This is a genomic window from Chryseobacterium sp. SIMBA_028 (assembly GCF_046535285.1).
In the GTDB taxonomy this organism is placed as follows: Bacteria; Bacteroidota; Bacteroidia; order Flavobacteriales; family Weeksellaceae; genus Chryseobacterium.
In genome coordinates this window covers 173,015-230,685 of sequence record NZ_JAWRWZ010000007.1, presented here as the reverse complement: position 1 = coordinate 230,685, position 57,671 = coordinate 173,015, and the positions used below count along the sequence as shown (strand labels likewise).

General features: G+C 35.2%; 53 protein-coding genes and 3 tRNA genes (2 of these 56 running past the window's edge). 36 read left to right on the top strand and 20 right to left on the bottom strand.

All coding sequences use genetic code 11. The features are described from left to right. Positions 1–343: the 3' portion of an NAD(P)-dependent oxidoreductase gene (locus SCA31_RS11385; protein ID WP_410697118.1), read on the top strand. The gene continues 311 nt to the left of window position 1, outside the view; only the last 343 of its 654 coding nucleotides appear in the window; its start codon lies off the left edge, out of view; its stop codon occupies positions 341–343. Positions 344–358: 15 nt separating this feature from the next. Next, a complete protein-coding gene (locus tag SCA31_RS11380; protein WP_410697117.1) occupies positions 359–1,531 on the top strand; it encodes a MoaF-related domain-containing protein in 1,173 nt (390 codons plus the stop codon). A gap of 71 nt (positions 1,532–1,602) precedes the next feature. Here the strand turns inward: SCA31_RS11380 and SCA31_RS11375 are convergent, their stop codons facing one another. Continuing rightward, complete coding sequence (locus SCA31_RS11375; protein WP_410697116.1) at positions 1,603–2,637, bottom strand: M23 family metallopeptidase; 1,035 nt, start codon at positions 2,635–2,637, stop codon at positions 1,603–1,605. Between the two features lie 225 nt (positions 2,638–2,862). Between SCA31_RS11375 and SCA31_RS11370 the strand changes: the two genes are divergently transcribed. The 4 genes from SCA31_RS11370 (at position 2,863) to SCA31_RS11355 (ending at position 7,226) form a co-directional block, all read left to right on the top strand. Next, on the top strand, positions 2,863–3,903 hold the full coding sequence (locus tag SCA31_RS11370) for an NAD(P)H-dependent glycerol-3-phosphate dehydrogenase (protein WP_106917310.1): 1,041 nt from the start codon (positions 2,863–2,865) through the stop codon (positions 3,901–3,903). Between the two features lie 482 nt (positions 3,904–4,385). Continuing rightward, the gene (mqo, locus tag SCA31_RS11365; RefSeq protein ID WP_410697114.1) at positions 4,386–5,891 is read left to right on the top strand and encodes a malate dehydrogenase (quinone); all 1,506 of its coding nucleotides are present in this window, start codon (positions 4,386–4,388) and stop codon (positions 5,889–5,891) included. Positions 5,892–5,954: 63 nt separating this feature from the next. Next, positions 5,955–6,356 carry a hypothetical protein gene (locus SCA31_RS11360; RefSeq protein WP_410697113.1) on the top strand — a complete coding sequence of 134 codons (402 nt, stop codon included), beginning with the start codon at positions 5,955–5,957 and terminating at the stop codon, positions 6,354–6,356. 3 nt (positions 6,357–6,359) lie between these two features. Beyond that, complete coding sequence (locus SCA31_RS11355) at positions 6,360–7,226, top strand: AadS family aminoglycoside 6-adenylyltransferase (protein ID WP_410697112.1); 867 nt, start codon at positions 6,360–6,362, stop codon at positions 7,224–7,226. 2 nt (positions 7,227–7,228) lie between these two features. Here SCA31_RS11355 and SCA31_RS11350 read toward each other — a convergent pair whose 3' ends face one another. Beyond that, on the bottom strand, positions 7,229–8,809 hold the full coding sequence (locus tag SCA31_RS11350) for a GMC family oxidoreductase N-terminal domain-containing protein (protein WP_410697111.1): 1,581 nt from the start codon (positions 8,807–8,809) through the stop codon (positions 7,229–7,231). A gap of 133 nt (positions 8,810–8,942) precedes the next feature. Between SCA31_RS11350 and SCA31_RS11345 the strand changes: the two genes are divergently transcribed. Further along, positions 8,943–9,560: a DUF1684 domain-containing protein gene (locus SCA31_RS11345; protein ID WP_410697110.1), complete on the top strand. Its 618-nt coding sequence runs from the start codon at positions 8,943–8,945 to the stop codon at positions 9,558–9,560. Positions 9,561–9,562: 2 nt separating this feature from the next. Next, entirely contained in the window at positions 9,563–10,039 is a 477-nt protein-coding gene (locus tag SCA31_RS11340) for a GNAT family N-acetyltransferase (RefSeq protein ID WP_410697109.1), read from the top strand. A 30-nt stretch (positions 10,040–10,069) separates the two neighbouring features. Here the strand turns inward: SCA31_RS11340 and recO are convergent, their stop codons facing one another. Genes recO through SCA31_RS11320 form a run of 4 tightly spaced genes read right to left on the bottom strand, consistent with a single transcriptional unit; the run spans position 10,070 to position 14,724 of the window. Beyond that, entirely contained in the window at positions 10,070–10,756 is a 687-nt protein-coding gene (gene recO, locus SCA31_RS11335) for a DNA repair protein RecO (protein ID WP_410697108.1), read from the bottom strand. Then, complete coding sequence (locus SCA31_RS11330; RefSeq protein WP_410697107.1) at positions 10,756–13,014, bottom strand: hypothetical protein; 2,259 nt, start codon at positions 13,012–13,014, stop codon at positions 10,756–10,758. The genes recO and SCA31_RS11330 overlap by 1 nt, the downstream gene beginning before the upstream one ends. Before the next feature lies 1 nt (position 13,015). Continuing rightward, positions 13,016–13,966, bottom strand: a complete 951-nt coding sequence (locus SCA31_RS11325; RefSeq protein WP_076356356.1) for a bifunctional metallophosphatase/5'-nucleotidase — start codon at positions 13,964–13,966, stop codon at positions 13,016–13,018. Next, complete coding sequence (locus SCA31_RS11320) at positions 13,966–14,724, bottom strand: 5'-nucleotidase C-terminal domain-containing protein (RefSeq protein ID WP_410697106.1); 759 nt, start codon at positions 14,722–14,724, stop codon at positions 13,966–13,968. The genes SCA31_RS11325 and SCA31_RS11320 overlap by 1 nt, the downstream gene beginning before the upstream one ends. 107 nt (positions 14,725–14,831) lie before the next feature. On the opposite strand from SCA31_RS11320, the gene dapA reads away from it, so the two are divergent. The 4 genes from dapA (at position 14,832) to SCA31_RS11300 (ending at position 17,663) form a co-directional block, all read left to right on the top strand. Further along, positions 14,832–15,704, top strand: coding sequence for a 4-hydroxy-tetrahydrodipicolinate synthase (gene dapA / locus SCA31_RS11315; protein ID WP_410697105.1), 873 nt, complete (start codon positions 14,832–14,834; stop codon positions 15,702–15,704). Positions 15,705–15,843: 139 nt separating this feature from the next. After that, positions 15,844–16,347 carry a GNAT family N-acetyltransferase gene (locus tag SCA31_RS11310; RefSeq protein WP_410697104.1) on the top strand — a complete coding sequence of 168 codons (504 nt, stop codon included), beginning with the start codon at positions 15,844–15,846 and terminating at the stop codon, positions 16,345–16,347. A gap of 295 nt (positions 16,348–16,642) precedes the next feature. Then, positions 16,643–17,224 carry a helix-turn-helix domain-containing protein gene (locus tag SCA31_RS11305; protein WP_410697103.1) on the top strand — a complete coding sequence of 194 codons (582 nt, stop codon included), beginning with the start codon at positions 16,643–16,645 and terminating at the stop codon, positions 17,222–17,224. After that, positions 17,217–17,663 carry a response regulator gene (locus tag SCA31_RS11300; RefSeq protein ID WP_410697102.1) on the top strand — a complete coding sequence of 149 codons (447 nt, stop codon included), beginning with the start codon at positions 17,217–17,219 and terminating at the stop codon, positions 17,661–17,663. The genes SCA31_RS11305 and SCA31_RS11300 overlap by 8 nt, the downstream gene beginning before the upstream one ends. Before the next feature lie 613 nt (positions 17,664–18,276). On the opposite strand, the gene recG is transcribed toward SCA31_RS11300, so the two are convergent. The 8 genes from recG to SCA31_RS11260 form a co-directional block, all read right to left on the bottom strand. Further along, positions 18,277–20,364: an ATP-dependent DNA helicase RecG gene (gene recG / locus SCA31_RS11295; RefSeq protein ID WP_410697101.1), complete on the bottom strand. Its 2,088-nt coding sequence runs from the start codon at positions 20,362–20,364 to the stop codon at positions 18,277–18,279. 131 nt (positions 20,365–20,495) lie between these two features. Next, entirely contained in the window at positions 20,496–21,029 is a 534-nt protein-coding gene (locus tag SCA31_RS11290) for a thioredoxin family protein (protein WP_410697100.1), read from the bottom strand. Positions 21,030–21,070: 41 nt separating this feature from the next. After that, positions 21,071–22,546 carry a peptide MFS transporter gene (locus SCA31_RS11285; RefSeq protein WP_410697099.1) on the bottom strand — a complete coding sequence of 492 codons (1,476 nt, stop codon included), beginning with the start codon at positions 22,544–22,546 and terminating at the stop codon, positions 21,071–21,073. 17 nt (positions 22,547–22,563) lie between these two features. Beyond that, the gene (locus SCA31_RS11280; protein WP_410697098.1) at positions 22,564–23,556 is read right to left on the bottom strand and encodes a PDDEXK nuclease domain-containing protein; all 993 of its coding nucleotides are present in this window, start codon (positions 23,554–23,556) and stop codon (positions 22,564–22,566) included. 62 nt (positions 23,557–23,618) lie between these two features. Next, positions 23,619–25,373, bottom strand: a complete 1,755-nt coding sequence (locus SCA31_RS11275) for a peptide MFS transporter (protein ID WP_410697097.1) — start codon at positions 25,371–25,373, stop codon at positions 23,619–23,621. A 132-nt stretch (positions 25,374–25,505) separates the two neighbouring features. Next, entirely contained in the window at positions 25,506–27,161 is a 1,656-nt protein-coding gene (locus SCA31_RS11270; RefSeq protein WP_410697096.1) for a peptide MFS transporter, read from the bottom strand. A gap of 144 nt (positions 27,162–27,305) precedes the next feature. Next, entirely contained in the window at positions 27,306–29,435 is a 2,130-nt protein-coding gene (locus SCA31_RS11265) for a S9 family peptidase (RefSeq protein ID WP_410697094.1), read from the bottom strand. Positions 29,436–29,533: 98 nt separating this feature from the next. Further along, entirely contained in the window at positions 29,534–29,749 is a 216-nt protein-coding gene (locus SCA31_RS11260; protein ID WP_410697093.1) for a bacteriocin-like protein, read from the bottom strand. 130 nt (positions 29,750–29,879) lie between these two features. On the opposite strand from SCA31_RS11260, the gene SCA31_RS11255 reads away from it, so the two are divergent. Further along, complete coding sequence (locus SCA31_RS11255; protein WP_410697092.1) at positions 29,880–30,353, top strand: hypothetical protein; 474 nt, start codon at positions 29,880–29,882, stop codon at positions 30,351–30,353. A 10-nt stretch (positions 30,354–30,363) separates the two neighbouring features. Further along, positions 30,364–30,552, top strand: coding sequence for a DUF6496 domain-containing protein (locus SCA31_RS11250; protein ID WP_106917286.1), 189 nt, complete (start codon positions 30,364–30,366; stop codon positions 30,550–30,552). A 103-nt stretch (positions 30,553–30,655) separates the two neighbouring features. On the opposite strand, the gene glgP is transcribed toward SCA31_RS11250, so the two are convergent. Further along, positions 30,656–32,320 (bottom strand): alpha-glucan family phosphorylase, encoded by a 1,665-nt coding sequence (gene glgP / locus SCA31_RS11245; protein ID WP_410697090.1) that lies wholly within the window; start codon positions 32,318–32,320, stop codon positions 30,656–30,658. A gap of 202 nt (positions 32,321–32,522) precedes the next feature. On the opposite strand from glgP, the gene SCA31_RS11240 reads away from it, so the two are divergent. From SCA31_RS11240 to SCA31_RS11220, 5 genes are all read left to right on the top strand, one after another. Further along, complete coding sequence (locus SCA31_RS11240; protein WP_410697089.1) at positions 32,523–33,320, top strand: hypothetical protein; 798 nt, start codon at positions 32,523–32,525, stop codon at positions 33,318–33,320. A gap of 159 nt (positions 33,321–33,479) precedes the next feature. Continuing rightward, entirely contained in the window at positions 33,480–35,582 is a 2,103-nt protein-coding gene (locus tag SCA31_RS11235; RefSeq protein ID WP_410697088.1) for a T9SS type B sorting domain-containing protein, read from the top strand. 96 nt (positions 35,583–35,678) lie between these two features. Beyond that, positions 35,679–36,269: a DUF1572 family protein gene (locus SCA31_RS11230; protein WP_410697087.1), complete on the top strand. Its 591-nt coding sequence runs from the start codon at positions 35,679–35,681 to the stop codon at positions 36,267–36,269. A 66-nt stretch (positions 36,270–36,335) separates the two neighbouring features. Next, positions 36,336–37,682 carry a tRNA (N(6)-L-threonylcarbamoyladenosine(37)-C(2))-methylthiotransferase MtaB gene (gene mtaB, locus SCA31_RS11225; RefSeq protein ID WP_410697086.1) on the top strand — a complete coding sequence of 449 codons (1,347 nt, stop codon included), beginning with the start codon at positions 36,336–36,338 and terminating at the stop codon, positions 37,680–37,682. 52 nt (positions 37,683–37,734) lie between these two features. Next, a complete protein-coding gene (locus SCA31_RS11220) occupies positions 37,735–39,252 on the top strand; it encodes an FMN-binding glutamate synthase family protein (RefSeq protein WP_410697084.1) in 1,518 nt (505 codons plus the stop codon). Positions 39,253–39,506: 254 nt separating this feature from the next. On the opposite strand, the gene SCA31_RS11215 is transcribed toward SCA31_RS11220, so the two are convergent. Then, entirely contained in the window at positions 39,507–40,253 is a 747-nt protein-coding gene (locus SCA31_RS11215) for a hypothetical protein (RefSeq protein WP_410697083.1), read from the bottom strand. 55 nt (positions 40,254–40,308) lie between these two features. Between SCA31_RS11215 and SCA31_RS11210 the strand changes: the two genes are divergently transcribed. Beyond that, positions 40,309–40,746, top strand: coding sequence for an RNA-binding S4 domain-containing protein (locus SCA31_RS11210; RefSeq protein ID WP_410697082.1), 438 nt, complete (start codon positions 40,309–40,311; stop codon positions 40,744–40,746). Positions 40,747–40,764: 18 nt separating this feature from the next. On the opposite strand, the gene SCA31_RS11205 is transcribed toward SCA31_RS11210, so the two are convergent. After that, positions 40,765–41,280, bottom strand: coding sequence for a shikimate kinase (locus tag SCA31_RS11205; protein WP_410697081.1), 516 nt, complete (start codon positions 41,278–41,280; stop codon positions 40,765–40,767). A gap of 115 nt (positions 41,281–41,395) precedes the next feature. Between SCA31_RS11205 and SCA31_RS11200 the strand changes: the two genes are divergently transcribed. The 4 genes from SCA31_RS11200 to SCA31_RS11185 all read left to right on the top strand — a co-directional run bounded on the left by SCA31_RS11200 (position 41,396) and on the right by SCA31_RS11185 (position 42,165). After that, positions 41,396–41,468: transfer RNA gene (locus tag SCA31_RS11200), tRNA-Lys, on the top strand. Positions 41,469–41,502: 34 nt separating this feature from the next. Then, positions 41,503–41,585, top strand: a tRNA-Leu gene (locus tag SCA31_RS11195). A gap of 55 nt (positions 41,586–41,640) precedes the next feature. Next, positions 41,641–41,713 (top strand) — tRNA-Lys (locus tag SCA31_RS11190). Between the two features lie 113 nt (positions 41,714–41,826). Beyond that, positions 41,827–42,165, top strand: a complete 339-nt coding sequence (locus SCA31_RS11185) for a hypothetical protein (RefSeq protein WP_410697080.1) — start codon at positions 41,827–41,829, stop codon at positions 42,163–42,165. A 48-nt stretch (positions 42,166–42,213) separates the two neighbouring features. Here the strand turns inward: SCA31_RS11185 and panC are convergent, their stop codons facing one another. Continuing rightward, complete coding sequence (gene panC / locus SCA31_RS11180) at positions 42,214–43,062, bottom strand: pantoate--beta-alanine ligase (RefSeq protein WP_410697079.1); 849 nt, start codon at positions 43,060–43,062, stop codon at positions 42,214–42,216. Between the two features lie 171 nt (positions 43,063–43,233). On the opposite strand from panC, the gene SCA31_RS11175 reads away from it, so the two are divergent. The 9 genes from SCA31_RS11175 (at position 43,234) to SCA31_RS11135 (ending at position 53,836) form a co-directional block, all read left to right on the top strand. Then, the gene (locus SCA31_RS11175) at positions 43,234–44,004 is read left to right on the top strand and encodes a glycogen/starch synthase (protein ID WP_065396536.1); all 771 of its coding nucleotides are present in this window, start codon (positions 43,234–43,236) and stop codon (positions 44,002–44,004) included. Between the two features lie 13 nt (positions 44,005–44,017). Beyond that, entirely contained in the window at positions 44,018–45,670 is a 1,653-nt protein-coding gene (locus SCA31_RS11170; protein ID WP_410697078.1) for a DUF4270 family protein, read from the top strand. Between the two features lie 27 nt (positions 45,671–45,697). Continuing rightward, positions 45,698–47,551, top strand: coding sequence for a glutamine--fructose-6-phosphate transaminase (isomerizing) (gene glmS / locus SCA31_RS11165; RefSeq protein ID WP_410697076.1), 1,854 nt, complete (start codon positions 45,698–45,700; stop codon positions 47,549–47,551). Between the two features lie 108 nt (positions 47,552–47,659). Beyond that, positions 47,660–49,081 (top strand): gliding motility lipoprotein GldK, encoded by a 1,422-nt coding sequence (gene gldK / locus SCA31_RS11160; RefSeq protein WP_106917273.1) that lies wholly within the window; start codon positions 47,660–47,662, stop codon positions 49,079–49,081. A 60-nt stretch (positions 49,082–49,141) separates the two neighbouring features. Beyond that, complete coding sequence (gene gldL, locus SCA31_RS11155) at positions 49,142–49,840, top strand: gliding motility protein GldL (protein ID WP_410697075.1); 699 nt, start codon at positions 49,142–49,144, stop codon at positions 49,838–49,840. Between the two features lie 48 nt (positions 49,841–49,888). Next, complete coding sequence (locus SCA31_RS11150; RefSeq protein WP_410697074.1) at positions 49,889–51,481, top strand: GldM family protein; 1,593 nt, start codon at positions 49,889–49,891, stop codon at positions 51,479–51,481. A 20-nt stretch (positions 51,482–51,501) separates the two neighbouring features. Continuing rightward, the gene (gene gldN, locus SCA31_RS11145) at positions 51,502–52,440 is read left to right on the top strand and encodes a gliding motility protein GldN (RefSeq protein ID WP_106917270.1); all 939 of its coding nucleotides are present in this window, start codon (positions 51,502–51,504) and stop codon (positions 52,438–52,440) included. 55 nt (positions 52,441–52,495) lie between these two features. Next, on the top strand, positions 52,496–53,530 hold the full coding sequence (locus tag SCA31_RS11140; RefSeq protein WP_410697073.1) for an NAD(P)/FAD-dependent oxidoreductase: 1,035 nt from the start codon (positions 52,496–52,498) through the stop codon (positions 53,528–53,530). Positions 53,531–53,575: 45 nt separating this feature from the next. Beyond that, a complete protein-coding gene (locus SCA31_RS11135; RefSeq protein ID WP_410697072.1) occupies positions 53,576–53,836 on the top strand; it encodes a SemiSWEET transporter in 261 nt (86 codons plus the stop codon). A 73-nt stretch (positions 53,837–53,909) separates the two neighbouring features. On the opposite strand, the gene SCA31_RS11130 is transcribed toward SCA31_RS11135, so the two are convergent. Together SCA31_RS11130 and SCA31_RS11125 are read right to left on the bottom strand one after the other, a co-directional pair. Continuing rightward, positions 53,910–54,344: an META domain-containing protein gene (locus SCA31_RS11130; protein WP_410697071.1), complete on the bottom strand. Its 435-nt coding sequence runs from the start codon at positions 54,342–54,344 to the stop codon at positions 53,910–53,912. A gap of 37 nt (positions 54,345–54,381) precedes the next feature. Continuing rightward, positions 54,382–54,774 carry a hypothetical protein gene (locus SCA31_RS11125; protein ID WP_410697070.1) on the bottom strand — a complete coding sequence of 131 codons (393 nt, stop codon included), beginning with the start codon at positions 54,772–54,774 and terminating at the stop codon, positions 54,382–54,384. Between the two features lie 771 nt (positions 54,775–55,545). Here SCA31_RS11125 and SCA31_RS11120 point away from each other — a divergent pair. From SCA31_RS11120 to SCA31_RS11110, 3 genes are all read left to right on the top strand, one after another. Then, positions 55,546–55,932 carry a hypothetical protein gene (locus SCA31_RS11120; RefSeq protein ID WP_410697069.1) on the top strand — a complete coding sequence of 129 codons (387 nt, stop codon included), beginning with the start codon at positions 55,546–55,548 and terminating at the stop codon, positions 55,930–55,932. Positions 55,933–56,077: 145 nt separating this feature from the next. Beyond that, positions 56,078–57,160, top strand: coding sequence for an efflux RND transporter periplasmic adaptor subunit (locus tag SCA31_RS11115; RefSeq protein WP_410697176.1), 1,083 nt, complete (start codon positions 56,078–56,080; stop codon positions 57,158–57,160). A 21-nt stretch (positions 57,161–57,181) separates the two neighbouring features. Continuing rightward, a protein-coding gene (locus SCA31_RS11110) for an efflux RND transporter permease subunit (RefSeq protein ID WP_410697068.1) crosses the window boundary here: on the top strand, positions 57,182–57,671 show its 5' portion. Its footprint extends 2,702 nt past the window's final position; only the first 490 of its 3,192 coding nucleotides appear in the window; it begins with the start codon at positions 57,182–57,184; its stop codon lies off the right edge, out of view.

Genomic DNA, 57,671 nt, shown 5'->3' with positions numbered 1-57,671 from the left:
CATAGTAGGAGGTGCAGGAAGCCTTTATACACCGGATAATGTACAGATTGTAGATACACCGGACTTCCCGGATGCTTACAAACCTGGAGCAACTGCAGCAAGAGATTATTTAAACAAGATCAAGGAAAACAATACATTGGATTGGACTTTCTTCAGCCCTGCGGTGGAAATGAACCAGGCTAATGTAGGTGCAAGAACAGCACAATACAGAACTTCATTAGAAACACCGGTGTTTGATGAAAATGGAAGAAGCCGTCTTTCAGTGGAAGATGTAGCAGTAGTTTTGGTTGACGAACTAGAGCAGAATAACCATATCCGTGAACGTTTTACCGCAGCTTATTAATTTAAAAGAACAAGAATGTTAAAAAGAAAATTATTATCACTCATCACTATTTTAGGGTTTATAAGCATATTTGCAGGTAACCTTAAGGTGAAAGTGTATAACCCTGGAACCAAGGCTATTTTTCCAATTACTTCTACCCTTATTTATGGAGATAAAGATGCTATGCTTATTGATGCTCAGTTTCAGAAGCAATATGCAGAACAGTTGGTAAAAGAAATAAAAGCAACAGGGAAAAACCTGAAAATTGTTTTTATTTCTCATAGCGATCCTGATTTCTATTTTGGACTGGATGTGATTAAAAAAGCATTTCCAAACGTAAGAATTATTTCTACAGCACAAACAGCTTATCTTATTTCTGCTTCAAAGGATGATAAACTGGCTGTTTGGAAACCACAGTTGAAAGCAGACGCACCATCAGAAATTATTATTCCGGAAGCAGTAACTGCCATTCCTGATCTTGAGGGAAATAAAATTGAGATTAAGCAAAATTCTGATGATCCAGCACACAGCTTTCTTTGGATTCCATCTATCAAAACAGTGGCAGGAGGGATTTCAGTTTCTGTAGACTCACATCTTTGGATGGCCGATACTCAGAATGCAAAGGCGATTGACCAATGGATTGGGCAAATTGATGCAATGAAGATCTTAAAACCTGAACAGGTGGTTCCTTCACATTTTGCAAAACAATCTCTGTCTCCCAAATCTTTAGATTTTGTAAAAGGTTACCTTGAAAACTATAAAAAAGCCGTTACAGAAAATAAAACCTCACCTGCAATTGTAGATTTTATGGTGAAACAATACCCTAATCTTCCCGGAAAAGATGAATTGGGAATGGGAGTAAAGGTATTTCTTGGAGAAATGGACTGGGATTTAAAATCACCTTATCCAGCAATTGGCAAAAAAGTAGAAGTTGATTTTGGAGCAGTAAAATTCCTTTTGGATTTTAAAGATAACAAAACAATGACCTTTACTGGAACGGCAGGAAGTTCAAAAAATAGTACAGATACAGTAGAGTATACAGCAGTGGAAGTGGCAAAGAATGTGTTTATGGTATATTGGCACGAACCTCACTTAGGCTTCAATGTTACTCATATTGAGGATTACAACAAGAATATAGTATATTCTAGTATTGCAGGTCCTGATGGAACATTTACCCATCCGAAAGGAGCACTCAATATTCTAAAATAAAAAATATTTTAACATACAATCTGCAAGAGAATAAAATAGGCTGCCTTAACAATGAGACAGCCTATTTTATGTTATAGATTCATAAACAACCTCGGATTCACCGGAGTATTGTTCTTATGTACTTCATAGTGGAGGTGAGGACCCGTAGAGCGGCCGGAGTTTCCGGATTTTGCGATTACCTGGCCTACTTTTACCTTATCATTTACTTTGGAAACAAGTTGTGATAAATGTCCGTAAAGAGTGGCTAATCCATTTCCATGAGAAACAATGACACAATTGCCGTAGCCTCCTTTTTGTCCGGAGAAAATGATTGTTCCCGCAGCGGCAGCTCTTACATCAGAGCCAAAAGCTACAGCAATATCCAATCCTTTATGGAACTGCATCTGATCTGCTTCAGCAGGTGGATTATTTTTTTCAACTGGAGCAGCCTTGGAAGTTGTAGTACCGGCAACCGTTTTTACGGTAGAGCTAGAAGTGCTGGAAGCAGATGCAACTGGAGCTGCTTTTGGAGTTACCATTACCTTTACTTCTCTTTTATTTCCATAGCTGTCGGTAAGTTCAACAATTTTTTCAACAGGTTCAGCTTTTACTTCCGGTTTAGGTGCAGTTGGAGCCGCTGCATTTGTTTTCGTTGCAGTACCAGTTTTTACAGATGCATAAACCGTTCGGAATGGGATAGGATTTTTTCTTACTCCAAAATTAGAGGAGATATATCCGTCTGTTGGCATTCCCAAAGGAACCTGCATCAGTTTTTTTTGTAGATCCATCAGATACTGGCTGTATCGGTTGGCTTGCTTGGAAAGATAAATAGAATTGGCAATGCTGTCCTGATCAAGCATCATTAGCTTTTCATTAGAGATGTCCTTAGATTTAAGGAAAGAATTAAGTTGACCAACAGTTTCATCTACCAGGGTAAGATCTGTTTTCATCTTTAGATAATCTACACTGTCTTTTTCAGTGTTTATTTTTACAAGGTTTACTTCATAATTTTTGTCATCCCTTTCAGAGAAGAGCTTTGCAATAAAGACTCCTTGTGCAAAAACTACTAGCAAAAGTCCTCCCAGGAGAATGTTTACGTTCTTCTTGCTGTTTAGAAATTTTTTCATATTTCCTTTCTTAGAATTATTTAAAACGGTTTTGAAGCTGCAAATTTAATTAAAAATAAGTTTTGAGGGTTATTCTTAACTAAAATTCAGTTTTTTCTGTATCTAACGTTGAATTAGTTATTTAATTGTGTTGAGATGTTATTTTTTTCAGAAAATGGTTTTTGTCATGGCTTTAGGCACCTCGTTAAATCTTTGTTTAATATATTTGCAGTTCACAATCCAATTATGGCTAAAAAGAAAACAAATTCAGAATCTTCGAATCCAAAAAAGACGAAAAAAGACATTTCTGTAGGGGTAGTAGGAAGCGGAAGTTTTGCAACTGCTATCGTAAAAATGCTTGTTGAAAACTGTAAAGTAGTGCATTGGTGCGTAAGAAGTGAGTTCGTAAAAGGAGCAATTGAACTTCGTGGACATAACCCCACTTACCTTACCGCTGCTACTTTTAATCTTAAAAGTTTAAAGCTGACAACGGATATCAATGAATTGGTTTCTGCCTGTGATGTCATTGTTTTGGCAACACCGTCCATCTACCTGTCTGATACCATGGATAAAATGACCTGCGATTATTCTGATAAAATATTTATTTCAGCAATTAAAGGAATTATCCCTAAGGTTAATGATGTGGTTGCCCATTACCTGCGTGATGAATTTAAAATTGGTTTCAGAAATCAGGCCGTTATTGCAGGTCCGTGTCATGCAGAAGAAGTGGCTATGGAAAGACTTTCATACCTTACAATTGCTACTGTGGAAGATGAAGTTGCAGAAAAATTGGAGGAAGTCTTCAGTTCAGATTTTATCAAAGTACAAACCAGTAAAGATATTCTTGGAAATGAATATAGTGCCATTCTTAAAAATATTTTTGCAATTGGAGCAGGAATAGCAAGTGGTTTGGGATATGGAGATAACTTTACAGCAGTCTTTGTTTCCAATGCAATCCGTGAGATGGAAACATTCCTGGAAGCAATCTATGAAGCACCAAGAGATGTAAATGAAAGTGCCTATCTGGGAGATCTTTTAGTAACAGCTTACTCATTGTTCTCAAGAAACAGAAATCTTGGGAACCTCATCGGAAAAGGATATACTGTTAAATCTGCAATTCAGTCGATGAATATGGTGGCAGAGGGATATTATGCGGCAGATTCAATCTACAAAACAGCAAAGCAAAAGAATCTTAAACTACCAATTATTGATACGGTATATGCCATTCTTTATGAGGGTAAAAGTGCTGAGAAGCAATTTAAAAAATTAACAGCAAAACTGAACTAAAAAAATAAGGCTTTAATCACTAAAGCCTTATTTTCAAAATATTGTAAAACCAAACTTAAGCACTTTAGTGCTTAAGTTTTTTTATTGGCTCATTTTGGTAATCAAAAGCGCTAAAGATGATCTTATGTTAAGATTACTTGCTGTAAATCCGTTTCCTGTATCAAATTCAAATTTTTGTATGATGGTTGTAGGAGCTGTTAGTTTTATAAAATAACTTCCCTGGAAAAATTTCTATAAAATATACATTCGAAAATACTTTTTAATCAATTGTAATTCAATCAATTAAAAAGTATTTGTTTTTGACATTTTTTAAATAATATTATATGTCATCAATCATTTCAATGATGCTTTATTGAAAATTTCGATGGCTTTTTGTTGGATACTAAAGAAGTGTTTTTGCCGGAAAAAATAACGTGTTAAAATCGTTAAACGCGTTCCTCTTTTTAAAACTTTTCCCGAAATTTGAAGTAAAATTTAAAATTATGTCACAATCGCTTACAAGCAGAACACCGAAACCTAAATACGACGTTGTACTGATAGGGGGCGGAATTATGAGTGCAACGCTAGCAACGCTGCTCCATGAATTTGATCCAAATCTTGAAATTGCCATCTTCGAAAGGCTGGGAAGATTTGCTAAAGAAAGTACAGCTGCATGGAACAACGCCGGAACAGGGCACTCCGCATTTTGTGAGCTAAATTATACGCCTGAGAAACCTGACGGAAGTATCGATATTAAAAAAGCAGAAAGCATTGCAGAGCAGTTTGAAATTTCAAAACAGTTTTGGGCATATTTGCTGAGTAAGGGTTATATTCAGGAACCAAAAGATTTTATCAACTCTTGTCCGCATATGAGCTTGGTCTTTGGAGAAAAAGATGCTGAATTTCTTAGAAAACGTCATGATAAAATGGCTGAATCTGTTCTTTTTTCAGGAATGGAATTTTCTTCAGATCATGAGAAGCTGAGAGAATGGATTCCTTTGGTGATGAGTAAAAGAAACAAGTCTGAAGTAATGGCCGCTACCAAAATGGATATGGGAACGGATGTGAACTTCGGGACATTGACCAGAAAAATGGGCAGACACCTGCTGGAGGACTCTAATGTTGAGGTTTTTCTATACCATGAAGTGAAGGATATTGATCCAAAAGAAAATGGGAAATGGGAAATGAAAGTGAAAGACAGAATTAATAATCACAAACAAGAAGTTACCGCAGACTTTGTATTCATCGGAGCCGGAGGATATGCACTTCAGTTGTTGGATAGTTCAGATATTAAAGAGAGTGAAGGATATGGAGGTTTTCCTGTTTCGGGACAATGGTTGGTAACTCATAACCAGGAGCTGGTAGAGAAGCATCAGGCTAAAGTATATACACAGGCAACCGTGGATGCTCCACCAATGTCAGTTCCTCATCTTGATCTTAGAATTATTGATGGTAAAAAAGCGCTTCTTTTCGGACCTTTTGCTGGGTTTTCTACAAAATTCCTGAAAGAAGGGAGTTATCTTGATTTACCTGAAAGTGTGAATACTAAAAATTTGAAATCTTTATTTGGTGCATGGTGGCATAATATTCCTCTGACTAAATATCTTATTCAGCAGGTGGCTATGACTAAGTCTCAAAGAATGCAGCATTTAAGAGAATTTATTAAAGATGCCAAGGAAGACGATTGGGAATTGAAAGTAGCAGGACAGAGAGTTCAGGTCATCAAAAAAGATGAAAAAGAAGGAGGTAAGTTGGAATTCGGAACTGAAGTAGTGGTTAACAAAAGCGGTACTATCGCCTCTTTACTGGGAGCATCACCAGGGGCTTCAACAGCAGTATATGCAATGCTGGATGTTCTTGAAAAATGTTTCCCTGAGAAACTGAATGGAGAATGGAAAGGCAAGTTGCTTGAAATGGTTCCGTCGTACGGACAAAAGTTGGCAGAGAACCCTGAACTTACTGAAAAAGTAAGAAATTATACAAAAGAAAAACTAGAATTAGAATACTAACAACAATAATGAGCAACGAATAAGGTACTTATCCATTGCTCATTATTTATTACTTATAAAAAGGTGGAAGAAGTCATTATTAAGCCGGTTATTGCAAAGGAACTCCTGGAATCTCTTCAGGCAAAAATAGAAGAAGAGAAGCAGGTGATTGTACATTGTTGTTTTCCGGCATCGCCATTTTTAGGAAACTTGATCAGGATTTGGCATTCAACCTATCTTTTTGATAACCAGTCTGAGCATAGAAGCAAAATGATTCATGCGGAGAATATTTCAATTTCTCCCTATTGGACAACAGTTCCGTTTATGAAAGATTTTTGGTTTACTCTTATATTTTCGGGACTTCCGAAAGACTGTAAAAGCTTTGATCTAAAGGAAGTTATTCCTGAAGAGGGAGGTTTTTTTGTGGAATCAATTAAAAGAAATTCTTCTGACGTTTATCGTGTAAAAATATTAGAATCCTATTGAACCATGAAAATAAGAGAAGAAAAGCTAGAACAGATCATCCAATGGGCCGAGGAGAATCAGGATATTCGTACTGTTCTTCTGACAAGTTCATTGGTAAACCCTTATGCTCCTGTGGATAACTTTAGTGACCTTGATGTGGAACTGGTCTTTGAGAACAGAAATGCTTATGAAGTTAATCATGAATGGATCAGGCTTTTTGGAGAACCTATTTCCATGATAGAGGAAAATGATACTGTCTTTGATGGAAAACATGCCATGAAAATGGTGTTGTATAAAGACCATGTAAAGGTTGATTTTAAGCTTTATCAGGTATCAGACTTTTGTGAGGAAGTTAAAGAGGAAACACTTCCGGAAGATTGGGACCTTGGATATAAGGTTTTGGTTGATAAAGATAATTTAACTATAGACTTGAAATCTCCAACCTATCAATCCGTTATGATTCATAAACCTACCGAGCAGGATTTTAAGCAGTTGCTTAATGACTTTTGGTGGGATACAACTTACGTGGCTAAATGCCTTAAACGGGGGGATATTTTTTATGCTAAATTTATGTCTGAAAATATCTTACGGTCAGATTACCTGGTTCCCTTAATAGAATGGTATATTGCAAGTTTCCATGGCTGGAATAATATCACCACCAATAAACATGGCAGATTATTTAAAAAATATCTTTCTGCTGATTTGTGGGATAGAGTAGAGAGTACCTTTTCTGGAAGTGATATTAACGAAAATTGGACTGCCTTGTTTGCTTGTGCAGATCTTGTGCATGAACTGGGAGCCGACTTAGCCGAGAAACTCAATTTTACCTATCCTGCCCAACTTGAAAAAGATATAAGAAACTATCTTACTGAAGTGCAAATAATGCCCTAGCCTTAGGCAAATTCATTCTGTTTAATCAGATTTTCAATACAATACTCTGCAATGGCAGTAATAGTTACGAATGGATTAACTCCAATTGTTCCTGGAATAAGCGATCCATCCAAAACATACAGATGATCAAGATCTCTTAGCTTTCCAAATTCATTGGTAGCTTCACCCAATACACATCCGCCAAGTGGATGATAGCAAATATCTGCTCCAAAACCATTATTGAAAAGAAAGTGACTTCTGGTACCACCATTGGCCTTATTCATTTTTCTGACAAAGTATTTGGCATTTTCTCTCATTTTAACTGTATGGCTCTCATCCCAATTCAATTTCAACATTTGGTTGGCTTTATCATACGTGATTTCTCCCTTTTTGTCCACTCTGTTAATTAACAGATATAAGGCTGTTGCAACATCCATTCCCATCGGTAGAGGGGCTATTTCTGTGAAAAAAGGATGTTCCTTATCATCCCAATTATCAATTCCGCCCACAGGAATTGTGGATTGTTTGGAGCCTGTTCCTCCAGATAAGGGTTTTACCCAGTTTCTTCCGGTCATGAAATTACCATTGTTGCCCCAGTTTTTTCCTACTTTCTCGTGAATAGGAAGATTATTTACAACATGGGACCGAAGAAGAAGCTCTAAGGTTCCCATGGTTCCTGCTGAAAGAATCAATTTTTTACATTGAAAAACTTTGTTAGTGATTACATTTCCGGATGTGTCAATTTGCTGAGCATTTAATGTATAGCTTTTATCATCATTAAGCTTAATATGATCAACTTTATGCAGATCAAGGATTTCAAGGTTTCCGGTGTCCAGCGCTTTTTTAAGGTAAGTTTTATCTAAACTGTTTTTGCCATGGTTATTCCCATAAATCACCTCTGTATTCAGGGCGGAGCGGGGAACTTCATTACGGAATTCTTTTTCCATGTACTTAAAATCATATACATTAGGAACCCGCATCGTTTTAAAACCGGCTTTATGAGCTTCTTCTTCACCTACTCTTGTAAATTTATAATAAGGACAATCTTTTAAGAATTGCTCATCAATAACATTCACCTTGAGTTCTTCCCGTACCAAAGGAAAATAATGATTGTAAAATCTTTCAGTATCCAGATTGGGGAAAACTTCTTTAAAGTAATCTTCTTTAGGAGTTACGGCCATACCTCCATTTACCAATGAGCCACCACCAACACCTCTTCCCACCCAGATATTGATATTATCGAAGTACAATCGGTCAAGTGTTCCGGTGAAAGGAGTTAAAGAAAAGATATTCATGAAAGGAGCAATGGTTTTCTTTTTTAGCCATGCTGAGCTTTTCCCGGGTTTTAAAAGATTTGAAAATGGAATTCCTGCTTTCTCCCAGTTAAGACCCATTTCCAATAGGACAACTTTTTTTCCGGCCTCACAAAGTCGTAAGGCAGAAACCGCACCTCCATAGCCACTTCCAATGATAATGATAGGAGCTTCCACAATTTCTTTTATGGCATTTGTTTTTCGCTCCGCAGCCTGAAAAAGATTGGATTGAAGAAAATAAAAACCGGAAATAGCCAGTACACTTGTCTTGATGAATTCCTTTCTGTTCATGGGCTTTGGTTTTCAAAAAGTATGCTAGATCAAAGTGAATTTGTTTTATTTAAAACAGATTGTGCTTTTTTATTACAATTTTAACTTTTGATCCCCTGAAAAATTCATAGTTTTACTTATAATTTAAAAATTCATGAAAAAATATATAGTGATCTTCTTCCTTCTTCCTTTATTGGCATTTTCTCAAAAAATGGTCTCGCAGGAAGTGATGGATGTTAAGAAATTTCAGAAAGATCTTGATACTGAATATCTGGATCCTAAGACGACGCCTTTACGTGGGGATAATTTTAAAAACTTTAAAGGGCACCCGTTCTTTCCATTTGAGATGAGATATAGAGTGACTGCAAAGTTTGTTAAAACGAAAAGGTCCAAGCCTTTTGAGCTTCCCACTTCTTCAGGTAAAACAAAATCTTACAAGGAGTATGGAAAAGCAACCTTTGAATTGGATGGAAAACCTTATACTTTAACTTTATACCAAAGCCTGGACCTGATTAAGCAGGAAAAATATAAAGATTATCTTTTTCTTCCATTTAGAGATGCTACCAATGAAAAGGAAACCTATGGTGGCGGAAAATACATGGACCTGAAAATCCCGAAAGGAAATACTATTCTTTTGGATTTTAATCAGTCCTATCAGCCGTTTTGCGCTTATAATGCCTATGATTACAATTGTCCCATTGTTCCGGAAGAAAATAAGCTTCCTGTAGAAATACGTGCCGGAGTAATGTATGAAGATATTTATCATCACTAATTATGATCAGGTTAGAATTCTTTAAGCAAGAAGACCTTTCAAAGGTTAGTTATAGTTTGGATGAAACTCAGTCACGCTTTACAGCTACGGCGGAGCAGGCTTTACAAAATATTGAAAAAAGGGATGATAATGATGCATTCCCCATTACGATTCTGGAGGATGAAACGCCTGTAGGTTTTTTTGTTCTTGATTTTGGAAATGATAAATTTGAGCTAACGGATAACGAAAACTCTGTTTTGGTAAGGTCTCTATCGGTAAACCCTGAAATGCAGGGAAAAGGAGTGGGGAAGAGGGCCATGATGCAGGTGGATACCTTTGTGAGAGCGTATTTTAAGGATTGTAATGAGATTGTCTTGGCCGTCAACCAGAAAAATGAATTAGCTTATCATATTTACCTTAAGGCAGGATATATTTATGATGGAAAAACCAGAATTGGAAGAAGCGGCCCTCAATACCTGATGCATAAAAAAGTTGAATAAAAGAATAATCAGTTTATTATTCTCTTTAATCTATTCAAATATCTGTTGTATAACTTCTAATGACATTGGATTTTTAAAGTCAGAGATATGATAATGATAATATACTAAAAGACTATCCAGAAAATCTTTTCTTAGGGAAGAATGAATCTTTGTTGCGTAAAGATTCTCAGTACAAAGCACATTTTTCCATATCATTGAAATCTCTTCACCAAACAATTGATGGGTGGGAGTAGTGGAGAATGTTCCTGTTTCCGGATCTAGAAAACCACCATCATTGATTAAAGGAGCAACACCCTGAATTTTTAATATTACCATTAAAAAAAGCAAGTGTGACTGGTAGTTTTTATTTTCCAGCTCCTCAATGAATCTTTCGATGCTAAGAAAAATATTTTGGTTTTTATTTTCAAGCTTAAGAATTTGGTTCAGAAAGTCTGAAATAAAAAATATAACGGTATTTGCTCTTATATCTGCATCAACATCACAGTTTTTCACCAGCTCAAATTTTGAAATTGACTGTATTCCATTTCCTCTTACAGGATTGATAGAAAAGGTAAGTTTATTCAATGGTTGTAGGAGGGCTTTCTTTTTATTTCTTTTGGAATATATTCCTTTTAGGAAATAGGTCTGAAAACCATCCTCTTCTGTAAAACAATGCAGTACAGCATCATTTTCTCCATACTTGATGAATGATAGTAAAAAACCGTTTTGTGAATTCATTAATTAACCACTCCTATTTTGGCTGTAGCTTTATCAGAGCCATCCTCATTGGTCATCAGTACAAAATAAATTCCTGATGCAACCCGGGCTCCTTTATGGTTATTAAGATCCCATTCATAATATCCTCCTCGTGCCACGGCGGAGTGTACCACATTTCCTGCAGCATCAGTGATTCTTATGTTTGTTTTTTCTGCTAAACCTTTAATGGTAACTTTTCCCTTGAAATTAGAATAAACAACAGGGTTAGGGTAAACCACAACGTCGCCGAAATTAGCATTCACATCAGAAACATCCCCCTGATAGGTTACAATACCACTATAGGTTACAAAATATACTTTACCGGTCTTTTTATCTACTTTTATATCTGTAACACTATTGGTAGGAAGAGGAGAATTTTCCATTGTAAAGTGTTTTATGGTCTTTTGACCGTCAGATGATAAATAATAAACACCTCCCCCTTCTACGGAAACCCATTTGTAATCTCCGGCATCTACTTCAACCTGTAAAATTTGAGAATCTCTGAAAAGTTCTTCTCCCAAGCCGTTTTGCTCTATTATTATAGGATTAACTTTAGGCTCAGGGGTTTTAATTTCTGAGGTTGCATTAGATAATATCCTTAAGCCACTGTCTGTACCAATCCATGCATCACCAGATTTATCAATGGCAACAGATATTGTTCCATTGGAGTTTCCAGCAAATCCGTTTGATTCTTTTAAAATATAATCATTGTCATCAGAAATATTAAGGGCATCCTTATAGTCACATACCCAGAAAGCATTAGCTCTGGATAAGGGTATCCATAACATGTTTTCGTAAACGATTGGCTTCTGTATTCCCAAAGTTTTAAAAGAGAGCTCTTTAGTGATAAAATCATCTTTAGCTTTGTCATAGATGGCTAGAATGGGGGCACCACTTTCTACATAGGCAATCGATACAAAAATATTATTTTTAGAGTCTGTAGTAATACCCACAGCACGTCTGGCAAAGTCTGGAGCTTGAATATTATAGTACTTTACAAATTCAAAATCTTTATTGCTTGCATTGTACTTCATTTTATAAACTCCCTGATCGAAAATAGTATAATTGGTGAAAAATACTTCATTATTATCAAGCGGGTTTATTATGGCATCTAATACATTGATTTTTCCTGTATACTTACTAAAATAGGATGAATAGATCCATTCTGTACCATTAAAGTAATAGAAACCAGGCCTTTTAGGGTTCTCTACCGGGAAATTATATCTGTCAGCTCTTGCTCCACTGGATACAAGAAGTTGATTATTATCGTAAAGATTTATCTTATGTGCAAAATTGAAATAAGGACCGGATGGTTTATAAGTTGTATTCCCCTCGTCTTTTATTCCAGATAGGATAGTTCCTCCAAATACTTTTCCGTTGGCAATAATGGATGTATTACATTTTTCACCAAAATCTACGGCGTTAGAATAAGTTCCATTGATTCCAAAAGTATATACCCTGCTGTCAGTAACTACGATATTGTTAGAACTTACAACTACATCATTGATACTTCCGAAATTGGTAGGAAGCTGCATGGGAGTACCATTATTATAGATGAAAGCCGCAGTAGCCGATGAAAATACCAATTCAGATTCAGAATCAATATGTTTAAATGCTCCGGGAATTTCTGTGGTCCAAGTAGAAAATACAGGAAAAGTAGTATTCAGCTCATGGCTTTTTAGACCTGTGTTTGTTACAGAATATACTTTGTTCCCAAATATGGTAGCTTCGTTACTTGCCTCATAAACACCCGCACTTAAGAAAAATGATGAGTCACCAAATTCTTTCTTCTTGATATTAAATATGGAAACCCCATAACCTACTGAAATTACAGCCTGGTCTCCTGTAATGGAGATATGGTTGATTTTTTTGTTTCCGTTATAGCCTGCAGCAATAGGAATATCAACAATATATTTGATTTCATTAGGAGTAATGACATCCATAGAGCCATTTTCATAGCCAATAACTCCTATCTTACTTTTTGGATCATAATCAAATGCAGTGATTCCTACATTATGAAGACCGTTGACCTTAGATAACTTCGTAATTTCTCCTGTTGATATTGTATAATAGAAGATCCCGTTTTCGGTGGCAGCTATTATTTTTCCATTGTCTTCCTTCATGGCCAAGACATTATTATAGGAAAAGAGATCTGCCCATTTTTTCGATGAAATGACCTGAGCTTTTGTAAACTGCAGGGATGCTAAAATACCAAGAGAAATTAAAGAGAGTTTTTTCATATTATGCTATTATGCTGCTGTCAATTGCCTGATTATTCCAGGAGATATGCTTTACGTTTTTGTTTGTATCAAAATAAAAATCAATTCTACCCAAAAGAAGACCTGCCCAGCCCACCTGGTTTACAAGTACATTTTTGCCCTGTCTGTTGGTGAATGTTTGGGGCTCCGGTAGAAACGTATGAGTGTGGCCACCTAAGATAATATCAATGTTTTCTGTACTGGCCGCTAAAATTTTATCACTTATCTTACTAGGTTCATCCTTATAATCATACCCAATGTGAGAAAGACAAATGACAAGGTCACATTTCTGTTCATTTTTCAAAAAGTTTGAATAATGCTGTGCAACATCAATCGGGTTAGAATAAACCGTTTCTCCATATTGTTTTTTGCCCACAAGGCCATCTAGTTGAATTCCTACACCAAAGATCCCTACTTTTATTCCATTCTTGTTGAATATCTTATAAGGAGAGGTTTTTCCGTCTAAAATGGTATTTTTAAAATCATAATTGGAACAAATAAAAGGAAATTGTGCATTAGGAAGAACCTTTAAAAATCCCTCAAGGCCATTATCAAAGTCATGATTGCCCATGGTAGAAGCATCATACTTCATCATAGACATTAATTTAAATTCCAGTTCTCCACCAAAGAAATTAAAATAAGGAGTTCCCTGGAAAATATCTCCTGAATCAAGAAGTAAAACATTACTTTCCTGATTTCTGATTTGCTGAATTAAGCTTGCCCTTCTTGCAAAACCTCCCTGATTAGGATTCTTTGTATAACTTGCATCAAAAGGTTCTATTCTGCTATGCTGGTCATTAGTATGAAGAATAGTCAGTTTATTAGTGGACTTTAAGTCAAGAATGTTTAACTCTTCCGCCATCATCATATTGGGAGCCAAAGCCATTGCTAAAGATCCACCACCTATTGCTTTTAAAAAACTTTTTCTATCCATTACTTTTTACCAATAAAATTTAAACGAAGGTCTGTAGCAGGAACTATTTCAGGATTTTTCTTGAAATATTCAATGTATAAATCTCTAAGTTTCACCCCTGTTGGGATTGCTTCTCCTTTCCCAAAGAATTTCATATTATCCCCTCCCAGAGCTAGATAGTCTGAAGTAGCAATATAGTAGTCTTTGTGCGGATCTATTGCTTTTCCGTTAATTAAAGATTGGGTTAATTGTCCGTTTTTTGTTTCTATATATAAATGAGAAACAGGATTGTTTACCTGTGTTTTTGCATAATATTCAAAAAGCCCGGGTAAATCAGCACCTTTTATTTTCACAATAATCAATTCATTTTCGAAAGGCATTACTTCAAAAACATTCTTCAGCATAATATCACCTTTCCCAATGGTAGTACGGATTCCTCCGATATTGATTAAAGCTGCATCTACATTCTGCTTTAGGTGGGCCTTTGTCCATTGATCACCTCCTTCCAAAGTATAATCAGCTAAAAGATTTCCTAGATTGCTGTTATCTCCCTGTTTTGTAAGATCTACACTGGTATGAGAAATCTTTTGGTTCATTTCTTTATCCAGTTTTTGCTTATAGGGTTCAATAAATTTTACAAACTCCTCATCATTTTTTAGCTCATTATTAATAGAAATATTTTTCTGGGGCTTTACATTCGCAAGCTGCGATGTAGACGCCGTTTTGCATGCAGTAAGCGTTGCCAGAGCAATTCCTAGTAACAAGAATTTATTTTTCATAATATCTTTTAGTATATGCAAATATAACTATATGTATAATAAAACATTATTATTTATTATAAATTCTTAGTGTAAATGATTAAATTTGACGAAAATAATTCGAACAGATGAGCATTTTAAAAGGAGTAGGTGTTGCATTGGTAACGCCCTTTAATGAAGATTTATCCGTTGACTTCGACAGTTTAACAAAACTTGTTGAATACAATATTGAAAACGGAACCAATTATTTGGTAGTATTAGGAACAACGGCTGAGGCCGCAACGCTTTCTGATGATGAGAAGAAACAGGTAATTGAGCATATCATTAAGGTGAATAATAAACGTCTTCCTTTGGTATTAGGAATAGGCGGTAATAATACTCTTGAGGTCAAGAAACAGATAGAAGAAGCAGATCTTTCTGCATTTGAAGCGGTACTTTCTGTATCTCCATATTATAATAAACCTAATCAGGAAGGTCTTTACCAGCACTATAAGGCGCTGGCTTCTACAGGAAAAAATATTATTATTTACAATGTTCCGTCCAGAACAGGGCAAAATGTTGATGCAGACACTACTATTCGTCTTGCACAAGAATTCTCAAATCTATTTATGATCAAGGAAGCTGCTCCGAGCATCTTACAATATTTTGATATCCTTAGAAAGAAGCCTGAAGGGTTCTCATTGGTATCAGGAGATGATGAATATACACTTCCTGTAACTTTGGCAGGTGGAAATGGAGTGATTTCTGTAATCGGGCAGGGGTATCCAAAAGAATTTTCTACCATGGTGCAATTGGCATTTGATGGAAAAGTAAAAGAAGCCTATGAGATTCACAACAAATTGGTTGAGATCACACGTCTTATTTTTGCAGAAGGAAACCCTTGTGGTATCAAAGTGGTATTGGCTGAAAAAGGAATTATTAAGAACTATTTGAGACTTCCATTAGTTCCTGCATCAGAAGGACTATACGCTAAAATTAAAGCTGAAATGTCAAAGATCTAATTGATGAAATTTGTAATAATTGGTTTTAATGTCAATTTAAAATTCACTCATGTGATCAAATTGATTATTTACAATTAATAAAATATAATTAAGTGAAAAGCTTCGGTTTTTCACTTTTTTTAATCATAATATGAAAAATATGAAATTAACCAAAGCAACCGAAGAGAATGTTCCCTTAATTCAGGATCTGGCACGCAGAAGCTGGAAGAATGCCTATGCAGAAATACTTTCTGAAGAACAAATGGACTATATGCTTTCTGAAATGTATTCTAAGACTGAACTTGAAAGTCAGTTGCAAAATCCCAATTACCATTATTACCTGATTGTAGATGAGAATGCTAATTCTTATGAGGGATTTATGGGATATGAACACCATTATGAAGATGAAACAACAAAATTACACCGTATTTATCTAATTCCGGAAAGCAAAGGAAAAGGATTGGGGAAATTGGCCCTTCAGTTTTTAAATGAGAAAGTTTCTGAACACGGAAACAAAAGAATTATCCTTAATGTGAATAAGCATAATGCGGCCAGAAACTTCTACGAATCCCAAGGATACAGAGTTTATGATGAGGGAGTTTTTGATATCGGGAATGGATTTGTAATGGATGATTTCTTAATGGAATTTCTAATTCACGATTAATTGACTTAAAATTCTGTAACTTTATCCTGTAATTCTATAACAAGTGATTTCTTTTTTTGATTCATCTTTGTCTTAGAACCAAATCACTTATAACAATACATTCATATGCTTGGTTTTGAGCTGATTCAGCTTTTTATCAGTATATTTTTTTCATCCTTAGTGTTTAAATTCCTGTATTCTTTAATACAGGAGTTTTTTGTTGTAGGTGTAAAGTTAAAAAAATATAGTGCTATTTCACTTTTACTTGAAATAAATTATTATATTTACTAAAAAAAATAGGCTTACTAATACTAGGATGAAAATGTACGTTAAATTTGATTTCAATGCCCTCTGTAAGAAGGTATTGGACGAAAAGCTGAAAGAGCATGGGTTGAAATACCGCTTGCTGAATTTCGGTGAGGTAGAGTTCTATGAACCCTTTACGCAGGAACAACATAATCTTTTTAAGAAAAACCTTGGAGATTATGGTATTGAGATCATTGAAAGCCAAAAAACGGCTTTAGTACAGAAAATAAAAGATGTAATTGTAGAGCTTGTCTTTTCCGAGGAAATTATTCCTGTAAAGGCATCTATTTATATTTCTGAAAAACTAAATCACAGCTATGGATACCTTTCAAACCTATTTTCAGAGGTTGCTTATACATCCATAGAAAACTTTATCATTCTCCAGAAAATAGAACATGCCAAGGTATTGATCATAGGAAATAAGCAAAGCCTTACAGAAATCGCCCATAAACTGAACTACTCCAGTGTAGCCCATTTAAGTACACAGTTTAAAAATACAACAGGAATTACACCCTCCCAGTTTCAAAAGATTATAGGAAAAAGAAGAAGAGCCCAAAGTGTGGAAACAAACCCTAAAATGCAGTATGAATAAAGAATTCCTGAACGTAATAGTAACAGATAACGATGAAAACACCTTAATTTTTTTTAAAAACATATTTAAAGAGCTTAAAATCTCAATAAGAATTCAATGTTTTTGTAATGGAAAAGACTTGATGGAGTATTTAAATAATGATGAAGCAGTTGTCCCTGAAATAATTTTTATGAAGTATAGCATTCCCGAAAAGAATAGTCTGGAATGTTTAGATGACATAAAGAAACAAGAGAAGTTTAGTAATATGGTGACAACAGTTTACTATGATCAACTTACTGAAAATGAAATAGAAGATATTTTCGTAAAAGGAACTAATATTTGTATGAAAAAACCTTCCGATTTTGAAAGTCTGAAAAAAATACTTACGGATGTTATTACAATCAATTGGCAATACCAGACTTCCGGATTGAATAAACAAAATTTCATCCTTAAAGTGTGATGAATAAGTAGTTTTAGTGTCTTCATTTTATAGATATACAATGGTATTTATTGCATACTATTCACACAAAAGTGAGAATTTTATAATTAATAATTGAAATAATATAAAATAAAATTCAGTTAATATCCTGACATTTGTAAATGTAAATTCAGTGACACAAATTTGACTATATACATGAAGATACAAATGAATGAAGAGTAATTGTTTCTACAGAAAATATATAAATCACGATGTTAGTTAACAAAATGAATTATATTAATTTCCAATTTTAAAGCATAGAAGATCTTTAAACAAAACGGTACAATCATGAAAACTTGAAGTAGTTGGAGATATTTTTATTCGTTTCATTCCCTCATCTCCACCTAAACACAGTTAGTTTTTATAATAAGCAAGTTGGAAAAATAATTCATTTTGTTTTTTATAATTTATTTTAATAGTTCTGGCTTAATCTTTATCTTATTCAAATAATATATAGATATTTTCACACCACACCACATCACAAAATATTAAGGCCTAAACTATTAAAATAAATTTTTTAAGCAGACCAAAAGTAATTTCTTCTAAATAACAGTTTTATAAGGGGACCGCAGGGAAATATTTTCTGCGGTTTTTTTTATGAAATCTTACTCCATTTATTTTTTCCTTTGTAGTACCTGATATAATAATTCTTGATAACCAGGTTGTCTGGCCTTGCCAACATAGGATCAGCTTCCAGAATTTTATCAACAGTATTCTTTGTTGTCTTAATGATAGCAGAATCTTTTACAAGATCTAATCTCTTGAAATCTACAACACCACTTTGCTGTGTTCCCAGGATGTCTCCAGGACCACGAAGTTGCATATCAACCTCAGAAATTTTAAAACCATCATTAGTCTCAGTCATTGTTTTGATGCGGGTTCTGCTTTCTTTGGATAATTTATCAGAGGTCATCAAAATACAATAGCTTTGCTCTGCACCTCTTCCCACACGCCCCCTAAGCTGGTGAAGTTGTGAGAGACCAAACCTTTCAGAGCTTTCAATCACCATGACAGAAGCATTGGGAACATTTACACCTACTTCAATAACGGTAGTAGCTACCATAATTTCCGCTTTTCCTGAAGCGAAATAGGCCATGGCAGCATCCTTTTCGTCCGGTTTCATTTTTCCATGCAGCATGGTAACATTGTAATCTGAGAAAAATTCCATGACATGCTCAAGACCTTCCATCAGATTTTTATAATCCAGAGTTTCAGATTCCTCAATCAGTGGATATACAAAATAAATCTGTCTTCCTTTTTTTATTTCATCCCTACAGAAGTTATAAACATATAGTCTGTCTTTTTCACGTCTGTGAGCCGTGATAATAGGCTTTCTTCCTACCGGCATCTCATCAATTACCGAAACATCAAGATCAGAATAAAAACTCATGGCCAATGTTCTTGGAATGGGAGTAGCCGTCATGACCAGAATATGTGGCGGGATCTTATTCTTAGCCCAAAGTTTTGCTCTTTGTGCTACACCAAACCTATGCTGCTCGTCTATGATAGCCAGGCCAAGATTCTTAAACTTAACTTTATCTTCTAAAACAGCATGGGTTCCTACAAGAATGGAGAGCGTACCATTTTCAAGCTCCTCATGAATAATTCTCCTCTCTGCAGCCTTAGTAGAACCTGTCAAAAGCCGAATATTGATCCCTGTTTTCTCCAGTAAATCTTTAATACCATTATAATGCTGCTGGGCAAGAATTTCTGTAGGTGCCATCATGCAGCTCTGAAAGCCATTATCCATGGCAATAAGCATTGTCAATAATGCAACCATTGTTTTTCCGGAACCTACATCCCCCTGCAGAAGCCTGTTCATCTGAATCGGCCTTTTCATATCCATTCGGATTTCCTTTAAAACTCTCTTTTGTGCATTAGTTAATTCAAAAGGAAGATGATGTTCATAAAAATCATTGAAATGATCTCCTATAACAGGAAAGGGATTGCCGAATGACTGGGTTTTATGATGAAGCTTTTTTAAGCCATATCCTAATTGGAAAAAGAACGATTCTTCAAATTTCAGCCTGAAATCTGCCTTATCAAAATGTTCCAAATCTTTAGGGAAATGAACATTAAGAAAAGCATGTTGCCTCGACATAAACTTGAATGTTTTCATTAAGTACTCAGGGAAATTTTCGTCAATCAAGCTAGGGATTTCTTTGCAGATATTCCTCAATGCATTTTGAAAGAATCGCTGTCCTAGTCCTCTCTTGGTAAGTTTTTCAGAACTTGGATAAATGGGCTTTAAACGTACATCTCCATCTTTATCTTCCTCTGCTTCTATTTCAGGATGTGGCATTGAAAACTGACGATTAAAAACATTAATTTTCCCAAAGATATACACCTCACGGTTAATGGGAAGCTGTTCTTTCAGCCATTTTGAATACTGGAACCATACAAGATCCATACTGCCTGTATCATCATTGAATTTAGCAGAGAGTCTTTTGGTTTTTCCTGTTTGAATTTCCTGAACCTGAGTGATCCTTCCTTTCAACTGGATTTCCTGGCTGGTTTCTTCCTGCAGCTGAGAAACTTTATAGACTTTACTTTTATCCAGATAACGGAGAGGGTAGAAGTTAAGCATATCTTCTACGGTGGATAATCCTAACACATTTTTGATGAGTTTGGCTCTTTCCGGACCTATTCCTTTTACGTATTCTATGGAAGTATCTAAAGTCATTTCTTATCTGAGACTCGAATTTTGAATGAGAAAAATAAAGCTTCGAATTTCGGTAAAATAAAAAAGACTTCCAAAAAAAATTGAAAGTCTTAAGTTTGTTTATAAGTATCAATCCGAAATTGGATTGTCTGTTAATCTTTAATTTTAGATTTGAATTTTTTCTGGTAATCTTCCCATTGTTCTCTGGTACGAATCTTTTTAAAGAGATCCTTTGATATCAGTTCCAAATAAGGCTCCAGTTCCTTAGCGGATAATTCTCCTTGAAGAATAGTGATCGGGTCACCATGCTCATCCAGAAATACTGTACTTGGGACAGCTCCTACATTCATATACTGAGTGAACTCATGCAGGGAGTTTCTTCCTTTTCTCTGTTCTGTATTAGGATTGGAAAATTTTCTTCCAAAAATTTCAACACTCTGTTTTTCTTCAGCATTGAATTTTACTGGATAATAACTCTCATTTAAAGTTTGGGCAATGACAGGGTGTCCATATGTTTTTTTGTCCATGATTTTACATGGTCCGCACCAGTCTGCATAAAAATCAATAAGAATTTTCTTAGGATTTTCTTTTTGGGCTTTTAAAGCGTCCTCAATAGTCATCCATTTTACCTGTGCAAAGCTAAAATTTAATAGAAGTAAGAGAACTATGCTTAAAATTTTCTTCATAATTTAATATTTACATAAAAATAAGCATAATTACTTATTCTTTACTTTACCTCCTGCATTAATTTTTTCACGAGTGAAGAAAGCAAAATCAATACCACTCCGGCAACTAATGCATAAATCCCCAGGGTTTTATATCCATCAGTGTAAGCCAATAATTTACTCATATTGGTATTTCCTGTGTTGGCTTCAGATAAACTTGCACCAATTTTTCCGGCAGCAAATTGTCCGAAAGCACTTGCCAAAAACCATAATCCCATCATCATTCCAAACATCTTCTTAGGAGATAGTTTTGTAATGATTGACATCCCGATTGGGCCTAGGCAAAGTTCTCCAAAAGTAATAACAAGCCATGTAAAAGTAAATAGGTTGAGGGAAGATTTTCCATCTGCACCTGCAAAATATCTTAAGCTATAGAACAAGAAGAATCCTGCTGCCAGAAATAAGAACCCAATTCCAAATTTATTGATTGTATTCGGTTCCAGCTTTTTTTTGCTTAATCCTACCCAAGCCAAGCCAATAAGTGGGCTAAAAATAATAATGAAAAAAGAATTAGCGCTGTTATTAATTACATTAGGATCCATCCCAAATCCAAGTAAATTATGAACAAGGTTGTCCTTGGCAAATAAAGATAATGATCCTCCACTTTGTTCATAAATAGAATTAAAAAGGAAGTACATGAATATAAATATAAATGCAGCAATCAATTTCTTTTGATAAGATGAAGATTGTTTTAAGGTTTCCACAATAAAATAACCTACTGCTGCAATACCAATCAGATACATAAAGTAGTCTGTATAATCGGTATTTTTAACCATAATGAAAATAAGAGGCATGCTTAATAAAGCACCAATATATACCAAAACTTCACGTAAAGTTCTCTTAGATTGAGGAAGAACCTGTAGAGGTGAATCTCCAATGGGACCTAATGATTTTTTTGTGGCAAAAAAAGTAATTAAGCCTAAAACCATAACTATTGCTGCAGCCAAAAAGCACCAAGACCATGAGTGGTATTTTCCAAGGTATACACAAAGTGCTCCTCCTAGAAGCCCTCCAATGTTAATTCCGGCATAAAAAAGACCATATCCGGCATCTCTTCTTGGATCATCTTCTTTATAGAGCTCACCTACCATTGAGGAAATGTTTGGTTTGAAAAATCCTGTTCCGATAATAGAGCAGGTAATCCCCAGATAAAAGAAGTCATGAGGAGAAAGAGCAATAATCAGATTCCCGATTGCCATAATAAGTCCTCCAAAAACCAGAGACTTTTTGAATCCTAAAATTTTATCAGCAAAAATACCTCCTATAAAAGTAAAAGCATAGATAAAAGCCTGTATGGCGCCATATTGTAAATTTGCTTTGTCTTCCAACAGGCCCAATTGATCTACCATGAAAATGGTAAGAACTCCACGCATTCCGTAAAAACAGAAACGTTCCCACATTTCTACGGTAAATAAGGTCCAAAGCTGTTTTGGATACTTTCCTTTAAAGTCTTGTATTTCTTCTAGAGTTAAGCTCATAACGATATATGATTGTTTTAATTAGGGTTTTTATTATCCTGATCCAGTTCAAAACGAATTCTGTCCTGATCGATGATTTGTTTTAATTCTTCTTCTTTTGGGAGGTACAGCAAGTATTTGCTGGCAAATAAATTATTTTTATCATTGAGCACAGAGTATTTTACAATAGTTTCATCTTTTTCAGAACATAGTAAAATACCGATGGTCGGATTATCTCCTTCGCCTCGTTTCAGATCATCATACATTCTTACATACATGTCAATCTGCCCGATATCCTGGTGAGAAAGTTCTCCAGTTTTAAGGTCAATAATAACAAAACATTTTAAAATGTAATTGTAGAAAACCAGATCAATATAAAAGTCTGAGGTATCTGTGGAGATATGTTGTTGTCTGGCCACAAAAGCGAATCCTTTTCCAAATTCCAGTAAAAACTTTTGGATATGGTCAATAATGGCGGTTTCAATTTCTTTTTCAGAAAACTGTTCGTCTGCTTTTATACCAAGAAATTCAAAAATGTAGGGGTCTTTTAAAACACTGTGGATGCTTTCTGGTGAAGACTCTTTATGTTTTAAAACTCTTTCGTAGGCAAGGGAGCTCATTTGCCTTTTTAGATCTCTTACATTCCAATTGTTTTGTACAGCTTCATTAAGATAATATTGTCTTTTATTCTTATCATCCTGACTGGAAAGCAATCGGTAATGAGACCAGCTCAATTGTTGAGACAATGTGTCAATAATTGGAAAAGCGATGTAAAACTTACGCATATTAGAAAGGTTTGTATAGTCAAACCCTTTTCCAAATTCTAAAGTAAGCTTCTGAGAAAGATTTTTTAAGGTGTATTTTCCGTATTCAGCGCGTTCTTTCCCTTGTTGTTCATCTTCAACAATAAGTTTTCCAATCTGCCAGTAAGTAAGTAACAGTGTAGAATTCGCTATTCGAAAAACTTTTTCGCGCGACTGTCTAATGATCTCCTTTACGGATTGGAATAAAGAATCTTCGGAAATTTTCATCATACGAAAATAAAAAAAACCTCTGACTTAGCAGAGGTTTTATTTATATTTTGTTAATGCAATTAGTTTACACCGTGCATCATTTTCTTTAAGATTGGAGAAAGTAAGCCTAAGATTACAGAGGCAATACCACAAAGTACCACGAATACCATAAAGAATTCAAATAAATTGTGAATCTCAAAACCTACAAAAGTAGGGTTGTGTAATGGTAGTTGAGCTTTTTCAAATGCCGCAACCTGTTCAGTAGTTAAAGTTACTTTTTTATCCAAAACATCCTGAAGATTTACTCCAATTTCCTGTGCTTTTTTAAATTTATCACCTGTTGCAGGGATAAGTGCTCCTAATGAACCTGCCAAGGCATATCCTGCAGCATTAGAGATAAAGAAAACACCATATAATAATGAAGCGAATCTTTTTGGAGCTAATTTACCAACCAATGATAATCCGATTGGAGATAAACAAAGCTCACCACATGTTTGGATGAAGTATAAAAGCATTAGCCATTTGATTGCTAATAAACCTGAATTTCCTAAATCTTTTACATTGTGTGCAATGATGAAATAAGAAAGGGCGATTAATGCTAACCCCATTGCTTGCTTGAAAGGAGATACTGGCTCTTTTCCTTTTGCCCTTAGCTTATCCCAACATAAACTGAAAGGAACAGCTAATAGAACTACGAAAATTCCGTTAAAGATCTGAACCATTGAAGGAGGCATATTCCATCCGAAAATGTTTCTGTCAGTTTGGTTATCTGCAATGAATGTTAATGAAGATCCTGCCTGTTCGAAAGCCGCCCAGAAAAAGATAATGAAGAACGAAACAATATAAATTACCCAGATTCTTTGTCTTTCAATTTTATTTTCTGCAGAAGACATAATCAGGAATGCCAAGGAAATACCCGCTGCATAGATGAATGGATAGATGATTCCTTTAATCATTTGCCCCATTTCCACTGAATTAAATCCAAGTTCTCCGACCAATAAATATCTGAATACAAAGAAGAGAACAACAAATATACCTACTGTAGCTCCTAAGAAACCACCTGAGAATTTTGCTGTTTGAGATTCTCCCTCTTCAAAGTCTGCCGTTGAGTTGTTTTTTGGAAGTCCACCAATAGGTCTTCCTTCTGGTGTTACTACATATTTGTTTTTAAGGATAAAGAATGTTATAGTTCCAATTACCATTGCAATTGAAGCTGCCAAGAATCCCCATTTGAATGCGAAAATATCTCTTACCCCAGTGGTCGCATCTTTTACATCTCCTACATAAGGACAAATGAATTGACCTAAAAATGCTCCGATGTTGATCCCCATATAGAAAATAGTGAAAGCAGAGTCCAACTTAGATTTCTCTTGTTTTGGATAAAGGCTTCCCACCATTGAAGAAATATTGGGCTTAAAGAATCCATTACCAAAAATAATAACGAATAAAGCCAGCCACATAATAAGTTTAGCACTACCAATGTCTGCAGAGAATGTAGAGGCACTAATAAATAATAAAAACTGACCAATCGCCATTAAAGATCCTCCAATGATGATCGCAAATCGGTTTCCAATATATTTATCAGCAATGAATCCTCCCAAAAGAGGTGTTAAATAACATAACGCTAGAAATCCACCATAGATGATCGCTGCATCCGCTTCTTTTATCAATAAGGAATTTACCATAAAGAGCGTCAAAAGTGCTCTCATCCCATAAAAGTTGAAACGCTCCCACATTTCCGTGCCGAACAGAACCCATAATCCTTTCGGATGTCTGGAATTCTTATTCTCTACAAATTCATCCGGTTTCGGACTCAATGCTTCAATATTATCCATTTCTATTGTTAATTTTTGTTAAGACTGACAAATATAGTTTATTTTGGGTTTTTGGCAAGGTTTTAATTTTATTTTTAAATAAAAAAGCTGCGGAACCATTCCGCAGCTTGTTATTCGTTATAATAGTAAGGATTAGTGCCCTTTTTCTTTCATAATCTTATTCAACCTTTTTAACATTGAAAGGCCTAATAATGTAGCAAATATTAACAAACCAAAATTCACAAGGAAATAATTCGTCTTATTTTCATAGCTATACCATGTACTTGCCAGAATCCCCGAAAGTTTGTTACCTACAGAGTTTGCAAGGAAAAAACCACCCATCATCAAGGCTGTAATTCTAGCAGGAGAAAGCTTGGACACAAAAGAAAGTCCCATTGGAGAAAGACATAATTCTCCGATTGTAATAACTCCATAACTGGCTACCAGCCATAAAGGGGAAACTTTTACAGCTCCATTTTCTCCGGCCATTACCGCTAAAACCATAACAAGACAAGACAATCCTGAAATGAAGAGTCCTAAAACGATCTTCGTTGGTGTTAAAGGTTCCTTTCCTTTTCTTCTTAGCAGAGCCCAGAATCCAACAATAACAGGAGTCAGTGCGATTACCCAGAACGGATTAATGGATTGGAATAATTCGGTATTGTATAGATAGACTTTATTTTCAGGATTTTTCTCTAAAACGGCACGCTGCTCAGGAGAAATATTTTTAAAGTAAACATCTTTTCCGGTTTCTTTTTTGGTGTCTCCGTTGTCATCCTTTTGAGATCGGAACTGATTGTCATAAACTGGAGTCTCTTTGTCTTCGTAGCTCTTACCCTCCACCATATAAATGCCTTCCAATGGTTTTTCAAGAGAAGCAGGAACGCTTCTATCTGTATAATAATTTGCCCATCTTGTTAAAGCAGTACCATTCTGCTTGAAAACTGCCCAGAAGAACATACTGATCAGGAATACAGAAAGTAATGCACCAATAGACGCTTTTTCATCAGGCTTCGCTTTAAAGTAAAGTGAAGCATAAAAGTAAATAACAGGAATACATGCGAAAATAAAGGCATCTGTACTGTCGCTTCCAAAGATATTGTTAGGAATAAACCAACCAATTCCTCCGGCTATGATGGCTGGAACAAATACTTTAAGCATAATTTCAGAAAGTTTTGTATCTCCTTCCTGTACAGGCTTCATTTGTGCTGCATGGATATAGTGTTTTCTTCCGATGGTAAAAATAACCATACCAATAAGCATCCCAACTCCGGCAGTAATGAAAGCTTCACCCCAACCAAATTTATTACGCATAAATGCAGCAATAATGTTACAGATAAACGCCCCAATATTGATTCCCATATAGAAAATATTGTATCCGGAGTCTTTATTGGCTTTATAAGGTTCTTCCGAATAAAGATTTCCTAAAAGGGTAGAAATGGTAGGCTTAAAGAAACCATTTCCAATAATAATTAATGCAAGGGAAGCATAAAATAAAGGTAAATCTTTGAAAACTCCCATTCCTATATATCCGGCAGCCATTAAGAAACCTCCAAGATAAATGGATTTGATATACCCCAAAACTCTGTCTGCCAAAAATCCTCCAATAAATGGAGTAAGGTATGTCAGTGCAATATAAGTTCCGAAAATATCGTCAGCAGTTTTGTCAGGTAATCCCAGACCACCTTTCATTCCGGTAGGCTCTATTACATACAAAACAAAGATTCCAAGAATCAGGTAGTACCCGAAACGCTCCCACATTTCTGTAAAAAAGAGATAGGGCAGCCCTTTAGGATGTTTAGTCTTCATATATTCAAATTTCAATTCCCCCAAAAATAAGTTTTTAATTTCAATTGATAAAATAAATAATACTTAGACAAATGATTAATGAAATAAATAAAAACCCCTCTCAAAAACTTGAAAGGGATGTATTGTTTTTAATCTGTAATGTGATTATAAATTACTCAAGATAAAATCTGTCATTTTCTGGTACAGTTGTGGTCTTGTCTGTCCACCGTAGATTCCGTGGTTTTTATCTGGATAAGCCATGAAATCAAACTGTTTTTTATTTTGAATCAAAGCTTCAGATAATTCCATAGAGTTTTGGAAATGTACATTATCATCAGCCGTTCCGTGGATTAAAAGGAATTTCCCTTTCAATAAATTAGCGTATTCTGTAGGAGAGTTTTTGTCATATCCATCAGGGTTTTCCTGAGGGGTTCTCATGAATCTCTCCGTGTATACTGAGTCATAATATCTCCAGTTGGTTACAGGAGCTACTGCGATACCCATTTTGAAAACATCGGCACCTTTTGTCATTGCTAAACTGGTCATGTAACCACCAAAACTCCATCCGAACATTCCGATTCTGCCTTTATCAATATAAGATTGGTTTCCGAACCATTTTGCTGCTGTAATTTGATCTTCAATTTCATATTTTCCAAGGTTCATATAAGTAACTTTCTTATATTTTGCTCCTTTGTAACCTGTTCCACGTCCGTCTACACAAGCAACAATATACCCTTTTTGTACAAGGTGATTGAACCACATAGCATTACCATTGTCCCAAGAGTTAGCAACCTGTTGAGACCCTGGGCCGGAATACTGAAACATAAATAGCGGATACTTTTTGTTAGGATCAAAATTTTTAGGCTTCATCACCCATGCATTCATTTGGTCACCTACCGCATTAGGAATCGTAATGAATTCCTTTTCAACAAAATTATCAGACTTTAATTTCTGAAGCTGGTCATTGTTATTTTGAAGTTCTTTTACTGTTTTCCCGTTTCCATCTTTTAAAACATAGGTATATGGTTTTGAAGCAGTAGAAGATGTTTCAATAAAATAATTGTAATTTTTGCTGAAATTGGCAGAATTATTTCCTTCTGCATTAGAGATAAGCTGAGACTTACCACTTTCGATATTTACTTTAGAAACAACCTTATTAATGCTTCCTTTTTCTGTAGTCTGAACATAGATTTCCTTAGACTTTGGATTGTAACCATAATAATCGGTTACCTCCCAATTTCCTTTAGTAATCTGCTTTTTAAGCTTACCATCCTTGTCATACCAGTATAAATGACGATTTCCGTCTCTCTCGGAAGCCCAAAGGAAAGAATCATCTTCAAGAAATTCCATTGTAGGGCTGTCTGTATCAATCCATTTATCATCTGTTTCAGTAAATAATTTCTGAACAGCGCCTGTTTTAGTATTTACTTTTAAAATATCCGAAGCATTTTGAATTCTTTCGGAAGTAATCAAAACAACCTCATCAGGCTTTGCTGTTTGCAAAACATTAGGAATATAATAATTTTTGAACGAACCCAGATTCAATGGCATCGTTTTTCCAGTATCTAGACGGTATAGCTGTGCAGAAACAATAGAATTTTTTTCTCCTGCTTTAGGATATTTGTAACGCATTTCTCCTGGATAAAGATTTTTTCCATAGATAGGAATATAAATCTCCGGAACCTGGCTTTCATCAGATTTTACAAATACGATGGCATCAGAGTTTTTAGTCCATTCATACTGTCTTGCATGCCCGAACTCTTCTTCATACACCCAATCCGCCAAACCATTGATGATTGAATTTTTCTTTCCATCATTACTGATTTGGGTAATCTTTCCGGAATTAAGATCCTGAAAGAATAAATTATTATCAGAAATGAAAGCAATTTTTGTCGCATCAGGTGAAAATCTTGGCTCCTGTACAGGCTTTCCATCATTGACACTCATTATCTTTCCTGATTTTAAATCCTTGACTTCAAATTTTCCCAGAAAAGAATGTCTGTAGATAGGCTGACTTTCTTTCAGTAAAAGGATTTTGGATTCATCATCAGAAAATTCATAGCTTTCGAAGTTTCCATCTACAATGTTTCCCTCTTTTTGAGACGTTTTATAAGAATACTTCGCAATTCCGGTTGGTTCAATGACCAGATAATTTTCACCGCTTTTCATGGAAGTAATCCCGGCAATGCCTTTGCCACGATAATATCCTGAATATATTTTGTCTAAAGTAATTTCCTGTGCAGACACATTATGAAATGCAGCTGCTATAGTAAGAGTTAAAAGTATTTTTTTCATTTCTAATTTTAATGATTCCAAATTTAATAATTCTTACTTACATAACAATATAAAACAAAAATCAGGAACTAATGTCCTGATCTTTTTATGCTAATTGGCTATATAAATTGTACCTGATCTCCTGTTTCTGGAGGATAATACCCCTCGGGAGCACAGGTTGGATAAGAAGAATTACACGGAACTTCTTCTATTCCTCCAATCCACCAGATTCTTAGTTTACAGGTAACCCCATCTACGCATCTTCTCATTCCTGGCAAAACTCCGCCATGTACTTCCTTTAATTGTAGTCTTGAAACTTTTTTGAAATTTTTCATGGTAAATATTTTTTTATTAGTAAATCTAAAGTAATTAAAAAAATCATCAGATAGTGAAATTTTTAGAAAAAGATAATTTGGCAGAAAAATTGAATATATATAATTATAAATCAAATCAAAAAGAATAATTATGGAAACGAATGCATACAACCAGAAACTGAACCGATATGTATTGAACGACCAAATTGTCTATACAGGTTTTTCCAGTTTTGATGATGCCACAGAATACGCCCACAAGAAAGGTGGAATATTAGTGGAAGTGGGGTTTAAGGGTGGTACCGATAATCCTGAGATTATGGATGAAGCTGGGTTGATAGAAAAAAAACTTCATTACTATGTGTATGCAGGCGATGAATACAAATTTATCCACTCATCTGATCCCGGATTTAGAAAATATGCAGAGGAACTGCAGAAAATTAAGGCAAATAACGATAAAACAAGTCCGGATGAACGATATTTTGCCAATTTCGAAATTGAAAATATAGAAGATCCTATCATTGTGATCAAAAATGACCACTTTGAATCGGTAACATCAAGAGAGCGTTCGAAGTATTTGAAACATGCCAAAGTTTATGAATTAGGGGTATCCCTGCCAAAATCTTAAAAATCTTATGATGAGCAAGACAAAATATTCAGATAAAGCTCAGGACAAAGTAGGAGAAGTGATGCACGAATTCAAGGAGGGAAAGTTAAAATCTTCTTCCGGAAAGAAAGTGACCAGCAGAAAGCAAGCCATAGCTATTGGTATTTCTGAAGCAAGAGAAAAAGGGTTGAAAGTGCCTCCAAAGAAAAAAAGTAAATAATTTTAATAAAAAATGCCTGAAAAATTTTTCAGGCATTTTTTATTAAAGAGCAAATAACCTAATTCACATAAACGTAAAAAATAGGTATGAGCGGAGTATTTTTCTATTCTGCTTGATTATAAAGTATTCTATAATATTCATCAGCCATTCTATCGCTATTGAACTGATCTTTTACATCGTTCATAGCATTTTGCTGAATCTTTCTCCATTGCTCAGGATTGTCATAATAGGCTGGAAGAATTTCGTTTTCAAGGATTTCATATAATTTGTTCAAATCATAGTTATCCTGTTCATAAATGCTCATATTCTGATAATCAGCCTTGGGTACAATGAATGAGTTTTCTCCATGCTTTGCAAACTCAGGAATCCAGCCATCATCTGTGGAAAAGTTAACAGATCCGTTCATTGCAGCAGTCATTCCTGAAGTTCCAGAAGCTTCCCTCGGAACTCTAGGGTTGTTTAGCCATAGATCCGAACCTTGCTTTAATGATTTACTTAAAGAAAGTTCATAGCCCGTAAGAACAGCCATGTTTTTGTAATTTTTACTTTCTTCAACCAAGGTATTGAAAGTAGAAATAGCCGAATAATCCATTGGGTAAGGTTTTCCTGCCCAAATAATTTGCACCGGATATTTTGGATTGTTCAGAAGCCTGTAGAATCTGTCTTTGTCATGTAAAAGTAGATCTGCGCGTTTATAGCCTGCAAATCTTCTGGCCCAGACAATGGTAAAAATATTGGGATTGAATAAATTTCCGGTTTGGTCTGCAACAATGCTGAATAATTTTTTCTTCAGATGCTTTTTGCGGTAATCGAAAACAGTGTCATCGTTTTCATTCTTTGCATTGTAAAGAGGTTTATCTGCCCAGTATTTAAATTCCTGTGCATTGGTGATGGATGTAATCTCGCAGATTCCGGGATATTTATTCCACATGGCTCGGGAAACTACACCGTGAAGCTGTGAAACACCATTGGCAATTCTTGCCATTTTTAATGCACAAAGAGAGTGGTTGAAACGTTCATCATCAATTCCTTCAATGCTTTTTACCTCATCCATGCTATACCCTGAGAAATAAGACATGTCGTAGCATAGCTTAAAATTATGCTTTTCATTTCCGGCTTCTTCAGGAGTGTGGGTGGTGAAAACCAGTTTTTCTTTAACCTTGTTTAGGTCACCATTATATTTTTTTAACAGATAGAATGCTGCAGGAAGTCCGTGGGCTTCATTCAGGTGGTAAACATCTCTTTCAATGTTCATTTCATCCAGTAATTTTGCACCTCCTTTTCCTAGCAAAATGTACTGCGCGAGTTTTGTGGATTCATTGGCGTCATATAATTTATGACAGATTGTTTTGGAAACATAATCGTTTTCAGGAACATCTGTAGAAAGAAAAAACATAGGTGCTGTATTGAAAATTTCAGGATCTAGGTACCAGACCTTTACCCAAACAGGAGCACTGTGGATTTCGATTTGAAATTGTATTCCTGTATCTTCAAGAAAGCTGTACATTTTTCTTGTCCAAACCGGTTGTAAGGTTTGGTCATGGTTTCTCGCTTGATCATAGTAGCCGAATTTCCAAAGAATACCGATTCCGATAAGATCCTGTTTCAGGTTATAGGCACTCCTCATATGAGAACCTGCCAGAAAACCAAGTCCTCCTGAATATATTTTTAATACCTGCTCAAGGGCAAATTCCATTGAAAAATAGGCGGTTCTTTTTGAATATTGGGGATTGATGTGGTAGGGTATTTTAAAATTCCTGAAATCCATAAATGCTTATTTGTGTTAGAAGAAGCAAAGGTATTGATTATGAAAATAAACTTTACATTAATTAATCGATAAATTAATTTTAAAAGTAGGTGTTGAATAGTTTTTTTACTTACCTTTAAGAGTGTAAAATTTTGATTATCAAAAACTTTTAACGGTGAAGGCCAATGGCTGCATGTGTTCTAATTAAATAAAAAAATCACACATGAAAAAGACATTTTCTGAGGAAGATTTGATTAAGAATCTGAGTTTGTATTACCTGAACAGGCATTTGAAAAAAAAGCCCATAGAAAAATATCACCGTACCATAGACGAGTCTCCGCTTCATGATCGTGAAAAATATCGGAAAAAATCAGAGATTCTTCTTCTCAACTCTTTTATGCATCATTTTCCCGAAGTGAAATTTGAAAACTTTACCTGTGAGAGTCCCGACTTTATCGCAAAGCTAAACGATAAAAAAATCGGAATAGAATTGACTGAAGTAATCAATCATTTGGAAATGAAAAAAGTGGAAAGCACTTTGAATAAAATGTTCCGCCAGGCAGAAATATTATTAGAACAAGAAGACACCACGAAATACCGTGGTGTTTATTTTTTAGAATTTCATCCTAATATAAAGTTTGATCATATAGAGGAGCAGGAAGAAAATATTATCAGTATCTATAAAAGTATTAAAAGAAATAAAGGAATAGGGTGTGTAAAAAGTGTGAGAAAATCTTTTCACCGAAGAAATGTCTTTATTACCCATGAATACAGTATGAACCTTTTTGATGAATTATGTTCCGAGAAAATTCTGGAGCTTATCGAAAAGAAAAATGAAAAATTTCCTTACTACGACACTTCTGTAGATGAATGTTGGCTGGTAATTGTTTCAGATATGAATTCTATTGCTTCCCGATATACTTTCATTCAGGATAAGGAACATTTGAATGAAGTTAAAAGCCCCTTTCATAAAATCTTTCATCTTGAAAATCTTTGTGGGAATATGACAAGTATAAAATAAGGGTATTTATTGTATTATTAGTAAAAAATTCACGTATTGATTTGAAATATTTCAAAGTTATTGGAATTTTATTGTTTGTGATTAAATTATAGGTATATTTGGTGTGGGTTGGGTATTTATCTGACTACTAATTGATTCAACCATAAAAACGATATATCTATGAGAAAAATTTTACTCTTTATTCTTCTATGCATTTCCCATGCTTTTTATTCTCAGGCAGATTGTGCATCGGCACTGGCTGTTTGTGGTAACTCAAATATTACCTATAGCCCGTCAGGTTATGGCACCATCAAGGAATTGGTGAATTCTGGGAGCTGCTTGGATGCAACGGGCGAGCATAATTCAATTTGGTATAAAATTACGATTGCTACCGGAGGAACCCTTACCTTTAATCTGATTCCTAATAATCCGGATGCCGATTATGATTGGGCTATTTTTGGTCCTAATGTAAACTGTGGAAGTTTGGGAGCACCAATACGTTGTAATGCAGCAACTGTTATAGGACCCGGACCTGCTACAGGATTAAATATGACAAGTACGATTACTAATGCTCTGGGAGGTTCTGCTACCCCATATTGCAGATATTTGGATGTTTTACCGGGGCAAACCTATTATTTATTTATCGATAACTGGGTGAGTAGTACAAGTAGTACAACGGCTCCATTCTCTTTGACATGGGGAGGAACGGCAACATTGGCATCACCATTTACGGATCCAAATATTCAGACTTATCCTTTTATTCCTCCAGGTATTTCAGCAGCTAATCCTGCAGACCCCAGAGAGGTTATTATTTGTTTCAGTTCTGGTTTGTTTGATTTTTCTACATTATCACCAGGCATTATAAATGGAAATCAACATTTTAGTGTAAGCTATCATACTACTCAGAATGATGCCTTAACAGGGAATAATCCTATTGCCAATCCAATAACAGTAAATACCACCACGGTTTTCTATTATAGTATAAGCTATACAGACGCAACTAACCCCAGTAATCCGCTCAATAAGTGTAAACAGGTTGGAAAGTTCAAATTCAAAGATGGATCCATTACGGTTAAAAATGCAACTTTAACCGAGTGTAACAATAATAATGCGGGAACGGCATTATTTGACCTGACAACGGCTGATGTTATAGGCATTCCAAATGTAGCCAAGAAGTATTATCATACTATGGCAGACCTTAATGCCGGAACCAATGAAATTACGACACCTACAGCTTTTGTATCTGCTGAGGGAACCATCTATGTGAAAGTAACCTCCGAGTTTGGGTGTGCTTCGGTGGCTAAGATTACTTTAAAATTCCATCCTGTAGTGGTTGTAAATGAAACTACCCTGAGATCGTGTTTTATTGAAACTAATCCGGCTACAGCTTCATTTAATCTTATAAATGCTTCAGTAACGGGCCCACAAAATACAGTAAAAAAATACTACCCGTCTTTGTTTGATGCAATTAATCAAACTAATGAAATTTCAACTCCTGCAGCGTATATAGCCCCGAATGGAGTAGTGTATATAAGGGTTTTAAATAATCAAGGCTGTTATGCTATAGCAAAGGTTACTCTGGTAGTAATTCCGCCGGTATATTCTACTGTCCTTAAAGATAAAATAATTTGTGCTGAGGATAAGACCATACTGGATGCTGGACCTGGCTTTAAGAGCTATGAATGGAGTACAGGAGCTACAACTCAGACCATTAATGTAGGAATCGGGGTTTATTGGGTAAAACTTAAAACCGGAGAATGCATTACCACACAAACTGTAAAGGTGGGAGCATCTGAACAACCGGTTGTTTCCAGTATTGATGTTACAAACAATTCAGTTACAGTATCGGTAATAGGAGGAAATCCATCTTACAAATACTCTCTGGATAATATTGTTTGGCAGGATTCCAATGTTTTTAGCAATCTTCCAAGGGGGGATTATAAGATATTTGTAAAGGATGCCTATGACTGTGACCCTATTGTTGTTGAAATTGTTGTCCCGAATTTAATTAACGTAATTACTCCAAATGCCGATGGAATCAATGATGTCATCGATTATTCTGCGCTGAGCGGAAAACAAAACCTCATCATCAATGTTTTTGACAGATATGGAACAAAGATTCATCAGGCAGATAAACTAAATGGATACAAATGGGACGGAACTGTTGGAGGTAGGAGAGTGCCTACAGGAACGTATTGGTATTCCGTATTATGGAACGAAAATAATAAGAAAAATACTCCTGTTAAATTTACAGGTTGGGTACTGGTTAAAAACAGGGAATAACCTTATGCCATAAATATAATGAATAGATAAAACCACTTCGGAAGAGGTGGTTTTTATCTATACTTCTTTTTACATTAGTTATTAAAAATAAAAAGAATGAAAGACCTTTTTGTAAAGCGCTTTGAGTATTATAAATCTCTTGGTGATAAAACATTTAGCCAGTTATCTGATGAACAGATTTTCTGGCAGTATAATGAAGAAAGTAATTCTATAGCAGTAATTGTAAAGCACATCGCGGGTAATATGCTGTCGAGATGGACTAATTTTTTAACGGAAGACGGTGAGAAATCCTGGCGCCATCGTGATGAAGAATTTGTAAGTGCATTTCAAACCAAGGCTGAAGTTATTGAATATTGGGAAAAAGGCTGGGCGTGTTTCTTTAATGCCTTAGATCAGATCAATGATGAAAATCTTTACTCAATAATTAAGATAAGAGGCGAGTCACATCTTGTTATTGATGCTGTTTTCCGGCAGTTGGCTCATTACCCTTACCATATCGGACAGATTGTTTATATTGCCAAAATGATAAAAAATAATGACTGGAACACCCTTTCCATTGCTAGAAACAAGTCCCAGGAGTTTAATAATGAAATGAAAAATAAATTTTCAAGTGCGGATTCGGATATCAATTCATCACCGGTTTGCTTTCAAAACAGCCCTGAAGTAAGGGATGAATATAAACAATAGACTGAATCAATCTTGGATTATTATTAAAATTACTATCTTTGCACCCATAAAATTCAGGAGTAACAAATGTCTACTTTTCACAGAACTGCCGCGTTTCATACACTGGGCTGCAAATTAAACTTTGCAGAAACATCTACTATTGCCCGTCAATTAACAGATGCAGGTTATGATAAGGTAAGCTTTGATGAAAGAGCAAATATCTATGTAATCAATACATGTTCGGTAACAGAAAATGCTGACCGTGAGTGTAAACTGCATGTAAAAAGAGCAATGAAGGCTAACCCTGAGGGACTGGTTGTTATTGTAGGATGTTATGCACAATTGAAGCCTGAAGAAATTTCACAGATTGAAGGGGTTGATCTTGTTTTGGGAGCTAAGGAAAAATTCAATATTCTAAGCTACCTTGACGATTTAGAAAAAACAGACAATGAAGGAATTGTTCATTCATGTGAGATTGAAGAAACTGATTTCTTTATTGGAAGTTATTCTATTGGTGATAGGACAAGAGCTTTCCTGAAAGTTCAGGACGGATGTGACTATAAGTGTACTTACTGTACCATTCCTTTGGCAAGAGGAATTTCTCGTTCAGATACCATTGATAATGTTCTGAAAAATGCTACAGAAATTGCAGCTAAAGACATTAAGGAAATTGTACTTACCGGTGTAAATATTGGTGATTATGGTAAAGGTGAGTTCGGTAACAAAAGACACGAACATACTTTTCTTGATCTTATTTCTGAACTGGATAAAGTAGATGGAATCGAAAGAATCCGTATCTCTTCCATTGAACCTAATCTTTTAAAGAATGAAAGTATAGAGCTGGTTTCTAAAAGCAGAAGCTTTGTTCCGCATTTTCATATTCCTTTACAGTCCGGATGCGATGACTTATTGAAAAAAATGAAGCGCCGTTACCTGACTAAGCTATATAATGATAGAGTAAATAAAATCCGTGAGGTAATGCCTGATGCAGCCATTGGTGTGGATGTGATTGTGGGATTCCCCGGAGAAACAGAAGAAAAATTTATGGAAACCTATAATTTCCTTAATGAACTTCCAATTACTTATCTTCATGTATTTACTTATTCTGAAAGAGAAAATACAGAAGCTGCAGCAATGGGTGATGTTGTTCCAATTGCAGAAAGAAAAAAACGTAATAAAATGCTTAGAATTCTTTCTGAAAAGAAAAAAATGGCATTTTATCAGACTCAGCTAGGAAAAACGCTTCCTGTACTTTGGGAGCATGAAAATAAAGACGGGAAAATGTTCGGCTTTACAGAAAACTATGTGAGAGTTCAGAAAGACTTTGATTCTGCATTCGTAAATCAAATTGAATTTCTAAATTTAGAAAAAATCCTGTCAGATGGCACAGTTTCTGTGCAATCTTCTTACCAAAACTTTTTAGCAAAAGCATAGGCTCTTTGCAAAATTTCCACTAAATTTATTTTTAACTTTAAATACTACATTCATGAGAGATAAGTTTTTATCTTGGGGAATTGTATTAGTACTTGCTACATGGGCTGTAGCATTACTAATCAGAGCGCATTATTGGATACCGACGCTGCTATCCGCAATCTATGCATTGGGTGTTTACAATGCTTACCAATCGAAACATGCTATTTTGAGGAACTTCCCAGTCTTGGGGTACTTCAGGTATTTCTTCGAAAGTATTTCACCGGAAATGCAGCAATATTTCATCGAAAGGGAGACCGATGGTAAGCCTTTTCCAAGAAATCAGCGTTCTGCAGTATACAGACGTGCTAAAAACTTAAGTGATACAGTTGCTTTTGGAACACAGCTAGAGGTTAATCATAGAAAATATGAGGGAATTAAACATTCTATTTATGCTAAATCTCCCTCAGAGGAACTCCCAAGAGTTTGGGTAGGAGGAGAACAGTGTACACAGCCTTACCATGCCTCCCTGTTTAATATTTCAGCAATGAGTTTTGGAGCGTTAAGTGACAGGGCACAGATTTCATTGAATAGAGGTGCCAAAAAAGGGAACTTTTATCATAATACAGGAGAAGGAGGAATTTCACCTTACCATATGGAAGGAGGAGATTTGTGTTGGCAGATTGGAACAGGATACTTTGGATGTCGTGATGATGAAGGGAAATTTAATCCTGAATTATTTGCAAAATACTCAACACTACCTAATGTGAAAATGGTAGAAATCAAATTATCACAGGGAGCAAAACCAGGGCACGGAGGAGTTCTTCCTGGAGTGAAAAATACTCCGGAAATTGCTGCAATTCGTCACGTAACACCTGGTATGACTGTTATTTCACCACCATCACATACGTCTTTTTCTGATGCAGCCGGATTGTTGAGGTTTGTACAGGAATTAAGAGAACTTTCAGGAGGAAAGCCAGTTGGATTTAAGCTTTGCATTGGTGATACAAAAGAATTTGAAGATATCTGTGTACAAATGAATGTACTGAAGATTTACCCAGATTTCATTACTATTGATGGAGCAGAGGGAGGAACAGGTGCAGCACCACCAGAATTCTCAGATGGAGTAGGGATGCCTTTGGAACCTGCGTTGATATTTGTAAACAGAACATTGAACAATTATAATCTTAGACATAAATTAAGAGTAATTGCCAGTGGTAAAGTCCTTACAAGTTTAGATATTTTAAGAGCGGTGGCCATGGGAGCAGATATGTGTAACAATGCAAGAGGATTTATGTTCTCTCTAGGATGTATTCAGGCATTAAGATGTAATTCTAACAACTGTCCTACGGGAGTTGCTACACAGGATAAAATGCTTATCAAAGGATTGGATGTTACTGATAAGAGTGAAAGAGTATATCACTTCCATAAAAATACGCTTCATACCTGCAATGAGCTGATTGCTGCTGCCGGAAGAAGTTCTTATGAAGAAGTAGATGCAACAATGTTTATGAGAGGAGATGAATTCGACCATCTTGCGGATTTGTATTTCCCAGATATTTTAGGAAATGTAAAGCAAAAAGCAAGGCCTTAATAACAGAATAGATAAAGTTATCCTGAACAGATAGCTTAAATACAAAAAAATCAGAGTAGATGTTTTTCTATTCTGGTTTTTTTTGGTCTTAGTATTAAATGTAGTGAACCAGATTTAAGGTAAAATAAGGATGAGTTTCTGATAGATTTTTCAGCGCATAAAATAGCATTTTAAAGCCGTTAATTAAACTTTGTGAAAATGTATGATACAATGTTTATAAATAAAAAAAACCGCCTTTCGTGGCGGTTTGTATTTTATTTTTCACTTTCAAGTCTTTCTCTGCTTCCATAGATCTGGAAGTTGAAAACAAAAGACTTGTTTCTGTAGGTTTGTCCTAGGTATTGATAATGGGCATTTCTTGCAAAAGCTGCCTTAGATGGTACTATGATTACCCCTTGCAGGTTGTAAGGAGCTTCACTTGGAAGATCTTTAAAGCCACTGAATTTTTGTAATGCTTCTTTGAAACCTGCTATTTCATAATAACTTGATTGTTGAGCTGCTGGTGTAGTAGCATCTGTTTTTATTTTGTCTTTTACGTAGTAATACATTGGATCTACTAAAGGAAGAGTACTTCCGTCTATTGTATTTAAAAATGCAGATTTTGCTGTAAATACTACACTTCCATTGTTATCAGCAGCTAGGTAAGAATAACCCCTACCCATTATTTTAATAACACTTTTTTCTAAAATTGGCTGTGCATCAGCCGGAGCTGGTTGTGCTCCATTTCTCATGATATAAATTGTTCCTGAAGGAAGCTTCTTAACGTCTAGTGCAGATAATTTCTTTTCCTTATCATCAGCAGTATCGGTAGCACTGAAAGGTTTTATATTTCCTTGTACATCAAGATAATTTTCATCCATAAATTTATTAATAGCCTGTTCATCATAGCTATTCTGGACGTTGATGTCTTCCGGCTCTACATAATATTCCAATTCATCATCTTTTTTACATGCAGAAAAACACAAAGATCCCGCAAGGATATATAAAAATATTTTTTTCATTTCAAAAAACTTTAATTACTTTACAAATAATATAACGGCAAAAGTATAAAAAATTATGAGAATAGATAAATTTTTGTGGAGCATTCGTTTTTATAAGACTAGAAATATTGCGTCAGAGGAGATTAAAAAGAATAGAGTTTCCATAGGAACCTCTGCCGTAAAGTCGTCTAAGGAGGTAAAAGAAGGAGATGTTATTAAAATCCGCAAGAATCAAATTGATTATAAAATAAAAGTGATCCAGATTCCTAAAAGTAGAATTGGGGCAAAATTAGTTCCACTGCATATACAGGATGTAACGGATAAAGAACAATATGAACTTCTGAAACTTCGTAAGATGTCACAAGATTATTACAGAAACAAAGGTGAGGGAAGGCCTACGAAAAAAGACAGAAGAGACATGGATGATTATGTAGGAAATGATATTGCCGCGGACTTTACAGACTGGGATGACTTCTTCGGAGAAACAGCAGATGATACCGAAAGTGAAGATTAAAATGAAAATAGAAAAGCTCTAGTGATAGAGCTTTTCTATGATTTCTTTTACAATGTCATCCGGTTCTCTGGCATCTGTGCCTATGCTGAACTGAGCTTTACTGTAAAATTGATTTCTTTCAAATAGATGTTTGGCTATGAATTCCGGTAGATCTTCATCCGAAATATTGGCAATAATCGGTCTTTTTTCTTTCTGTTTGGAAAGTCTCTCCACCAAAGTTCCCACGGAAGCCCTTAGAAATATACTTTTAGAGTTATGGTTGATGATCTCCATATTGTTATAATATACAGGAGTTCCTCCGCCAAGACTTAAAACTACATTTTCTTCAGAAGCTAATATTTCTTCAAGAGCTTCTCTTTCAAGCTTTCTAAAGTGAATTTCCCCTTTTTTTTCAAATATTTCAGGAATGGTTAATTTGTTCCTTCGGGTAATCTCTTTATCAAGATCGATCAGTTTAAAATCTATTTTTTCGCTTAATATTTTGGAAATGTGAGATTTGCCACACCCCATGTATCCAATCAGTGAAATTATCATGAATTTTTTTTAAACAAATTTGCGAAAAAGTTTTGAGATAAAGAAAAAAGTCATATCTTTGCACCACTTAAAACAAGGGACATTACTTAAATGAAAACTTGTTAGGTAAGTGGCCGACTCGGTAGCTCAGCTGGTAGAGCAATACACTTTTAATGTATGGGTCCTGGGTTCGAATCCCAGCCGGGTCACTAGCAATAAAATTACGGTACTTGTAATTTTATTGCCTGCGTGGTGAAATTGGTAGACACGCCATCTTGAGGGGGTGGTTTCCTAAGGATGTGCTGGTTCGAGTCCAGTCGCAGGCACTGCAAAGAAAATTTTTATAATTATAAGAAAAGCAATTTTATTTTAATTGTGGCCGACTCGGTAGCTCAGCTGGTAGAGCAATACACTTTTAATGTATGGGTCCTGGGTTCGAATCCCAGCCGGGTCACAAGTTTACTGAAAAGTAAATTTTTTTCATATTAATATTTTGTGATTTGGTGTTTCAAAGGTCTCTTTCAAGAGGCCTTTGATTTTTGTATTAATAATCAATTGTAAAAAAATATGGGTGATATTAGTGTCATTGATGAAGAATTAGCCTGGATGATTGTTGTCGTATTATTGTCTGCAGGAATTTTCTTTGTGATTTTTTTATATCACATAATTCGTGCCTATATAAAATCCAATAGGGAAAAAATAAAATTTAAAGAGACCAGATCATATGGTTATATTGTGGGAGGTGGGTCTATAATAGGATTTGAATTTTTTTGTCTATTATTTCTTGAAATAGAAAATGAGATTATTAGAAATATTGCAACAGGAACATTTTCTATGGTATTATTTTTCTCTCCCATACTTATTTGGCTGATTGGTTCTTATTACAATAAATCAAAAAAACTCTGACATTACCATCAGAGTTCTTGTTTTATAAAGAATAAATGTATTGTTGTACTAATCCAAATGCTTGTTGTCAATTAATCTTACCCCATCTACAACCACTACAATAAAGGCTCTGAAATTTCTGTCCTTATAGAAGAAGTCAGTTTCCTGTAAAGTATTTTCATCCGCAATTAGAAAGTATTCAAGCTGCATTCCTTGTTGTTCATCAAATATATCTTCTACCCGTTCCTTAATTTCTGGTATGCTAACGGTTTTGAACCAGTCGTTTACCTTATTTAGAGTTTCATAAATGATTTTTGAGGCCTCTTTTCTATCTTCATGAAGTCTTTGGTTTCTTGAGCTTAATGCCAATCCGTTTTCTGCTCTGTAAATAGAAACTCCTTTTATTTTAACGGGGATGTGCTTCTTGTCAACCATTTTTTTGATAATGGCAAGCTGCTGAAAGTCCTTTTCGCCAAAGTAGGCTGCATCAGGCTGTATTTGTCTGAAAAGCTCCTCTACAACAGTTCCTACACCGTCAAAGTGCCCAGGTCTGGATTTTCCTTCCATTTCATTTTCCAATCCGTCAAAGTCATAATGCTGGCTTTCTGCTTTTTCAGGGTAAATATCTGTTATTTCCGGGATATAGACAGCATCTACAAGTCCGGAGTTTTCCAGGATTAAAATATCCCTGTTAATGTCTCTTGGGTACTTTTCAAGATCCTCAGGATTGTTGAATTGGGTAGGATTTACAAAAATTGAAGAAATAACAAGGTCATTCTCCTTTTTTGCTTCTTCATACAGAGAAAGATGTCCTTTGTGCAGAGCTCCCATTGTAGGGGCGAAGCCAATTTTTTTTCCCATTTCCTTCTGTCTTTCAATGAAGTCCTGAAGGATTTTCCTGTTTTTTATAACTTCCATAGTTTATTTTAATACTTATTCAAAAATACTAAAAATATCATATAATAAAGTGTGTTTTTAATAGTTTGGAAAAGGGAAATTTCGTAAAAAAATGTTAATTAAAATAATGTTGGATGTTTTTTTGTAATTTTGCACATTAAAGCATTTTTACAAAAACTAGATAGAAAATTTATGCCGAATCAAAAAATACTGTACATTACGACAGAGATGTATCCATACCAAGAAGATACGAATATGGCTGCTGTTGTAAACAAAATGGCACTTAAGATGCACAATGAAGGCAATGATGTAAGAGTTTTTATGCCAAGATTTGGACAAATAAGTGAGAGAAAATTCCAACTTCATGAGGTGATCCGTCTTTCAGGGATGAACATTATTATCAATGACCTGGATCAGCCTCTAATCATTAAAGTAGCGTCTCTTCCGGGGGAAAGACTTCAGGTTTACTTTATTGACAACGAAGAATACTTCAAAAGAAAGCAATATTATTTCGATGATGAAGGAACTCCTTTCGACGATAACGATGAAAGAGCTATTTTCTTTGCCCGAGGTGTTATTGAAACAATCAAGAAGCTGAATTGGGTTCCGGACGTAATTCATTTAAATGGATGGATGTCTTCTTTTGTTCCAATTTATCTTAAGACTTACTACGAATCAGATACTTACTTCAAGGATGCTAAAATTGTTCTTTCCCTATACAATGAGAAAGATGCAGACCTTGATAAAAAGATTGATGAAAAGCTTAAGTTCGATAATATTTCAGGATTAAAAGCGTTAGATAACCCAACAATCAAAAGTTTTGTTATCGAAAGTATGAACTATGTAGATGCCGTTGTAAAAGGAGATGAATTCCTGGATGAAGACCTTGATAAGGCTTTTAACGAAACGACGATTCAAAAGTCTGAGTATCTTGACGTAGATTCTATAAACCAACTTTATTAAAAACACATTTTTAATGACTCATAATCTTAAAAAGACTTTCGCCATGCTTTTATTGGCGATTTTCGGAAGTGCAATCCTTTATAATTGTGAACCAGAACCAGATTCTCTTGGTGAGCAACTCTTTAATAAAGATGCAGCAAAGGGTGAAGAAGTTTCATATCCTATTATTGGTTATAATATTACCAATAATGACACTGTCAGAAGTGATGCTTCCAGGCTTATTACCGGACTAAGTGGAACAGGGGCAGCTTTATCTACCGGAGTTCTTGGTTCTTTTACAGAAAGCCAGTTTGGAATGCAGAAAGCATCCTATGTTACTCAATTGAGAATGCCTACGGATAATTTTGACTTCAATGGACCTAATCCAAAAATAGACTCTGTAGTACTGGTAGTAAGACCACCGGCCAACACTATGGAGAACACCTATTATATTACTGATTCAATAAAAGCACCTGGAGCATATGATAAAAATGATTTTATGGTGGGTACTGAAACAGTTCCGGTTTCTATCGAAAAGAAATCTTACCCAGTTCGTAAATATGGTAAAATAGGTGGGGCTTCTAAATCCATGACAATTAATGTGCATGAAGTTACTACATTTTTAGATGCAAATAATGAGGCATTTCAACGTTCTAATGCGAGTGTTGGTACTGGTGAATTGTTAGGATCAGGAGTTTTTGATGGAAATGTAAGTACGGTAACTGTTACAAAAAAATCTGATAACGCTAATTTGTTTACCGGAAATCTTGGATTCAGAATTAAATTAAGCAATACGGATTTCTTTAAAACCCATATTTTAGATAAAAAAGGAAAGCCTGAACTTCAGGATGCTTCCAACTTTACCAGATACTTTAAAGGTATCAGACTTTCTGTAGAAGGAACTGATAAATATCTTTTCCAGTTTTCACCTGATGACATGGAACTGATCATGTACTATAAATATGATAAAACAGAGAACAGTACAACAACACGCCCACAAACAACTCTTAATTTTAACTTAGGAAATCTGAATGCTCATATTGGTCAATATGAATATAATAGAGGAGGATATCCAGTTGAGTCTGCATTGTCCAATAGTAAGCCATCGGGTGATCCGAGACTTTTTGTTCAGGGAATGGGAGGACCATCAATAGGAGTTAAGATTCCTGATCAGACAATTATTGACCTTAAAAAGTTGTTTACAGATAATAAAATAGGTATTGTTGGAGCAAAAATTAGAATGTATGCAGATCCATTAACCTTTACAAATGCTCATTCTGTAGATGCAGATCGTAAATTTACATTGGTACCACTTATATATAAGGAAGGTAGTACGACGATTGATTACTCAAAATTAAGTTTTACATCAGATGTAACTGCGGGACTTAATATGTATATCTATGGTAAGAAAAAAGATCAAGAACCTGAATACTATGACTTCGTAGTGACAAAAACATTGAAGAATATTGTAGAGGGCGGAGCTAATGTTTCTGCAGCAGATATGGTAAATAACCCATTACTTATCAACATGGGAACATTTGTGAAAAATGCACAAGGGGCTGCTGTTGGTGCTAAATTTACAACAAGGGCAATCGATGCGAACAGAGCTATTTTTACAGGAAGTGATGCTTCAAGTAAGTATGGAATTAAGTTGATGGTTACCTATGCAACAAAGAAAATAAATTAAAACACAATAAAACACTAGACAAAAAATATGTGCGGAATAGTAGGATATACAGGTTTTCAAGATGCTTATGAGATCGTAATCAACGGTCTTAGAAGATTGGAATACAGAGGGTATGACAGTGCAGGAATTGTTTTAGAAGGCTCAAACAATAAGTTTGAAGTACAAAAAACAAAAGGAAAAGTAGAGGATTTGGTGAATATTTCAAAAGAATTAAAAGGAACAGCCAAAATTGGTATGGGACATACCCGTTGGGCAACCCATGGAGTTCCTAGTGATAGAAACTCTCACCCGCATTTGTCAAATAATGGAAAAATAGCACTTGTACATAATGGTATTATTGAAAACTATGATACGATTAAGACAATGCTTACTGAAAAAGGATTTACGTTCCAATCTGAAACAGATACTGAAGTATTGGTAAACCTGGTTCAGTATTTTATGGATCTTAATCCTGAGATTGATTTTCCAACAGCAGTAAGATATGCCTTGAACGAAGTATATGGAGCATATGCCATTACCGTTCTTCATGAGGATTATCCTGGAGTTTTGGTTGTAGGAAGACTAGGTTCTCCTTTAGCAATCGGAATTGGAGATAAAGAATATTTTATTGCTTCTGATGCTTCTCCTTTCGTAGAGTTTACAAAAGAAGCGATCTATCTTGAAGAAGGTCATATGGCTATTATCTCTCTTGAAAAGGGAGTAGATATCAGAACAATTAATGAAAACTCTAAAATAGAGCCGGAAATTCAGGAGCTTAAACTAAGCTTAGAGCAAATTGAAAAAGGTGGATATGAGCATTTCATGCTTAAAGAAATCTTTGAACAGCCTAAATCTATCCACGATACGATGAGAGGGAGACTTCTTGTAGATGAGGGAATTATCAAGATGGCTGGAATCTGGGATCATTTAGAAAGGTTCAAAAATGCTAATAGAATCACTATTATAGCATGTGGTACTTCATGGCATGCAGGACTTATCGGAGAATACCTTATTGAGGAGTATGCAAGAATTCCGGTTGAAGTAGAGTATGCTTCAGAATTCAGATACAGAAACCCTATTATCACCGATAAAGACGTTGTCATCGCAATTTCTCAATCAGGAGAAACAGCAGATACAATGGCTGCTTTAAAATTGGCAAAAGAAAAAGGTGCATTTATATATGGTATCTGTAATGTGGTGGATTCTTCCATTGCAAGAATTACAGACGCCGGTTCATATACGCATGCTGGTCCTGAAATTGGAGTTGCCTCTACAAAAGCATTTACAGCACAGCTTACCATCCTTACCTTAATTGCTTTCAAGCTAGGTAAGCATAATGGAAATTTGGGTAATGCTGAATTTATGAGCTTAATTGCTGAACTGGATGCTATTCCTAAGAAGATTGAAGAAGTATTAGCAACAACTCATGAACTAACTCAGGAAATTGCAAAAGACTTCGTAAAAGCAACAAACTTCCTTTATTTAGGAAGAGGATACAACTATCCTGCAGCATTGGAGGGTGCATTAAAATTAAAAGAAATTTCTTACATCCACGCTGAAGGATACCCTGCTGCAGAAATGAAGCATGGTCCAATTGCGCTAATCGATGAAAATATGCCAATTGTTATTATAGCTCCTAAAAAAGGACACTATGATAAAATTGTGAGTAATGTTCAGGAAATTAAAGCAAGAAAAGGAAAAGTTATTGCTGTCGTTAATAAAGGTGACCGTCAGGTTAGCGAAATGGCAGATTATGTTATTGAAATTCCAGAAACATCAGAATGTTTCTCTCCTATCGTGGCGTCAGTGCCTTTACAGTTGCTTGCTTATTATATCGCAGTATATAGAGGTGCAAACGTAGATCAGCCGAGAAACTTAGCAAAATCTGTGACTGTGGAATAAAAAGTAGTTGTAAATAAAATAAATTTAGATTTCTTCCGTTATTTCAAAAAAAATCTTAAAAGTTTCTTAAAAAAATTATATATTTACGGCTTAATTATAAAAATTAACATGAAAAGGATATTTCTTTTATTATTGTCTGCGTCGGTAGCATCGGTATCTTGTTCTGGTGGTGGCAGCTCTTCTGTAGGGAAGCCTGGAACAAAAGGAGAATTGATACCAAGAGAAAAAACGAAATCATTTGTTGCGGAAAGACCATACGGAATGGTTGCAATTCCTGCAGGTTCATTTGTTGCTGGTCTAGCAGATCAGGATCCAACAAATACACCTGAAAAAGCAGCATTGAAGACAGTTACTGTTTCTTCTTTCTTCATGGATGAAGCAGAAACTACCAATTCAGAATACAGGGTATTCATTAACTATGTAAGAGACTCTATTGCGAGAACTCTACTTGCTGAAGCTGCCGGAGAAGGTGGTGATGAAGGAGGGCGTAAAGGAGCTAGCATAGGAGACTACGCATACCTTGCTAAAAAAGAAGAAAACTTAACACCTTATCAAGAATATATGGAAGGCCAGGGTGGCCGAGAAGACGGAAGCTATGATGCAAGCAAAAGATTAGACTGGAAAATTCCTTTACACTGGAGCACATCAAAATATCCGGATGTAGAATACGCAGAAGTTTTAGAATCTCTGTATCTACCAGCTTCTTCAAGAATTGGAAACGAAAGAATTTTAGACGTAAGTAAACTTAAATATACTTACCGTTGGGGAGATATGGATGCTGCACTTGCAGATAATGAAAGAGGAGCCAATTACCTAAAGAGTCAAAGTATTGCGATTTATCCTGATACGACTGTTTGGGTAAAGGATTTCCACTTTGCTTACAATGAGCCATTATTCGAACAATATTTCTGGCACAAGGCTTACAAAAACTACCCGGTAGTTGGTGTAACTTGGGATCAGGCAAGAGCTTATTGTAACTTCAGATCTAAATTGAAAACTGATTACAACGAAAGTTTAAAAAGAAAAAAACAAAGACCATTGCAGTTCCGTCTTCCTACCGAGATTGAATGGGAATATGCTGCAAGAGGGGGAATGCAAAATGCTACTTACCCTTGGGGAGGTCCATACCTAATGGATGATAGAGGTTGCTACCTGGCAAACTTTAAACCTAAGAGAGGTAACTACATGGAAGACGAGAAAAAAGGTACTTATACATATACAGCTCCAGTTAAGAAATTTAAGAAAAATGGATTTGGGTTATTTGATATGGCTGGAAACGTTTCTGAATGGACAGAATCTGCATATAACAATTCTTCATATGGATTCTCTTCTACATTAAATCCTTCTACTAAAGATAAAAAGGATACTAAGAAAACTGTAAGAGGTGGATCTTGGAAAGATATAGGATATGCGTTAATGACGGGGGCCAGAGATTGGGAAAGAAAAGATTCAGCAAGAAGCTATATCGGATTTAGAACTGTTCAGGATATTCCTGAAGCAGCTGTTAAGCCAAGAAGAGTTAACAGATAATAAACCAGACAATTATTTTTCAATAACAATTTTATTTAACATTAAAAAAACTAACTCAATATGTTTAAGACTAAAGATGCTTGGATGAATTTCTTCTATTCATTCGGTGCTGCAATTGTAATTCTTGGAGCTTGGCTTAAAATTACTCACATTACCCTGGGACCAATTAACGGTAATATTGCTCTTACTGTAGGGCTTATTACAGAGGCGATTATCTTTATTATTTTCGCATTTGACCCACCAAAATCTGAGGAGTCTTATGCTTGGGAAAATGTTTATCCTGAATTATTGGATAAGCATGCTAACCCAAACCCATTACACTCTAATGTATCTTCTAGAAATAACAACGCTGCAGCTCAATTTGCTGAATTAGAAAACTCTCTTTCTACCAAATTAGATAAAATGCTTGAAGACGCTAGATTAGATGTTCAGTTATTCGAAAGATTAAGAACAGGAATCGATAAGTTTTCAAATTCTGTAGACCAAATTAATCAAACGGTAGACGTTTCTGCTTCTACTCATAAATATAATGATCAGTTGAACAAGGCTGCTCAGCATATGGAAAGCATGAATGCTTTATATTCTATGCAATTGGAAAGCGGAAAGAAACAAGCAGAATTTGCAACTAAATATGTTTCAGATATGCAAAAATCTGTAGAGCATTCTGAGAAGTTCAATCAAGAGCTACAAGGTTTAACATCTAATCTTAATAATTTAAATAGAGTTTATGGTGGTATGCTAACTGCTATGAAGTCTTAATTCCTAACCATTACTTAAACTACTTAATCAACAAACAAAGAAAAGAGAATGGCACAAGGAAAACAGACCCCTCGTCAGAAGATGATCAACCTAATGTATTTGGTGTTCATCGCGATGATGGCCCTAAATATTGATGCAGAGATCATCAGATCATATTATGACTCTACAGTTTCTTTAAGAGCAACACGTATGCTTACTGAAACAAAAAATACTGAGATATTTGAGAAAACACTAGCGGCTAAAGCACAACAGGTACCAGATACTTATGCACAGCCTTGGGAGCAATATAAGGTATTGAAGCAAAAAATCGATGATTTGGTTTCTCATGCAGAACAAATCAAAGAAAATTTGAAGAAAGAGGCTGAATTTATGGAAAATGATCCAGCAACTGGAAAGCCAATTGATGTTAGTGAGAATTTTTCTTCACTTAATAATAATGAAGGTGCAACACAATATTTCTTTAAGGAGGGAGATGAAAATACTCCTTCAAAAGGAGCAAATGAGTTAAAGGCTAAGATTGATGCTATAAGAAATTATATCAATACTACTTTCGGACAAAATCATCAATTGCAAGATTTAGTGAATAGATCTAATGTATCTCTTATAGCTGAATATCCAAAAGGAAAATCTCCAAATGAAAAGACTTGGTTTCAGAATAAATTCTATCATCAGCCTTTGATTGGTGCAATCTCCAATTTAGAGATTATCCAAAATGATGCCAGAAACGTACAGTCTGATGCATTGGCAATGTTGCTACAAGAGAAAGTGGATGCAAGCATCAAATTTACAAGCTATGAAGCAATTGTTGCTGGTCCTGTAGATATTCAGGCTGGTAAGCAGGCAGAAATAAAAGTAATGCTAGGAAACTATTCTAACAGCAATAAAATCAGGATCTCTGGTGTAAGCAAAGTAGAAAATGGGAAAGGTATTACAGCAATTTCAGGATCTGGTATTGGTGAACATAAATTAGGTGGTACAATTACTTTAACAGATGCTACAGGGAAAGCGCAAAACTTCCCTTGGACGCATACGTATAATGTAATTGCAGGACCTAGAGAAGTAAAACTTGAAAAAGGATTATTACTTTCTGCTGATAAAATGAATGTAATGTATAGAGGACTTGAGAACCCTGTTTCAGGATCTATCTTAGGTGCAGACAATTCTAAACTTTCATTATCAGCTCCGGGAGCTACTGTAAGAAATACAGGTCCTGGTAAATGGATTGTGAAGCCTTCAACAGGGACTACAGTGAAATTGACATTATCTGGAGTAGATCCACACGGTAAATCTGTATCTCAGGTATTTGAATATAGAATTAAGAATGTTCCACCACCTCAAGGTCAGATGAGAGGTCAGAATGTATTGTCCATGCCGGCAACTTCTATTCCTAACCAATCTGTACAGGCAGCGATTCCTGATTTTGACTTCCCGGTTTCATTCAATGTAACTCAGTTCATGGTAAGAGTACCTGGTAGAGCAGCATTATTGGTTCACGGAAATTCATTAAACGAGGCTGCAGGATTAATCAAAAACCTAAGATCTGGAGACGTAGTTTCTATCTTCGATATTAAAGCAACAGCTCAAGGTTTAGAAGGACAACAGATTAAAAACATTACTCCTATAATTATTAATGTTCAATAGGACTAAAATTGTAATTTATTATGAAAAAATATATTAGCACCCTTTTAGTATTAGTTTCGGGATTTGCATTTTCCCAGACTATTCTGAACGCTTCTTCTCCAGAAGAGTTTAGACAGATGAGAGCGGAGAATAAACAAAAAGTTGGTGATACTATTATTGATAAAACAGTAAAACCTCTTGAATATGGATTTGTTGAAGACAAAGACATCCTTAAGAGTATGTTTGTTTGGGAAATCATTGATATGAATGACAAGATTAATCAGCCATTCTATTATGACAATCCGGACGGTCTTCTTTCTACACCTACAAGATCTCTATATCAGTTACTGTTAGATGCAGCTTTAACTGGTAAAATTGAGCAGGTGTATGATGACGAAAACTTTACTGTGAAACTTTCACCTGAAGGAATACAGAAAAGGTTGGAGAATGTTAGAATCAACGATGCTGCCATCGATATCTTAAACTCAGGAAGACAATTAACTGAACAAGAGAAGAAAGAATATACCGACGTATTTAAAACAACTACTGATAAAGTAAAAGTTCTTAAAATAATGGGTATGTGGTTCGTAGATAAGAGAGACGGACAAATGAAATACAGACCTCTTGGTATCGCAGCTATGGGACCAGATCCAGCGGTGCAAGGAGTTATAGGACCAGATGGTAAGCCAATTGCGAGCAATGATGAGCTTATTGACCTATTCTGGATTTTCTATCCGAATGCAAGAGATATCTTGGCAAACAATTATGTTTTCAATAGAAAAAACTCTTCTGCAGACCTTTCTTTCGATGATATTATCAATGCAAGAAGATTCTCTTCTATCATTTATAAATCTTCAGCCGGTTTAGGAGATGGTACTATTAAGGATTATATCCCTAAAGATGCTGATGATCAGCTAGAGGAAAGCAACAGAATCAAGTCGCAGATCCTTGAAATGGAAAATGATATGTGGAATTACTAGATTTCACTTGATATTTATATAAAACCTGAGTACTTTTACTCAGGTTTTTTTTATTATGAAAAATGTAGATTATATTATTGTAGGAGATGGGTATGCCGGACTTTTCTTTGCACACCAGTTAATTAAGAATAACAAGTCATTTGTGATCTATTCTGAAGGAAGGAAAAGTGCATCGCAAGTATCAGCAGGGATTATTAATCCGGTTGTTCTTAAAAAGTTTACCACATTCTGGAAAGCTCAGGAGCAATTAGACTTCCTTAAAACCAGTCTTAAGGAAATTGAATCGTATACTGGCGAGAACTATCTCATCAATGCTCCCATCCACAGGATTTTCCATGATGAGAATGAGCAGAAGCTTTGGCTTAAAAAATCAGTAAATGAAGAATTATCAAACTTTTTGGATCAAAAATTTAACTCTTTAGATATAGTAAAAAACGATTTTCAGACCGGAAAGGTAAATCAGTCTGCCAGACTGAACGTAAGTGGATTTTTCGCAGGTTTATTCAATTATTTTGAAAAAAATGGCCTTTTGATAAAAGAAAAGTTTGAGTACGATAAACTTGCCCTTTCCGTTTCTTCATATAAAGACTTTAATTTCAAAAATATTATTTTTTGTGAAGGAATGGGTGTGAAAGATAACCCATACTTTTCTGAAATTTCTGTAAATGCAAATAAAGGACACCATATAAAAGTAAAGCTTTCCCAGCCTATTCCGGAGAACATAACGATTAAGAAAAAACATTTTCTTTTCCCGACAGGAAACGGTCTTTATTTCTATGGTGGAACCTATGACAGGGAACAACTTCATCATCATATTGATGACTCTGCAGTTACTCAACTGGTGAATGGGCTTTCAGAATTCTATCCTTACGATTTTGAAGTGGAGGAAGCCAATTTTGGTTTCAGACCCACTGTAAAAGATAGAAGACCAATTATTGGTAGACACGAAAATTTTAATAACTTATATGTATTTAATGGATTAGGAGCACGAGGAATATTGAACGGTTGCTATTTTTCAAGGGACTTGTTCCGTTTTGTAGAAGAAAATATCCCGTTGCATGAAGAAGTTTCATGGAATAGATTTAAGTAACTACAGCAGCTTTGATGAAATTCATATTTTCAAAATATATAACTTATGAATGAAAACGTATTGGGAATAATAGCAGGAGTACTTACTTCCGTATCAATGATTCCACAACTTGTAAAGGTGATCAGGGAAAAAAATGTAGATGAAATATCTCTACTTATGCTTTTGGTGCTTATTTCCGGGTTATCATTGTGGGTTTGGTATGGCTTTATGAAAGATGAACTGCCTATTATTCTTTCCAATTCATTTGCTGTATTGGTTAATATAAGTCTCTTAATTTGCTATTTCATATACAGTAAAAAAGCATAAAATATTTCATACCATAAAAAAAGACGCCCTATCAAAATAAGGCGTCTTTGTATTTTATTATAAAAGGATACAATTATTCAAGAACAAATTTAGCTAAAGGAGCCATTCTTGCCTTGTTTAAAGTCAATGTATTCCCATTAACAGAATAGTTGTCTGCTGCAAGAATTGCTTTTGTAAACTGGTTTTCAATATCCAGATCTTCACAAGCCATCATGGTAGACATTCCTTGGTTGAATTTAATTCTCATGATCTCAGGCTTGATCTCAAAAGTACCTCCCAAACCATTACATCCGGCATGACCTTCATATCTCATTCCGTCCATATTAAGCTTGAACGAAGGATTGTTTTTTGCATTTTTCAACTTGATCGGCTGGCCATTAAGCTCCGTTAATTTCCATGTTTTCCCTGTAATATCAGTTGTAGTTGGTTTCTGTGCAGTTTGAGTCTTACAAGAAACTAGAAATACAGCCAGAAAAAGAGCGGATAAATAATAATATAAGCTTTTCATAAATTTTTGATTTTAAATATTATGTTTTGTTCCTATGCTAATACGATGCCATTTTTGCAGGACCTGATTCTTTTTTTGCCTGTTTAAGATGGAAGAGCACCATATCTACATTCTTCTTTAAAAAAGTTATATTACCTTTAATCTCAGAGTATTGATACTCTTCATTGGAGGCCGTATACTCGGGTAAAGCATCACTTTTTTTAAGGTCATAAGTTTTACCGTTTAAATGTACGGTTGCTGTGTTTTTAGAACGATTGATGGTTACTTCTATTTTTTCTCCATAGCTGTCAACGTATACATCTTTTGAAATGTCATCTGTATTTTCAGAAGTAGTGGAAGTGATAGTTTCAGCTTCTTTTCCGGGATGTTTACACGCTGTTGAGGAAAGAACTGCCAATCCCAAAAGGATTGTTAATAATAATTTTTTCATAGTGATAAGTGATTTTAAAGTGTTTCATGAATTATGGTGTTAATACTATATAAAAATACAAATATTTTTACTAATTATATGTTAATTTTACATAAACTAATATTATATTTTAATAAATAGGTTGTTTGTCACCTTTTTTTAAAACATTATTCAGAAAACGGTAGGTAATTATTAAGATAAAAAGTTTGAAATTGAAATCGTTAATTTAGAATTTTTAACAGTTTATTTTCAATAGGAAAAAGGATAGTTTCTTCATTGTGTATTTGTTGTTTAAATTTTCGGCAAAAATAATTTAAATATCACAGAATGCCAATAGCCTTTTGTAAATTATTGAAAATCATGATAAAAATTAGCTTTATGCATTGGCTTTCTCCCGTTATGAAGAATTAATTGTGGACTACAATTTTAATATTCTTAAGAAAAAGAACTGAATTACTCTGTTATATTGAAATCTTCTGAGTGGAGGTGTGGCAGAGAAACATATTGGATTATAATTTATCTATGCATTGTATAGTATAACCTTTCATAAATGCATGAATTATTGTGAAAAAAACATTGACCAGCTTTGATTTAAGATTAAATTTCATTGTAATAATGCTATTCAGTTTGCTCTCATAAAATCTCTTTTACAGGTAACAAAATTGATAAATAATATAAAAGTGCTATTGAAAAGTTAATAAAATTTTGATTTCAGGTTATTTAAATAAGCGTTAAATTTTGTTAATCTATTATGATGATATCACAATCTAAGTGTACATTTGCCACTTCAAGATGAGAAACTTTATAGTATATTTTTTAACCGGTCTTTTTCTGCTCTTTGTCGTAGAAAGCAGACTCAACGTTAAAACACTTCGAAATGACTACTCTGGTCATGTTTCTCATCATATGCCCAAAAGAGCCAACCGACTGAACCAGACTTATGAAAAGCTTTCTGTTCAGCAAATGGCTGATAATGTAGATAATTCCACTCTGGAACTTGCTGAGAATGATTTTCAACTGTCTGATGTATGGCAGGCGATTGTTGTTTTTGCAGGTGTTTTCAGTTTGATCTATATTTTTGGGTTAAAAAACAAAAAGCGGTTTAATCCGGATATCCACAGTTTTATTTTTGGTCTTGCTACCAAAAGGTTTATTCTGATCCGTTCCATTAGAATTTAAAATTTCATTTTTTCCATTTATTTTCTGCCTGATCCCAGGTGGGAAAGCTTTACGTTGTGTTTGCAGGTAATCATCACATCGTATCATCTCTTATTACCCTTTCTATTTCAAAACATTAACGATTTATATAAACTCTAGAATTATGATAAAAAGAGTTACCTCAGGCATTGCACTGAGTATCCTTTTACTTGCTGTTAGTTGCAACAAGAAAAAGGAAGAAAAAGAAGAAGTAACAACCTATCCGGTAACTTCCCCGGTAGTGATGGATACTGTGATTAACAAGGAATATGTAGCTCAGATTCAGTCTGTAAAGAACATTGAGGTTCGGGCACAGGAAAAAGGTTTCCTTGAGAAAATTTTTGTGGATGAAGGACAGTATGTTCAGGCCGGACAAACCTTATTCCGCATTATGCCTAAACTATATCAGGCTGAGCTGCTAAAGGCTAAAGCAGAAGTAGAGCAAGCTTCCATTGAGCTGAGAAATGCGACTACATTAGCAGGAAACAATATTGTTTCTAAAAATGAAAAGGCAATGGCAAAAGCTAAACTGGATGCCGCCAATGCAGAAATGAAACTGGCGCAAATTCACCTGTCTTTTACAGATATCAAGGCTCCGTTTTCAGGAATTATCAATAGAATTCCTTTAAAGCTTGGAAGCTTGGTGGATGAAGGTGATCTTTTAACTTCATTGTCAGATAATACAAGTATCTATACTTATTTCAACGTTTCTGAACCTGAGTATTTGAGTTATCAAACCCATGCAGCTGATAGAGGAAGTAATCAGGTTTCTCTGATCACCGCGAATGGCGAAACATATTCACAAAAAGGCGAGATTCAAACCATTGAAGGAGAATTTGACAATGAAACGGGAAATATTGCATTCCGTGCAAAGTTTCCCAATCCGGATAAATTATTGAGAAATGGTGAAACCGGGAAGGTTCAGATGACAATGCCGGTTCATAATGCATTGATCATTCCGCAGAAAGCAACCTATGAAATTCAGGATCAGAAATATGTATTTGTTATCGACAAAAATGGAATCGCTAAATCCCGAAATATAAAAATTGGCTACGAACTTCAGGATCTTTATGTGGTAAGCTCAGGGATTTCAAAAGGAGATCAGATTCTTTTGGAAGGAGTTCAGAAAGTGAAGGATGATCAGAAAGTGAAAACAAAATATCAGGATCCTAAAAAAGTTCTTCAATCATTGAAATTAAAAGCAGAGTAATGGTCTCTAAAGTGAAGTAGTATGTTTAAGAAATTCATCCGCAGACCTGTTCTGTCTATTGTAATCTCATTGATTATAGTGTTTTTAGGGATTTTGTCATTGGTAAAACTTCCGGTGACCCAGTTCCCATCCATTTCTCCACCTAAGGTAAACATCACCGCAGAATACCCTGGAGCTAACAACGAGTTATTGATTAAATCTGTTGTCATTCCATTAGAAAGAGGGCTAAACGGTGTTCCGGGCATGAAGTATATGACCTCTGATGCCGGTAACGATGGAGAAGCTTCTATTCAGGTAGTATTTGACTTGGGAACAGATCCCAATGTTGCTGCCGTAAATGTTCAAAACCGTGTATCTTCGGTAGTCAATAAACTACCACCACTGGTCGTTCGTGAAGGAGTAAAAATTACTCGTGAAGAGCCGAATATGTTGATGTACATTAACCTGTACAGTGATGATCCTAAAGCAGATCAGAAGTTTCTGTTCAATTATGCAGATATCAATGTAATGT

Bases quoted from the DNA above. Each gene is read 5' to 3' on its own strand.
- dapA (WP_410697105.1), top strand. From the start codon at position 14,832: ATGAGCATTTTAAAAGGAGTAGGTGTTGCATTGGTAACGCCCTTTAAT.
- SCA31_RS11340 (WP_410697109.1), top strand. From the start codon at position 9,563: ATGATCAGGTTAGAATTCTTTAAGCAAGAAGACCTTTCAAAGGTTAGT.
- gldN (WP_106917270.1), top strand. From the start codon at position 51,502: ATGAAAAAATATATTAGCACCCTTTTAGTATTAGTTTCGGGATTTGCA.
- SCA31_RS11310 (WP_410697104.1), top strand. From the start codon at position 15,844: ATGAAATTAACCAAAGCAACCGAAGAGAATGTTCCCTTAATTCAGGAT.
- SCA31_RS11205 (WP_410697081.1), bottom strand. From the start codon at position 41,280: ATGATAATTTCACTGATTGGATACATGGGGTGTGGCAAATCTCACATT.
- recO (WP_410697108.1), bottom strand. From the start codon at position 10,756: ATGAATTCACAAAACGGTTTTTTACTATCATTCATCAAGTATGGAGAA.
- SCA31_RS11300 (WP_410697102.1), top strand. From the start codon at position 17,217: ATGAATAAAGAATTCCTGAACGTAATAGTAACAGATAACGATGAAAAC.
- SCA31_RS11240 (WP_410697089.1), top strand. From the start codon at position 32,523: ATGAAAAAGACATTTTCTGAGGAAGATTTGATTAAGAATCTGAGTTTG.
- SCA31_RS11260 (WP_410697093.1), bottom strand. From the start codon at position 29,749: ATGAAAAATTTCAAAAAAGTTTCAAGACTACAATTAAAGGAAGTACAT.
- SCA31_RS11170 (WP_410697078.1), top strand. From the start codon at position 44,018: ATGACTCATAATCTTAAAAAGACTTTCGCCATGCTTTTATTGGCGATT.
- panC (WP_410697079.1), bottom strand. From the start codon at position 43,062: ATGGAAGTTATAAAAAACAGGAAAATCCTTCAGGACTTCATTGAAAGA.
- SCA31_RS11125 (WP_410697070.1), bottom strand. From the start codon at position 54,774: ATGAAAAAATTATTATTAACAATCCTTTTGGGATTGGCAGTTCTTTCC.
- SCA31_RS11230 (WP_410697087.1), top strand. From the start codon at position 35,679: ATGAAAGACCTTTTTGTAAAGCGCTTTGAGTATTATAAATCTCTTGGT.
- SCA31_RS11370 (WP_106917310.1), top strand. From the start codon at position 2,863: ATGGCTAAAAAGAAAACAAATTCAGAATCTTCGAATCCAAAAAAGACG.
- SCA31_RS11120 (WP_410697069.1), top strand. From the start codon at position 55,546: ATGAGAAACTTTATAGTATATTTTTTAACCGGTCTTTTTCTGCTCTTT.
- SCA31_RS11210 (WP_410697082.1), top strand. From the start codon at position 40,309: ATGAGAATAGATAAATTTTTGTGGAGCATTCGTTTTTATAAGACTAGA.
- SCA31_RS11290 (WP_410697100.1), bottom strand. From the start codon at position 21,029: ATGAAGAAAATTTTAAGCATAGTTCTCTTACTTCTATTAAATTTTAGC.
- SCA31_RS11215 (WP_410697083.1), bottom strand. From the start codon at position 40,253: ATGAAAAAAATATTTTTATATATCCTTGCGGGATCTTTGTGTTTTTCT.
- SCA31_RS11150 (WP_410697074.1), top strand. From the start codon at position 49,889: ATGGCACAAGGAAAACAGACCCCTCGTCAGAAGATGATCAACCTAATG.
- SCA31_RS11355 (WP_410697112.1), top strand. From the start codon at position 6,360: ATGAAAATAAGAGAAGAAAAGCTAGAACAGATCATCCAATGGGCCGAG.
- SCA31_RS11235 (WP_410697088.1), top strand. From the start codon at position 33,480: ATGAGAAAAATTTTACTCTTTATTCTTCTATGCATTTCCCATGCTTTT.
- mqo (WP_410697114.1), top strand. From the start codon at position 4,386: ATGTCACAATCGCTTACAAGCAGAACACCGAAACCTAAATACGACGTT.
- SCA31_RS11280 (WP_410697098.1), bottom strand. From the start codon at position 23,556: ATGAAAATTTCCGAAGATTCTTTATTCCAATCCGTAAAGGAGATCATT.
- glmS (WP_410697076.1), top strand. From the start codon at position 45,698: ATGTGCGGAATAGTAGGATATACAGGTTTTCAAGATGCTTATGAGATC.
- mtaB (WP_410697086.1), top strand. From the start codon at position 36,336: ATGTCTACTTTTCACAGAACTGCCGCGTTTCATACACTGGGCTGCAAA.
- SCA31_RS11375 (WP_410697116.1), bottom strand. From the start codon at position 2,637: ATGAAAAAATTTCTAAACAGCAAGAAGAACGTAAACATTCTCCTGGGA.
- glgP (WP_410697090.1), bottom strand. From the start codon at position 32,320: ATGGATTTCAGGAATTTTAAAATACCCTACCACATCAATCCCCAATAT.
- SCA31_RS11135 (WP_410697072.1), top strand. From the start codon at position 53,576: ATGAATGAAAACGTATTGGGAATAATAGCAGGAGTACTTACTTCCGTA.
- SCA31_RS11270 (WP_410697096.1), bottom strand. From the start codon at position 27,161: ATGAAGACTAAACATCCTAAAGGGCTGCCCTATCTCTTTTTTACAGAA.
- SCA31_RS11350 (WP_410697111.1), bottom strand. From the start codon at position 8,809: ATGAACAGAAAGGAATTCATCAAGACAAGTGTACTGGCTATTTCCGGT.
- SCA31_RS11220 (WP_410697084.1), top strand. From the start codon at position 37,735: ATGAGAGATAAGTTTTTATCTTGGGGAATTGTATTAGTACTTGCTACA.
- SCA31_RS11175 (WP_065396536.1), top strand. From the start codon at position 43,234: ATGCCGAATCAAAAAATACTGTACATTACGACAGAGATGTATCCATAC.
- SCA31_RS11305 (WP_410697103.1), top strand. From the start codon at position 16,643: ATGAAAATGTACGTTAAATTTGATTTCAATGCCCTCTGTAAGAAGGTA.
- SCA31_RS11265 (WP_410697094.1), bottom strand. From the start codon at position 29,435: ATGAAAAAAATACTTTTAACTCTTACTATAGCAGCTGCATTTCATAAT.
- SCA31_RS11255 (WP_410697092.1), top strand. From the start codon at position 29,880: ATGGAAACGAATGCATACAACCAGAAACTGAACCGATATGTATTGAAC.
- SCA31_RS11330 (WP_410697107.1), bottom strand. From the start codon at position 13,014: ATGAAAAAACTCTCTTTAATTTCTCTTGGTATTTTAGCATCCCTGCAG.
- SCA31_RS11130 (WP_410697071.1), bottom strand. From the start codon at position 54,344: ATGAAAAGCTTATATTATTATTTATCCGCTCTTTTTCTGGCTGTATTT.
- SCA31_RS11380 (WP_410697117.1), top strand. From the start codon at position 359: ATGTTAAAAAGAAAATTATTATCACTCATCACTATTTTAGGGTTTATA.
- SCA31_RS11285 (WP_410697099.1), bottom strand. From the start codon at position 22,546: ATGAGCTTAACTCTAGAAGAAATACAAGACTTTAAAGGAAAGTATCCA.
- recG (WP_410697101.1), bottom strand. From the start codon at position 20,364: ATGACTTTAGATACTTCCATAGAATACGTAAAAGGAATAGGTCCGGAA.
- SCA31_RS11320 (WP_410697106.1), bottom strand. From the start codon at position 14,724: ATGAAAAATAAATTCTTGTTACTAGGAATTGCTCTGGCAACGCTTACT.
- SCA31_RS11325 (WP_076356356.1), bottom strand. From the start codon at position 13,966: ATGGATAGAAAAAGTTTTTTAAAAGCAATAGGTGGTGGATCTTTAGCA.
- SCA31_RS11250 (WP_106917286.1), top strand. From the start codon at position 30,364: ATGAGCAAGACAAAATATTCAGATAAAGCTCAGGACAAAGTAGGAGAA.
- gldL (WP_410697075.1), top strand. From the start codon at position 49,142: ATGTTTAAGACTAAAGATGCTTGGATGAATTTCTTCTATTCATTCGGT.
- SCA31_RS11185 (WP_410697080.1), top strand. From the start codon at position 41,827: ATGGGTGATATTAGTGTCATTGATGAAGAATTAGCCTGGATGATTGTT.
- SCA31_RS11345 (WP_410697110.1), top strand. From the start codon at position 8,943: ATGAAAAAATATATAGTGATCTTCTTCCTTCTTCCTTTATTGGCATTT.
- SCA31_RS11140 (WP_410697073.1), top strand. From the start codon at position 52,496: ATGAAAAATGTAGATTATATTATTGTAGGAGATGGGTATGCCGGACTT.
- gldK (WP_106917273.1), top strand. From the start codon at position 47,660: ATGAAAAGGATATTTCTTTTATTATTGTCTGCGTCGGTAGCATCGGTA.
- SCA31_RS11275 (WP_410697097.1), bottom strand. From the start codon at position 25,373: ATGGATAATATTGAAGCATTGAGTCCGAAACCGGATGAATTTGTAGAG.